The organism is Bacillus sp. ISL-77 (genome assembly GCF_018613105.1).
Map to the genome: position 1 here is coordinate 1 of NZ_JAGGQY010000036.1, position 57,671 is coordinate 57,671.

43 protein-coding genes and 1 pseudogene (1 of these 44 running past the window's edge) are annotated in these 57,671 nt (G+C 38.7%); 36 read left to right on the plus strand and 8 right to left on the minus strand.

From position 1 onward, the window contains the following. Positions 1-320: 320 nt before the first annotated feature. The gene (locus tag J7E77_RS13845) at positions 321-926 is read left to right on the plus strand and encodes an exonuclease domain-containing protein (protein ID WP_088085635.1); all 606 of its coding nucleotides are present in this window, start codon (positions 321-323) and stop codon (positions 924-926) included. Between the two features lie 82 nt (positions 927-1,008). Here the strand turns inward: J7E77_RS13845 and J7E77_RS13850 are convergent, their stop codons facing one another. Together J7E77_RS13850 and J7E77_RS13855 are read right to left on the minus strand one after the other, a co-directional pair. After that, entirely contained in the window at positions 1,009-1,434 is a 426-nt protein-coding gene (locus J7E77_RS13850) for a VOC family protein (RefSeq protein ID WP_214715093.1), read from the minus strand. A gap of 234 nt (positions 1,435-1,668) precedes the next feature. Continuing rightward, on the minus strand, positions 1,669-2,193 hold the full coding sequence (locus tag J7E77_RS13855) for a DinB family protein (RefSeq protein ID WP_214715095.1): 525 nt from the start codon (positions 2,191-2,193) through the stop codon (positions 1,669-1,671). Positions 2,194-2,456: 263 nt separating this feature from the next. Between J7E77_RS13855 and J7E77_RS13860 the strand changes: the two genes are divergently transcribed. From J7E77_RS13860 to J7E77_RS13880, 5 genes are all read left to right on the plus strand, one after another. Beyond that, positions 2,457-2,684 (plus strand): hypothetical protein, encoded by a 228-nt coding sequence (locus J7E77_RS13860; protein ID WP_088085639.1) that lies wholly within the window; start codon positions 2,457-2,459, stop codon positions 2,682-2,684. Between the two features lie 125 nt (positions 2,685-2,809). After that, positions 2,810-3,298, plus strand: a complete 489-nt coding sequence (locus J7E77_RS13865) for a hypothetical protein (RefSeq protein WP_214715096.1) — start codon at positions 2,810-2,812, stop codon at positions 3,296-3,298. 439 nt (positions 3,299-3,737) lie between these two features. Then, on the plus strand, positions 3,738-3,911 hold the full coding sequence (locus J7E77_RS13870; RefSeq protein ID WP_214715098.1) for a hypothetical protein: 174 nt from the start codon (positions 3,738-3,740) through the stop codon (positions 3,909-3,911). 150 nt (positions 3,912-4,061) lie between these two features. Continuing rightward, positions 4,062-5,051 (plus strand): hypothetical protein, encoded by a 990-nt coding sequence (locus J7E77_RS13875; RefSeq protein ID WP_214715100.1) that lies wholly within the window; start codon positions 4,062-4,064, stop codon positions 5,049-5,051. 23 nt (positions 5,052-5,074) lie between these two features. Continuing rightward, positions 5,075-5,458 carry a VOC family protein gene (locus tag J7E77_RS13880; protein ID WP_214715102.1) on the plus strand — a complete coding sequence of 128 codons (384 nt, stop codon included), beginning with the start codon at positions 5,075-5,077 and terminating at the stop codon, positions 5,456-5,458. 63 nt (positions 5,459-5,521) lie between these two features. Here the strand turns inward: J7E77_RS13880 and J7E77_RS13885 are convergent, their stop codons facing one another. Together J7E77_RS13885 and J7E77_RS13890 are read right to left on the minus strand one after the other, a co-directional pair. Next, a complete protein-coding gene (locus J7E77_RS13885; protein ID WP_088085642.1) occupies positions 5,522-5,836 on the minus strand; it encodes a DMT family transporter in 315 nt (104 codons plus the stop codon). A gap of 1 nt (position 5,837) precedes the next feature. Then, on the minus strand, positions 5,838-6,185 hold the full coding sequence (locus tag J7E77_RS13890) for a DMT family transporter (RefSeq protein WP_214715105.1): 348 nt from the start codon (positions 6,183-6,185) through the stop codon (positions 5,838-5,840). 233 nt (positions 6,186-6,418) lie between these two features. Between J7E77_RS13890 and J7E77_RS13895 the strand changes: the two genes are divergently transcribed. Further along, positions 6,419-6,823: a globin domain-containing protein gene (locus tag J7E77_RS13895; protein ID WP_214715107.1), complete on the plus strand. Its 405-nt coding sequence runs from the start codon at positions 6,419-6,421 to the stop codon at positions 6,821-6,823. Between the two features lie 61 nt (positions 6,824-6,884). On the opposite strand, the gene J7E77_RS13900 is transcribed toward J7E77_RS13895, so the two are convergent. From J7E77_RS13900 to J7E77_RS13910, 3 genes are all read right to left on the minus strand, one after another. Further along, positions 6,885-8,183: an ABC transporter substrate-binding protein gene (locus J7E77_RS13900; protein WP_214715109.1), complete on the minus strand. Its 1,299-nt coding sequence runs from the start codon at positions 8,181-8,183 to the stop codon at positions 6,885-6,887. A gap of 95 nt (positions 8,184-8,278) precedes the next feature. Next, positions 8,279-9,106, minus strand: coding sequence for a carbohydrate ABC transporter permease (locus tag J7E77_RS13905; protein ID WP_214715111.1), 828 nt, complete (start codon positions 9,104-9,106; stop codon positions 8,279-8,281). Continuing rightward, positions 9,106-10,074, minus strand: coding sequence for a carbohydrate ABC transporter permease (locus J7E77_RS13910; RefSeq protein ID WP_214715113.1), 969 nt, complete (start codon positions 10,072-10,074; stop codon positions 9,106-9,108). The genes J7E77_RS13905 and J7E77_RS13910 overlap by 1 nt, the downstream gene beginning before the upstream one ends. Before the next feature lie 211 nt (positions 10,075-10,285). Between J7E77_RS13910 and J7E77_RS13915 the strand changes: the two genes are divergently transcribed. The 6 genes from J7E77_RS13915 to J7E77_RS13940 all read left to right on the plus strand — a co-directional run bounded on the left by J7E77_RS13915 (position 10,286) and on the right by J7E77_RS13940 (position 18,956). Then, a complete protein-coding gene (locus J7E77_RS13915; protein WP_214715115.1) occupies positions 10,286-12,109 on the plus strand; it encodes a sensor histidine kinase in 1,824 nt (607 codons plus the stop codon). Then, positions 12,106-13,695 (plus strand): response regulator transcription factor, encoded by a 1,590-nt coding sequence (locus J7E77_RS13920; RefSeq protein ID WP_214715117.1) that lies wholly within the window; start codon positions 12,106-12,108, stop codon positions 13,693-13,695. The genes J7E77_RS13915 and J7E77_RS13920 overlap by 4 nt, the downstream gene beginning before the upstream one ends. Before the next feature lie 155 nt (positions 13,696-13,850). Continuing rightward, positions 13,851-15,647, plus strand: a complete 1,797-nt coding sequence (locus tag J7E77_RS13925; RefSeq protein WP_214715119.1) for a sensor histidine kinase — start codon at positions 13,851-13,853, stop codon at positions 15,645-15,647. After that, positions 15,622-17,199 carry a response regulator transcription factor gene (locus J7E77_RS13930; RefSeq protein WP_251026623.1) on the plus strand — a complete coding sequence of 526 codons (1,578 nt, stop codon included), beginning with the start codon at positions 15,622-15,624 and terminating at the stop codon, positions 17,197-17,199. Before J7E77_RS13925 ends, J7E77_RS13930 begins: the two co-directional genes overlap by 26 nt. A 26-nt stretch (positions 17,200-17,225) precedes the next feature. Then, entirely contained in the window at positions 17,226-18,551 is a 1,326-nt protein-coding gene (locus J7E77_RS13935) for an ABC transporter substrate-binding protein (protein ID WP_214715121.1), read from the plus strand. Between the two features lie 18 nt (positions 18,552-18,569). Further along, positions 18,570-18,956: a glyoxalase superfamily protein gene (locus tag J7E77_RS13940; RefSeq protein ID WP_214715123.1), complete on the plus strand. Its 387-nt coding sequence runs from the start codon at positions 18,570-18,572 to the stop codon at positions 18,954-18,956. A gap of 381 nt (positions 18,957-19,337) precedes the next feature. Here the strand turns inward: J7E77_RS13940 and J7E77_RS13945 are convergent, their stop codons facing one another. Beyond that, a complete protein-coding gene (locus J7E77_RS13945) occupies positions 19,338-20,243 on the minus strand; it encodes a nuclease-related domain-containing protein (protein WP_214715125.1) in 906 nt (301 codons plus the stop codon). Positions 20,244-20,511: 268 nt separating this feature from the next. Between J7E77_RS13945 and J7E77_RS13950 the strand changes: the two genes are divergently transcribed. From J7E77_RS13950 to J7E77_RS14060, 23 genes and pseudogenes are all read left to right on the plus strand, one after another. Further along, positions 20,512-21,447, plus strand: a complete 936-nt coding sequence (locus tag J7E77_RS13950; protein ID WP_246869768.1) for an ABC transporter permease — start codon at positions 20,512-20,514, stop codon at positions 21,445-21,447. Positions 21,448-21,465: 18 nt separating this feature from the next. Continuing rightward, positions 21,466-22,347 carry a carbohydrate ABC transporter permease gene (locus tag J7E77_RS13955; protein WP_214715128.1) on the plus strand — a complete coding sequence of 294 codons (882 nt, stop codon included), beginning with the start codon at positions 21,466-21,468 and terminating at the stop codon, positions 22,345-22,347. Between the two features lie 61 nt (positions 22,348-22,408). Further along, the gene (locus tag J7E77_RS13960) at positions 22,409-24,025 is read left to right on the plus strand and encodes an ABC transporter substrate-binding protein (protein ID WP_214715130.1); all 1,617 of its coding nucleotides are present in this window, start codon (positions 22,409-22,411) and stop codon (positions 24,023-24,025) included. 390 nt (positions 24,026-24,415) lie between these two features. Beyond that, on the plus strand, positions 24,416-25,882 hold the full coding sequence (locus J7E77_RS13965; RefSeq protein WP_214715132.1) for a glycoside hydrolase family 32 protein: 1,467 nt from the start codon (positions 24,416-24,418) through the stop codon (positions 25,880-25,882). Between the two features lie 134 nt (positions 25,883-26,016). Beyond that, positions 26,017-29,759: pseudogene (locus J7E77_RS13970) on the plus strand (GH32 C-terminal domain-containing protein). Positions 29,760-29,909: 150 nt separating this feature from the next. Further along, on the plus strand, positions 29,910-30,911 hold the full coding sequence (locus J7E77_RS13975; RefSeq protein ID WP_214715134.1) for a carbohydrate kinase family protein: 1,002 nt from the start codon (positions 29,910-29,912) through the stop codon (positions 30,909-30,911). Positions 30,912-31,020: 109 nt separating this feature from the next. After that, a complete protein-coding gene (locus J7E77_RS13980; protein ID WP_214715136.1) occupies positions 31,021-32,790 on the plus strand; it encodes an ABC transporter ATP-binding protein in 1,770 nt (589 codons plus the stop codon). Beyond that, the gene (locus J7E77_RS13985; protein WP_214715138.1) at positions 32,777-34,564 is read left to right on the plus strand and encodes an ABC transporter ATP-binding protein; all 1,788 of its coding nucleotides are present in this window, start codon (positions 32,777-32,779) and stop codon (positions 34,562-34,564) included. The genes J7E77_RS13980 and J7E77_RS13985 overlap by 14 nt, the downstream gene beginning before the upstream one ends. 168 nt (positions 34,565-34,732) lie before the next feature. Then, positions 34,733-35,545 carry a Cof-type HAD-IIB family hydrolase gene (locus tag J7E77_RS13990; protein WP_214715140.1) on the plus strand — a complete coding sequence of 271 codons (813 nt, stop codon included), beginning with the start codon at positions 34,733-34,735 and terminating at the stop codon, positions 35,543-35,545. A gap of 144 nt (positions 35,546-35,689) precedes the next feature. Further along, positions 35,690-36,664: a LacI family DNA-binding transcriptional regulator gene (locus tag J7E77_RS13995; protein ID WP_214715142.1), complete on the plus strand. Its 975-nt coding sequence runs from the start codon at positions 35,690-35,692 to the stop codon at positions 36,662-36,664. 299 nt (positions 36,665-36,963) lie between these two features. Further along, positions 36,964-37,920 (plus strand): ABC transporter permease, encoded by a 957-nt coding sequence (locus J7E77_RS14000; RefSeq protein WP_214715143.1) that lies wholly within the window; start codon positions 36,964-36,966, stop codon positions 37,918-37,920. Positions 37,921-37,937: 17 nt separating this feature from the next. Then, positions 37,938-38,852: a carbohydrate ABC transporter permease gene (locus tag J7E77_RS14005; protein WP_251026625.1), complete on the plus strand. Its 915-nt coding sequence runs from the start codon at positions 37,938-37,940 to the stop codon at positions 38,850-38,852. A gap of 85 nt (positions 38,853-38,937) precedes the next feature. Continuing rightward, positions 38,938-40,578 carry an ABC transporter substrate-binding protein gene (locus tag J7E77_RS14010; RefSeq protein ID WP_251026626.1) on the plus strand — a complete coding sequence of 547 codons (1,641 nt, stop codon included), beginning with the start codon at positions 38,938-38,940 and terminating at the stop codon, positions 40,576-40,578. A 72-nt stretch (positions 40,579-40,650) separates the two neighbouring features. After that, a complete protein-coding gene (locus J7E77_RS14015) occupies positions 40,651-41,622 on the plus strand; it encodes a PfkB family carbohydrate kinase (protein ID WP_214715144.1) in 972 nt (323 codons plus the stop codon). Positions 41,623-41,727: 105 nt separating this feature from the next. Next, positions 41,728-41,970 (plus strand): aspartyl-phosphate phosphatase Spo0E family protein, encoded by a 243-nt coding sequence (locus J7E77_RS14020; RefSeq protein WP_214715145.1) that lies wholly within the window; start codon positions 41,728-41,730, stop codon positions 41,968-41,970. 77 nt (positions 41,971-42,047) lie between these two features. Further along, positions 42,048-43,544: a glycoside hydrolase family 32 protein gene (locus J7E77_RS14025; RefSeq protein ID WP_214715146.1), complete on the plus strand. Its 1,497-nt coding sequence runs from the start codon at positions 42,048-42,050 to the stop codon at positions 43,542-43,544. A 33-nt stretch (positions 43,545-43,577) separates the two neighbouring features. Then, the gene (locus J7E77_RS14030; RefSeq protein ID WP_214715147.1) at positions 43,578-44,186 is read left to right on the plus strand and encodes a YesL family protein; all 609 of its coding nucleotides are present in this window, start codon (positions 43,578-43,580) and stop codon (positions 44,184-44,186) included. A gap of 126 nt (positions 44,187-44,312) precedes the next feature. Next, positions 44,313-49,679, plus strand: coding sequence for a GH32 C-terminal domain-containing protein (locus J7E77_RS14035; RefSeq protein WP_214715148.1), 5,367 nt, complete (start codon positions 44,313-44,315; stop codon positions 49,677-49,679). A gap of 197 nt (positions 49,680-49,876) precedes the next feature. Then, the gene (locus J7E77_RS14040; protein ID WP_214715150.1) at positions 49,877-52,273 is read left to right on the plus strand and encodes a glycoside hydrolase family 32 protein; all 2,397 of its coding nucleotides are present in this window, start codon (positions 49,877-49,879) and stop codon (positions 52,271-52,273) included. Between the two features lie 340 nt (positions 52,274-52,613). Next, complete coding sequence (locus J7E77_RS14045; RefSeq protein ID WP_214715152.1) at positions 52,614-53,939, plus strand: glycoside hydrolase family 68 protein; 1,326 nt, start codon at positions 52,614-52,616, stop codon at positions 53,937-53,939. Between the two features lie 26 nt (positions 53,940-53,965). Next, a complete protein-coding gene (locus J7E77_RS14050) occupies positions 53,966-55,306 on the plus strand; it encodes a glycoside hydrolase family 68 protein (RefSeq protein WP_214715154.1) in 1,341 nt (446 codons plus the stop codon). A 15-nt stretch (positions 55,307-55,321) separates the two neighbouring features. Then, positions 55,322-56,668: a glycoside hydrolase family 68 protein gene (locus J7E77_RS14055; protein WP_214715156.1), complete on the plus strand. Its 1,347-nt coding sequence runs from the start codon at positions 55,322-55,324 to the stop codon at positions 56,666-56,668. A 127-nt stretch (positions 56,669-56,795) separates the two neighbouring features. Further along, a protein-coding gene (locus J7E77_RS14060) for a sucrose-specific PTS transporter subunit IIBC (protein ID WP_285290567.1) crosses the window boundary here: on the plus strand, positions 56,796-57,671 show its 5' portion. Its footprint extends 522 nt past the window's final position; the window shows 876 of its 1,398 coding nt (coding positions 1-876); the start codon lies at positions 56,796-56,798; its stop codon lies off the right edge, out of view.

Sequence of the window (57,671 nt, forward strand, 5' to 3'; positions counted from 1 at the left end):
GAGAGGATCACAGTGCCCGAACTTATCGAAAAAAATCGGCCACGGTCACTCTGAGAGGACCACAGTGCCCGAACTCATCGAAAAGTATCGGCTACGGTCACTCTGGGAGGATCACAGTGCCCGAACTCATCGAAAAAAATCGGCCACGGTCACTCTGAGGGGATCACAGTGCCCGTACTCATCGAAAAATATCGGTCACGGTCACTCTCTAAGGTTCCTCTCCTGTAGAATTCACATGAAGGTACATTTTGGAGATAGAGTCCTATGGCAAGCTTTGGTATAATGGGATAAAGTTTAGTATTAAAGGGATGATCATTTAGATGAGGTCAGAAAAATTGGGTTTAGTATTAGATGTGGAGACAACCGGTTTAGGTCCTACCAAGGATGAAGTAATCGAGCTCGCATTAAAGTTATTTTCCTATCGAGCAGATACTGGCGAGGTTATCGATATTATCGATGAAGACTCCTTTTTGCGTGAGCCGCTTTCCCGCTCAGCAAGAAATAATTATGACACAGCCTATCGAGTTCACGGAATCCCTTACGAGTTAGTACAAGGGAAAAGCTTTTATGATGTAAAAATAAAAACCTATTTCCATCGTGCCGATTCGGTCTTCGCCCATAATGCTTCTTTTGACCGAAGCTTTCTTTATCACATGTATCCGGAAGTCAACGACCTGAAGTGGTATTGCACAATGAGAAACATCCCTTGGAAAAATTACGGCTTTCCAAATGGGAAACTATTAACCCTATTACAAGCGCATAACATCACAAATTACCAAACACATAGAGCTCTAGATGATATTACATACTTGTTAGAGTTGCTCAAGAAAACAAGTCCGAATGGAAACCTCTATCTGCAAGAAGTTCTAGAAAAAGCCCCGATGAGAAAATATCAGCCAGCCGTTTCGCGAACTAAAATGGGTTAAAAAACTAATCAAGGAAACTAATGTGGAAAAGCCCGGTCGCATATGGACCGGGCTTTTATGCATTTATTTCGTATGTAAATATCTATTGTCGACCCTCAGTGAAGATTTGAAAGTTCACACCGAACTTATCTGTTAGACTACCATAAGCTGGGCTGAAAAACGTCTCCTGAAGAGGCATATTCACTTGACCACCTTGCTGTAAGGCTTCGAAAAATTTATGCGCATGGTCTGCGTCGTTCGTTGAAATACAGATAGTCACTTGATTTCCGCTTTGATGTGGTTGCCCTGGGAACGTATCAGAAAACATTACTTCTGTTTCTCCCACTTTGATCGTCGCGTGACTTACACGATCTTTGGCTTCGGCAGGTAATGGAAATTCAGGGTTTTCTGGCATTTCACCGAAAGATTGAGAAAAGAGAACCTGTGCATCCAGAGCCTTTTCGTAAAATTGAATCGCTTCCTTCGCATTTCCATCCATCACTAAATAGGGAATCAAACGTAATGTCATAATAAATCTCTCCTCGGTTTAAAAGTATTTTTTTGCTATCCTCGATAGGAAATAAGCCAGTCAAACCCCTAAGAGATGCTCACTTCTTATTATTACCGATATTTTGATTATAAAACAAAGAACAAATGTTCGCAAGTGAATTTTTACCAAAATCAATAAAAACCCATGAGCTAAAACTAAACTCACGGGTTTTACTAGTGGTGCCTGATACCATTTTAAATTCGATAAAAGTGTTTATTTCAATAAAGTAAGGTATCTTTCACTGACGATTTTATAATGGTGGAGGGCGTGACCTGCTATGATGTAGCCGATGGCACGGGCAGTGACTTCAGTGTTATTGGCAAAGCCAATGTTTGCCCAAGCCTCTTCCGGCATGTTTTGAATTAAGGTAAGGCTAGCTTTTCTAATGGCAATAAAGTCCTCGAGAATATTTTTTATTGGTAAGTTATTAATTTGCGAACCTTGGACATAATCATTCTCGTTAAAACCTGCCAAAGCAGTCTGGTCTCCCCGTCCAACACGGAGAAGCCGGTAGCTCATAATTCTTTCCGTATCTGCCATATGGCCAAGTACTTCTTTGATGCTCCATTTATTTTCGGCATAGCGAAAGTGGCCATCTTCTTCCGAAAGCGACTCAAAAAGTTCAATCGTTTTGACCAAATTCTCTTTCAAAAGTGTTAATAGATTACCCTCAGGAACTAGATTCACATAAGGTTTATAGTATTCTGGATACTCACTTGCTAAAGGACGTTGCAGCATTTCATTTTCTCCCTTCTTATCTCATGACATCAGTCTCTCCTCATCCTAATGGTATGAGGGACAGCAAAGATATTATTCGTTTTTTATAAAGAAAACCCACAAGGTGGACTAGCATAGAATAATCCTATCATAATATTCATAACTACATTACCGGCATTTTAAGTAATAAGCCGAGTAAAGTACATTTCCTATAGTAAAAGGACCGTTTGGTGAATAAGACATATTATATATGGATAAAGAATATTTTTACAGGGGGAGATTTAATGGATTTTTTCTTGGTAGGAATCGTCTATTGGCTATTAATTGGAGCATCCGTGCTGCTCTTTGTTAGGGGTCTTTGGAAAAAATCATGGAAAGCCTTTTTGTGGAGTGGGATTGCCCTTGCGATACCAACCATCTCGCTCTATGTTGGCGGTGCGGAGGGATGGTTTAGATTCGCTGGTCTGCTGCCTCTGCTATTGTTTGGACTTGCTTATTATACAAAAAAATAGTCACTCATTTTTAATTATCCATTTTTCAAATCAAAATTAGGTGGAAAAAATACCTTTTTTTGTATAATAATAAATAAATTTTTCCAATTTGCGCATTCTAAAAAGAAAAAGGGAATGGCATATAGATGAGAAAGAATAAAATGATTTTGCTCTTAATGATGTTATTACCTTGGTTGACAGTGCCGTTCTTAGGGAAGCTAACCATTAAGCGCTTTTATCCAGGAGCCTTATTTATTGTTGTCTGGATAGCAGTTGAAAGTATTATCGCCAAAAGAAGAGTATGGTGGCGAATTTATGAAAAAATCATTCCTAACGCAATTGGCGAAATGCCATTCATGGTGGGTCCATTTTTTGTAGGATCCTTATGGATATTAAAATTCACTTTTGGTAATTTTATTCGTTACCTCTTTTTAAATTTATTTTTAGATACTCTTTTTGCCTATCCTGGGATGTTTATTTTAAAAAGATTGGGAATTGCCTCGTTTGTTAGATTAAGACCATTCCAAATGGTTATTTTATTTATGAGTAAATCCGTGATCATGTACGGGATTCAGAACTCAGTGGATAAGTTGAGGAAAAAACCTAAATCCCTTCTTCAAAAATTATTTTCGTAAATAGAGCCGCCACAAGTTAGCATCTAACTTGTGGTATTTTTATTATGAATTATTAAATCCCTTTAATAATTATAAGAGTTTCTGTTATAACTCAAGGAGAAGCTTAATAAAAATCATATTTTGTGTAATATTACACTACGATATTTGGACATTTATAATTTATTTAAATGCATTCCCCATCCATGGGCGAATTTTTGAGTTCTATGAGCGAATCTTTGGTTTCAATGAGCGAATATTGGTCTTCTATGGGCGTATTTAGTGTTTTTATGGGCGAATTTGTGCTTCCAATTTTCGGCTGCTCTTAATTTAAAATGATACAATTAATATATATAATCCACACGGGGTGAAAAGCATGAATCCATCTAATCCAAACAATACCTCACGATGAAGTGAAATCGATTTAAAAACTATCCTTACCAATCAAAATAAAGAAGAATTAATGAGGATTATTCTTGACCTGTCAGATGATTTCCCCGAAATTGAAAAACAACTTCTTTTTAAATACACTCCTCATAAAGACGAAATTTCATCAGCGAAAAAGCTTATTACTGAATCTATTAATCGTGCAAAAAGGAAAGGTTTCATCGATTGGCGTCACGTGGCCCCAGCATAAAAAGGTGCAGATCTGACTCTCCAAAAAGCACGAGAAAAAGTAGATAAAGGTGAATGGGAGAGTGCAATTTTACTATCACTAGTTGTATTGTCACCTGTTGTAAAAATGCTCAATTTTTCTGATGACTCAAATGGCTCAATCGGTGACGTTATGAATTGGGCGATAAGAACGATTGACGATGCAGTAATTGCCAGTCTGCCCAATTTTAATGAAAAAGAGAAGAAGGGGCTTTTTGACGCGATCGTGAAAGAAGCTTTAAAAGAACATTATAATGGCTGGAGTGATTGGCGCTATGCTCTTTTAAAAATTTGTACCTATTATTCTCCTATTAAAGATTTGAGAAAAAAGTTAGAAAAACAGCTAAAATCCCTCTTTGAGAAGACAGAATCATCTTGGAGTGAAAGATTTGAAAAAACACAAATAAAATTGCTACAGTTCGAAATCATTGAACGATGTGATGGTGTAGATGCAGCTGAGAAATTTATATATGAGAATATCAAACATACCGAGTTTCGTGAAAAGGCAATCGCTAATGAATTAGGAAAAGGCGACTATAAGAAAGTGATTCAACTATGTTTGGATGGAGAAAAAGCAGACGCTGAATATCGAGGCCTTGTCCATAAGTGGCGGGTATACCGATATCAAGCCAATGAATTACTTGGAGATATAGAACAACAAAAGCAATTAGCGAGGGAACTATTATTCAAAAATGAATTTACATATTATTTAAAACTACAAGAATTATATGCAGCAAATGAATGGGATGTTACTTTGAAAAAGCTTGTTGATGATTTTAAAAAGATGGAGTACCAGCCCTCTGTGTACCTCTCAATATTAAAAGAGGAAAATTTGTCTGATGAGCTTTTAAACTATTGTCAAAATCATATTTCATCTATAACGGACCTTTATCCATATGTAATTAAGGAATATTTAGAAGAAGTAAACAACCTTTTTATTAAGTATATTGAATACTCGGCGGAGGAGGCTACGGATCGAAAAAAATATCGTACGGTTTGTTCAATCATAAAAACCTACAAAAATGCTTGTGGAACGATTCATTCACATAAGCTGATCGGAGAATTAAGACAAAAGTACATGAGACGGCCTGCATTTTTAGAGGAATTGGGGAAAATCAGGTAAGCCATAAAGGAGATAGAAGCCCAATGTTGCACCATTTAGAAATCAATGTTTCCAACTTACATAGATCAATTAAATTTTGGGAGTGGTTTTTAACGGAGATAGGATATGAACCATACCAAAAATGGGATTCTGGTATCAGCTGGAAACATGGAGAAACCTATATCGTATTTGTACAAACTGATGAACGTTTTCTAGATGTTCCTTACCATCGCTCACGAGTCGGCCTGAACCATTTAGCTTTTCAGGCAGTATCAAGAGAGCAGGTTAATCAAATAACAACACAATTAAAGGAAAAAGGGGTAATCATTCTTTATCAGGATAAACATCCATTTGCCGGAGGAGATTCTCATTATGCTGTTTTTATCGAAGATCCTGATCGAATCAAAGTGGAATTAGTAGCACCGTAAAAGCAGTGGTCAGTCCCCGAAAAGTTACGCGTTAACTTACCTGAGAGCTGACCCTTTTAAGTATTATGATAGTGCCTTTAAGCCGACAACACCTATAATAATTAAAATGACGCTAATGATGCGCCCAAGGTTTTTTGATTCACCAAAAAGAAACATATTAATAAAAACAGCACCGGCTGTCCCAATTCCGACCCAAACGGCATAGGCAATGCTTAGTTGAAGAAACTGAAATGACACATATAAAAAAGCTAGTGATGCGCCGAACCCGCCAATATATAGAACACCATTTCGGAGCGTTTTTTGCTGGCTGTATAATTTGAGTCCAGCCGCACCGGCGACCTCACTTGCAGCTGCTAAAAAGACAAAAACCCAGCCCATATTAGGCAACTCCCTTTACGGCTGTTTTTTCATCTTCCTTGTCTGAGAGATTTAATCCGATCACGCCAATGACAATAGTCAAGATAAAAAAAGCCTTCCCAGGACTAAAGCTTTCCCCAAAAAGATATATATCCATTAACACCGTTCCAATTGTACCTATTCCGGCAAATATCGCATAAACAGTACCTGTGGGGAGAGTCTCGCATGCCATAGGTAGAATATGGTAGTCTAAAAAAATAACTCCAACGACGATTGCCCACTGCCACCAGGTTTGAGCCTCATTAAATCCGTATACCCAAATCAATTCAAACAAACAGGTTAAACCAACGTAAATCCAGGCCTTATTCATTCTTTACACCTCTTGAAAGACCGCTTGTACTATAAACCAAAATGGTCCGATTAATTACTAATATGAACCCAGCATATTATATTAGGATACCACAATTTTTTAGAAAGTTATTTTAAACACCTTTTCAACGCGTGGGAATTTATGTATTTTTTAATTTACTGTGATATCAATCACAAAAGTCTCTCCGCTTTAACTTTATAATAATCAAAAAATAGGGGAAAAAATAAAAGTGGATGGTGACGAAATTGGAATACAAACTTAAATCGCTTTATGAGGAAATAGGCGGGCAGGAAACAATTGATAAACTGGTCAATGCCTTTTATCCGCGAGTATATGCTGACCCTGAGTTAAGACCATTGTTTGAAGGGGACATGGAAGAAATTAAGCGCAAGCAGCGAATGTTTCTCCCGCAGTTTTTAGGAGGTCCGGCCCTTTATTCTCAGGAATTTGGTCCGCCAGCAATGAGAGGGCGGCATCTACCATTTGAAGTAACACCGAGAAGAGCTGCATGCTGGCTTCGCTGTATGAAGGAAGCATTTGAAGAAATTGGGCTTGATCAACAACCAGCAGGGCAGGCCTTTTATGATCGCTTAACGCAAGTGGCTGGAATTATGGTCAATAGCCCGGATCGTGAATAAGAACTAGTTAAATGTTAACAGGCTCTTCTCAGATTGAGAGGAGCCTGTTGATATACTCATACTATTTTTTTAGTTTAGCCCAAGTTGCATCTAAAGCTTTTTCTGTTTCTGCTTTAGATTTTTGGCCGCCAACATAGGCTTGAAGGGAAGCGCCAAATTCTTGTCCAGCACCATCAGGATATTTCATGAACTGCCAAGAGTAGGTTTTGCCTTCTTGAGAGTATTTCTGAAGTTCTGCACCTAGTGGTCCAATATCTTCTGCTTTTGCTTCAATTGTTTTAAAAGCAGGGATGTATTTGAATTCCTTAACTAATGCTGTTTTACCTTCTTCAGATGAAACCATCCAGTTTAAGAAATCTTTTGCCGCTTTTTTATCTGCTTCAGGAGCTTTGTTATGAACTACCCAGTTTGTTGGTACGTCAACCATTAATTTATCTGCTTGTGCTGCATCATCAGTCAGTGCCAATGGAATGAAACCAACTTCCATGCCAGGACTTAATTTATCTAGCATCGGCTGGATCCAGTTACCTTGCTGAATCATTGCTGTTTCGCCGTTGGCAAATTGTGTTACTTCTGTATTGTAGTCAGTTGTTAATGGATTTTTATTACCATATTTAATCGTTAGGTCTACAAGCTTAAAGTAGTCATTGAAGTATTTGTTGCCTTCAATTTTTGCTGTACCTTCGTTTAAGCCTTTAATGAAGTTTTCGTCATCCGCTTGTTGGTAAGCGAACGGAACGTTAAGACCATGGTTTGCTAAAACCCACCATTCAGCATAGCCAACAGAGAAAGGAGTAATCCCGGCAGCTTTCAGTTTTTTCGAAGCAGCTTCTAAATCCGTGAAGGTTTTTGGCAGTTCTGTAATACCAGCTTTTGCAAATAACTTTTTATTGTAGGCAAAACCATAGCCTTCCATATTAACAGGTTGACCATAAATTTTTCCATCGATTGTCATAGGAAGTAATGCGCTCTCATAGGCATCTTTTACCCAAGGCTGGTCGGATAAATCTTCAAATTTATCTTTCCATGTTTGAGCCTCTTGATAACCGCCATTACCAAAGATATCAGGAGCTTTGTTGGAAGCAAACTTTGCTTTTAAGGCTGCAGAACCATCTGCGCCACCGCCAACTGTTTCAATATTAAAGGTAACTTCTGGATGTTCTTTTGTATATTGGTCTGTTAATGCCTTTAATTGGTCAGCGATTTCAACTTTCCCATTAAAAAGATCAACAACTACTTTCCCGTCTTTGCTACCGCTGCTTTTTTTATCACTAGATGCACTGTCGCTAGAACAAGCTGTTGCTAATAGAAGTGAAGCGGATAGTACACCTGCAAGTAAAGAATACTTTTTGATCCCCATTAAAATTCCCTCCTGTTTGTAAAATCTATTTTTATATTAGTCTCTGCTATCTGTCAAACAGATAGCAGAGGTAGTTCCCCATAACTAAATTATTACTACTTAATTGATCCGCTGGTAATCCCTTTAATAATGTGTTTTTGCATCGCAAAGAAGAAGATTAACAACGGAATGATGCCCATAACCAATGCTGCAAGTGCTAAATCCCATTGCTTTGTATATTGTCCAAAGAAGGAGAACGTTGCTAATGGAATCGTTTTTAATTCCGGATCCTGAAGAACAAGTGATGGTAATAAGAAGTCATTCCAAATCCATAAGCTGTTTAAAATGACGATCGTAACCGTAATCGGTTTTAATAGTGGAAAAACGATTCTCCAAAATACGCCAAACCTTGAACAGCCATCGATAATTGCTGCCTCTTCAAGCTCGACGGGAATTCCTTTGATAAAACCGTGATACAAGAAAATAGTCATCCCTGATCCAAAGCCTAAGTACATAATGACAAGACCCCAGACGCTATTTAAAAGTCCAAAGGTACCTGCTGTTTTGATGAGCGGGATCATGATTGATTGAAACGGAATAATCATCGCTGCAACGAAAATCATGAAAATCACGTTACTGATCTTCTTTTTTGTTCGGACCAGCATGTACGCCGCCATTGAACAAAAGATAACAAGAACGATATTACTCACAACTGTAACGATTAAGGAGTTTGAAAATACCTTCAGATAGTTCAGTTTTTCGTAGGCGCTCACATAGTTCTCAAACTGCAGCACGGACGGCAGGGCCGAAGTGTTAGTTAAAATCTCAGCAAACGGTTTTAAGGAGTTTGCTATAACATAATAGAAAGGGACTAAAAAGGCTAGGCCAAGCAGGATGGCAAGGATTTCAACAATAAATGTTTTTCCTGTGTACCTGTTTCCCATTAGGACTCAACCTCCTTTTTCTTCGAATATGTCACTTGAATTACAGAAATAGCTGCGACAACAAGGAAGAAAATAAGTGCTTTTGCTTCACCAATTCCGTAACGGTTATTAACAAATGCTTCTGTGTAAATATTAAGCGCTAACATTTCCGTTGACTTAAATGGACCGCCATTCGTCAGGGAAAGGTTTGCATCAAAGACCTTAAAGGATGATGCCGTTGTTAAAAATAAACAAATGGTAACAGCTGGTGCGACGAGGGGCATGGTGATGTGACGAAGAATCTGCCACCTATTTGCACCGTCAATTTTCGCTGCTTCAATTAATTCTTGAGGAACGTTCTGTAATGCTGCAATATAGATAATCATAATGTAGCCTGCACCTTGCCATACACTGACAATCACAATTCCCCAGAAGGCGGTATTTTTATCGCCTAACCAAGCTAATTCAAAAAGAGGGATACCAGTAAGTGCGCCGATGGAGGCAAAGCCTTTGACAAAAATAAACTGCCAGATAAAGCCTAATAAAAGACCGCCAATCAAGTTAGGCATGAAGAACACTGTCCGTAAAATATTTCTCGTTTTCAACATTTGGGTGACAAGTAACGCTAACCCAAACCCAATTGCATTTGTTAAGATAATGGCAACGACTGTATATTTCGTTGTAAGTTTAAAGGAAGCTTGGAATTGCTTGTCCTCGGTGAAAATGTACTTGAAATTGTCCAAGCCCACCCATTTAACCGCTCCTGTGATTCCGTTCCAGTCTGTAAAGGCATAATAAATTCCTGTAAAGAAAGGAATCAGAACAATGAGCATAAAAGCTAATAAAACGGGTCCTACAAATAGAGCAAATAATCCTGCTTCTTTCAGTTTCTTATTTTTATTTAAGGAAACTGACTTCGATACTGCTGCGTTTTTTGGATTTACTAATACTGAGGATTCAACTTTTTCCACCTTACTTTGCATATTCATTACCTGCACCTCCATAATTTCATTTTAGAGAATAATAAAAATTATGAAACGGCTTACATTGACCAGTAGGGTGGAATATATTGAACAGTCATTACTATTGACAAGTCAATATATGCCATAGGAATGGATATAGATAGTTGTTACAATGGAGAAAATTCATTAATTGGAGGAAGGTTAGTTCTATTTTTTTCATATAACTAACCAAGATGATATGCAGTGGGGAATTCGTAAAAAGCTTATTATATTTTTAATACTAGTAACGGTTCTGCCTTTTGGAAGTTCGATCGCGATTACTTATTACCAAACAACACAGTCTCTTAATAATCGCTTTGTTTCAACCAATCATGACCTGATTGTCAAAGGTGAAGATGAACTAACTGTTTATTTGGAAGATGTGGCCCAGATGTCGTCCGTTCTTTACCGATATACACCATTTATGAATGTGATGAGGGATGGGCTATCACAGAATTTAAACACTAATCGGGAAGAAGTTCGACGAGCTCTTGCTTATTTATTTAATACACGGCCTGAGATTGAACAAATGCACATTTACATTGATAAAGGAAAGGATTCCTATACTAATTATCATTCTAGAATTAGCGGCAGAGCAAAGTATGAGAGTATCCTTTCGCATCCTTATTATGCACGATTAAATCGATATAAAAGCCTTTTTTCCGTTATTGAACCGCCCCATGAAATGTATAGTTATAACAATATATCAGTTATCCCAAACTCGGAAATGAAAAATGTCCTAAGCTTTCATAACATCCTTCGTGACGTACCGTCAGACAAGCTATTAGGCTTTTTGTCTATTGATATTAATCTTTCCAAAATAGGTGCGATTGCCGGCCGCTTATATACAAAGGACATGGAAGACTTGTACATTATGGATGAAAAAGGAGTTATTATATACTCCTCCAATGAATCAATGATCGGCAAGGAAAATAAAGAAAAGTGGTTTGGGAAAGTAAAAAAGGAGTCCGCCTCCAGTAAAAGTACGGAATGGAAGGATAAACACTTCTCGGGTGTGATTGTTCACGATAAGTTTTCCGCCCCCTACAAGAATTGGTATATTGTGAAACGAATTCCTTACAATGTACTCTATCAAGGTGCAAGAGAAACGGCCTTAATCAACATTTTGATTGGTATCGTGACGCTCGTTATTGTGTTAATTGCGACCATGTTTGTTTCATTTAAGATAACCGCACCGATCAAGGTATTAATTGATAACATGAAAAAAGTAGAAAAAGGTGAATTTGAGGCGGATTTTGATTCATTAGGAAACGATGAAATTGGGATGTTAGGAAGGCATTTCAAAGTAATGATTACCAAAATCAATGATTTAATTGAGCGAGAATATAAATTGGAGATAGAAAATAAAGAATCACAGCTGCGCGTATTGCGGTCACAAATTAACCCGCATTTTTTATATAACGCCCTTCAATCGATTGGTACCTTGGCGTTGAAATCGAAAGCCGTTCCTGTCTATTCCTTACTCACTTCATTATCGAAAATCATGAGATACAGTATGAATATGAAGGAGGACATTGTCCCTTTTATTTCAGAGCTGATGCATGTTAAATCCTATTTATTGTTACAAAAACAACGCTTTTACGAGCAGTTCGAATTTGAATTAAATGTCTCAAAAGAAGTACAAGAAATCATGATACCGAAAATGATTTTGCAGCCCATTGTGGAAAATTGTTTTAAGCATGGCTTTGATCAGCAGGTAGGAAAAGCATTTATTCAAATTGAGGCGAGTGTTCAGGATGACGCGTTGGTTTGCCTTACTGTAAAAGATAATGGAATAGGCGCAAATGAAGAACAGTTGAAAAGTATCAGGCAGGAATTATATCATGGTGTGTCAAAAGAAGAGAAGCATAGAGAAACGATTGGCTTAAAAAATATATATGACCGCTTACAGATTTATTACGCGAATCAAGCACACATGACTATTAACAGTAATGAAGAAAGTGGTTTTACGGTGACCGTTCAGTTTCCAAAGGTTATGCAAAAAGAGGTGGAGCATTCATGAGAGCATTAATCGTTGATGATGAAAAGCACGTTCGCGAAGGAATTAAGATCCTGGGTGATTGGGAACAAAACGGAATTGATGAAATTTATGAAGCCGGAAATGGAGAAGAAGCAATACAGTTAATTCAAAAGTATAAGCCAGAGATTATTTTTTCAGATATGAAAATGCCAAAAATGGATGGCGTCCTGCTTTTAGAATGGATTAAAGAAAATCAGCCAACCAGCAAAACTATTGTTGTGACAGGTTATGATGATTACCACTACATGCGCAAAGCCATTCATTTCGGAAGTTCAGACTATCTCCTAAAGCCGATTGATCCCGAAATCTTAAATCATACGTTGGAAACAGCTGTGGATGAATGGAAAAAGGAAGCTTTAGACAGGGAGAGAAAAGAAAGCAGCTCTCAATTAATCAATGAAATGAAGCCGGTTTATCGAGACCGCAAGCTTACCCAGCTAGTAAATAGCGATAACCTGAAGGGAGATTTGTTTAAGGATTTTGGAATCCATCCGTCTCACAATTATCAAGTAGCCCTTGTTCGGATTAATGGAAAGACAATTGAGGCATTTCAAGGAGATCGAGATTTAGCCTACTTTACGATTTTGAACGTCATTAACGAAATTATGATGGAAAATGAATGTGGAATTGGATTTCGTTACTTATCCAATAAAGGCGAAATTGTGATTATCTTTTGGAACAAGTTTGAGCAAATAGGGGAACTATTAAAACAAATCTTTAAGATGCTAAGAGGTACAATGACTATCTCTTGTCCGATTGTTTTAGGTAAACTGGTTAATGAGAATTCCAGCTTAATTGAGTCCTATCGTCATGCTAAGCAATTATTTTTTAATCGTAATATTTTGGAAGATAGAGAAACTCGCGTCCATGTGATAGAGGACCTTCCAAGTCATGGATTAAGGAACCTTATGGACTACTCTGCTAGCATAGAAATGGCTGTACAAGCTGGGGAGATTGGGGCCTTTGTTGAAGTAATCAACCAAATCGAGTCTGATTTTACAGAAAACCACTTTCTATCATTAAAACAGCTGTTCCATTTAGAAAATGAATATTTGGTGATCAGCAATAGATGGTTTAAGCATTATAATCTACCTGTTAAAGCAGCTGAAGACATCGAAAAACGAATTGATATATTTTTTGATGTAAACGGTCACTTTATGCTTGAAGAATACAAACAGAGAAAAAAACGAGAGATTGCTATCTTTTTGAAAAAAGTTAAGAAAGGAACCCTTCAGAAACATAGTAACATCATTTATGATATTGAAAAGTATTTGCAAGCGAACTTCGATCGGGATGTAAAACTGCAAGAGATCTCCGAGCATTTTTATATCAGTCGAGAATATATCTCGAGAAAATTCAAACAAGAATTTAACGTCAATATATCCGATTATATTGTGAAGTTTCGGATGAAGAAGGCCAAAACATTATTAAAAAACAGCCAGTTAAAAATTTATGAAATTGCTACTATGATAGGGTATCAAGACGACAAATATTTTCGCAAAGTATTTAAAAAGGTTGAGGGCATTACCCCGAATGAATATCGGGAAGCCTATATGAATCAGAAATGAGCAGAGCCGAAATCCGGTTTCTGCTTATTTTATGGATTTAAATATCCCGTGGTAAGTTGATAGGGGATATGTTAAATTGAATAGATAATAATAGTCAAAACTAATAGATTGAGCCATAGAATGTAAGGGTTTTCTTTTTTGTTTGGGGGGATACCATGTTTTTTTCCTTACGCAATCGCCTATTTATTATTTTTACTTGTTTGTTAACAATTCCATTAATCATTTTATCGATGATAATCCCAAGTTGGTTTACATCAATTATTGAAGATCAGACCCAGGAGTTAACAATAGAAGCAATGGATCAGTACTCGCTCTATATTGACTTGATTACAACGCAGGCGGAGGATTTAGGAAAACAGGTCCTAGTCAATCAAACGACTCAGCAGTGGTTAAAGTTAGAAAAAAAGGATGCAAATATTCCGAAAGAACAGAGCTTGTTACAGAAGAATCAACTGAAAATGATGCTATCATCAATGATGGTGAACAATTCAAATGGTATGTCTATCTCAGTCGTTCTGAATAATGGTGAGGGGGCATGGGGCAATACCCCCAACTTACACAACCTAGATTGGTTTAAAGACTTTACGATCAATGAACAACGATTTGTAAAATCACATATTGATCCATATATGCCAGCACAAGGAAATAGTAATAGTTATATTTTGCCCCTCGTTGATTTGAATACGGTTGTTTCATACGGATTTATAAAGGTTAATTTCCCTTCATCTTTGCTAGAAACAGCCTTACGAAAAATCACGATCGGAAAAAATGGACATGCTTATTTATTGGATCAGCAGGGAGCAAATGTATTAGAGGGGAAGATCGATACCCCAAAAAGGGTATTAAAAAATAGTTTAACTAAAATAAAGAATAATACCAAACAAAAAGGTTTATTAGAAACTGATTATCAGGGAGACAAATACTTTGTTTTTTTCCAAAAGTTAGCAGTTGGTGATTGGATTCTTGTTAGTGAAGTGACCAAGTCTGACTTATTCTCAAAAGTTAATATTCTACAGCGAAACTTACTTATTACTAGTGCGATTGTGTTTTTAATAACAATCTTTGCGTCGTTCATGCTCTCTTCCAATATCGTAAGCCCTTTAGGAAAACTAGCAAAAGCGATGAAATTTATCGAGCATGGGGATTTTTTAGGTGCAAAACGCTTTATGCCAACCATTAAATCGTCTAATGATGAAGTTGGTTATGTGATTAAAGTATTCGACCATACCGTCGATCAATTGAAGCATTTAATTGAAATAGAATATGAAGCCAACATCCGTCGAAAAGATGCGGAATACAAAGCCCTATTACTGCAAATCAATCCTCACTTTTTGAACAATACACTCGAAATCATCGGAGGATTAGCTGTTCAGGGGAAGAATAAAGAGGTGATGAATGTAAGTATCTACTTAGGCCGGATGATGAGGTATTCATTGAATACACAAAATGACGTCGTGAGATTAGGTGAAGAAATCAGCTATATTCGCAGCTACACCGACATTTTAAAGGTGAGATATGAGGATGCCCTCACGATTGATATTGTAGAGGATCCGGAGACAAGAAATCTCTCTATTATTAAATTCATCCTCCAACCGCTCGTAGAAAATGCCGTCAAATATAGTTTTATAGAAAAGATCACGGCTGAAATTTTTATTAAAACGAAAAAAGTGAATAATCAAATAATGATAGTTTTAGAAGATAAGGGGATTGGCATGTCTGAAGAAGTGATATCAGACTTAGTGAGTGAAGAAACAAAGAATGAAAGGATTAGTGTCCTAGCGAGCAAAGGAAACAGCATTGGTCTAAAGAATGTCCTTGGGCGATTAAAGCTTTACTACGGAGAACGCTTTTCCTATCAGATTGAATCTGAAAAGAATGTAGGCACGAGGATTACATTATGTATAAATTTTGATAGAGGTGATATACATGATGAAGGTCATAATCACGGATGATGAAATTCAAATTCGTAAAGGTTTACGAATGAAGGTGGATTGGGAAGAAGAAGGTTTTGAAATTGTTGGCGAAGCTTCTAATGGGAAAGATACACTTGAATTGCTTGGTTGCATGGATATTGATTTGGTCATAACAGATATGAGAATGCCCATTATGGATGGCATTGAATTCGCTAAACGTTGTCAGCAGGAATTTCCAAAAGTAAAAGTAATCGTATTATCGGGTTATTGCGATTTTGAATTGGTACGTGGTTCCATGAAGGAAGGGGTTAGAGACTATCTGTTAAAACCGGTAGCCCCGGATGAATTAGTAGAAGCATTACGAAAAATCCGTAAAGAAATAGAGGAAGAGAGACGAAAACAAGTGGAAACGGCCCAGATGCGTCATCTGGTTCACACCCAATTGCAAGAAGTGCAGGAACAATACTTGCTCTATTTAGTAAAAGAGGAATGGTTACAGCTTAAATTGGTCATTGAAAGACTGCGCCAGCTTCAGATCGAGGACCTTGTAAATGAGGACGCAGTTGTCCAATTTGTCACCGTGGAAATTAGAGAGAGTTATGGCAATCCCAATCGATTAAAGGAACTCTGGCTTCCTTTCCAAATGTTATGCAAGGAAATTTCAAAAGAGAATACAGGAACTTATTCGTTTTACGACCCAAGCTATTCAAATATGGTTCATTTTCTAATACGAATAGATATAAATAGTCCTTCTAATTTGGTTGAAAGGGTACAACAGAATGTGAAAAGGTTGTTGAGTTTAGAAACGGTGATTGGAATCGGAAATGTTGTCAAGGGTCTAGCTAGCTTTAAGACAGGTTATATTTCCAGTTTGCTTGCTTGGAGTCAAAGTCAACTTGGCTCGCAATCACAGGTGATTGATGCCGCGATAACGAAAGAAGAAGAATTTGAGTTTTCACCTGATTTTGAAAGAAAGTTAACAAATACGATTGAAAATGTTCATTTCGAGGCGTTTAAGGAAAATATTCAACTATTATTACAAGGGAATGGATCGATTTTGTCCTTTTCATTTGCTGCCAATCGAGTGTTATTTTTGTTAGGGTCACTGGCAAAAAAATATGATATTGAAACTAAAGATATTCAAAAAACGATTTGGAATTGCCAACAAAGTATATGGGAACTTAATTCGCAAAGTAAAGTGCTTGAAAACCTCCTTCAATTAGCCCAGCTAATTATTGAAAAGGTACGTATGGCGCGGTTTTCGAACGGGAAATTAATCGTTGATAGTGTTCGGCATTATCTAGATCAGCATTATGCTAGTGAAATTTCACTTACCTTATTATCGGAGCTCTTTCATATCAATAGTGCTCATTTATCGGAAACATTTAAAAATTATGTCGGGCAGAATTTTAGTGATTATCTGGTGAATTTACGAATGGACAAAGCCCTGGAGTTTTTAAGAGATAAGCAACTAAAAATCATTGATGTAGCAAACTTAGTTGGCTTTTCTAACTCCGGATATTTCAGTACTGTTTTTAAAAAACACTTTGGAAAAACCCCTGTTGAATTCCGTAATGCCTTAGATGTTTAAGTTTTCAAGAAAGAAAGGGAATGTAGATGAAAAAATGGTTCACTATTTTTGCAATTATACTTTTGGGTATTTTAGTGTATGCGTTGTCCTTTTTTGATACATTCTCTGGTAGCAGCCAAAAAGAGAGAGCGGAAAAACCAAAGGGTTCCGAACGAACTGAGTTGACGTTTTGGCGAAATAGTGGAAATACGGGTGAAAATAAAGCATTTGAAGAATTAGTTTCTGCTTTTGAAAAAGCAAACCCCAATATCTCGGTGAATATGAAGTCGATTCCATATAGTGATTATGAAATAAGACTGCGAACAGAACTTGCAGCAGGGAACCCTCCGGATATTTTGACGATAGATAGTCCAACGCTGGCTTTATATGCAAATACCGGATCGTTATTATCAATCGACCCATTTATGCGAAAAGAGGGGGAGATTGATGATATCCCTGCCTCTACCTTGCGAGGATTAAGTTATAAGGGTCAAATTTACCTTGCACCGATTGTGGAGTCTAGTATTGCTTTATTTTACAATAAACATTTATTTAAAGAGGCAGGCGTCCCTTTTCCGTCTGAAGATCCTAATAAACCATTAACATGGGATAAAGTGTTAGAGATTGCTAAAAAAGTTAATAATCCTGCTAAATATGTGATCGGTATTGACCCGGCTCAGAGTTTTAATGATGGAGAGTCCCCCGCTTATTTTAAAACACCGCTCCTTTGGCAGTTTGGTGCTAATATTTTAAGCCCCGATGGAACTACGGCAAGTGGGTATTTAGATTCAAAAGAGTCATTGGAGGCCCTACAATTTTATCAAGATTTGTATCATAAATATGGAGTTGCTTCGCTAGAAATACCTGGTGGTGCATTTGAAGAAGGAAAGCTGGCGATGACTGTGCTTGGTTCTTGGACACTTGCAGATTTGGAAAAAAATCACCCTGAATTCAAGCTGGGAGAAGATTTTGGAATAACGCCACTGCCAAAGGATAAATGTCAGTTTGTTCCAAATGGAGGATGGGCGCTCGGAATCACCTCTAAATCAAAACACCCGCAGGAAGCATGGAAGTTTATTAAATATGTGACAAGTTATGAAGGAATGAAAAAGTATGTAACTATAACAGGTGATATTCCTGCGAGATTCTCTGTAGCAAAAGCTTTTCCGGAGCTAAATGAGTATCCTAAAAACATATTTTTACAGCAAACTCAAAAATTTTCAAAGAACCGCCCTGTTACTCCTGCTTACCCCGTTGTCAGTGAAGCAATCAGAACATTGTTTGAGGATGTTGGAATCGGCAGGAAAGATGTTAAGACTTCGGCGAGGGAAGCTGTAGAAAAAATCAATATAGGTCTAAAAGAAATTCAATAAAATGGGGGCAGGGATTAAATGAATAAACCTGAAATAACCATGAAAAGTCTCACACCAATCCTTCGTATATTTGATGAGTCTAAAGCCAAAGAGTTTTACTTGAGTTTTCTGGGATTTGTGCTGGATTGGGAGCATCGATTTGAGGAAAATATGCCGTTGTATATGCAAATATCCTATAAAAATTGTATCATTCATCTTTCTGAGCATCATGGTGATTGCTGTCCAGGTGCAGCGGTGAGGATTGAAGTGGGGAACATCGAGTCATTTCATTCACAGCTTCTTTCAAAGGATTATAAGTACGCCCGTCCTGGCATCGAAGAAACTCCATGGAAAACCAAAGAACTATGCATTCATGACCCGTTTGGCAACAGAATAAAATTCTTTGAGAGCATCTCCTCTAGTTAAGGAACTATGGGAGTTTTTTTGTCTGAAAAACCTCCCAATGGTCCGGGCTGTTTATGATCAAGGTTCCGAAGGACAAAACTCCACAAGGGAACAGGAAAAATGTCTATCGTAAAGGTTCCGAAGGACAAAACTCCACAAGGGAATAGGAAAAATGTCTATCGTAAGGGTTCCGAAGGACAAAACTCCACAAGGAATAGGAAAAATGTCTATCGTAAGGGTTCCGAAGGACAAAACTCCACAAGGAAACAGGGAAAATGTCTATCGTAAGGGCTCTGAAGGACAAAACTCCACAAGGAATAGGAAAAATGTCTATCGTAAGGGCTCTGAAGGACAAAACTCCACAAGGAATAGGAAAAATGTCTATTATAGAGATTCTAAAGATCACTCATAAAAAGTCCAGTTACGAACACCTACTCTTTTAAAGTTTCTCTCTAGAATCCTGCTTATTCTTTTCTTAGATTCAACCACCACACACCATTCGTGAACAAGATTGGTGGTTATCTTTCGATCCGGAAATAGGAGCTTGATTTCATCCACCATGCGCAAAACAGCAGATTCAACTACCTCTTCGCACCCACAATCACCACACACTATTTTCTTTCCTTGGATAAACATCGATAACGAACTGCATACTTTACAAGTTACCCCTTTTTTCAACTGACTATACTTAAAAGTGGGTACCTGGGAATATTGCGATTCCGTCTGATGCAACGAAACTAGTTTTTCAGCAATCTTTTTATGCTGGGTTGTTAGTTTTGACGGTTGCGCATTTAAATTTTCCATAAGTGCGTCTAGCTGCGTTGGATAAATTATGGGTTCGTTTACGGGGGCTTGATATAAAGTAAACCGTGGGTTTATAAAAACAACATATCCCTCAATTGGTAAATTATATCCGTGTTTTTGGAGTAATTGGCGAAGCAAAGATTTGCTGCGTCTCAACTGATCCAGTGGATTCTTAATTTCCTTTTCAGCCAGCGTTTCGAACCGGACGTTTCGAAAACAATAATCGCCTTCATAATTTTTTACTTCAAAAAAGCTAATTTTCTTTTGAAAAATGATAGTGGTATCAAGTTGGAAGGTTGTGTTGTTAACGTTTAACAGCAAATCATTTAAAATATAACACTCACTCTTAACCTTTTCTGTTAATAAATCAAACTGAACTTCACCCTCAAAGCCTTTTTCTTGGTACAAATAGTACTTTTTCTCGTCAACGGTTTGATCCATTCTCTTGTTTAAAATCCTTAGAATAATTAATTTACCTGGGACAGTTCGTGCTTTAAAAGGCATCTCCCACTTCCTCTCATATGTTTTAACAATCCACCTTAATCATAAATAAAAAAACAAAAGAAATGCGTGAATACTTTGTTAATTTTCCTAAAAGTAAATGGAACCGTTTCCAACTGCCGAAAATTTTAAACGTCCATTTCCGAAGATATTAAACTCTCTCCTTTTCCAAATTTGCTAAAGTTAAAACCAGATAAAGAAAAAAGCTATTAGATAGGAGGTTAAGAGCTTGCAAGAGTTAGTAAATGTTCAAAAAGAACCAGTTGTACAGATCCAAGCGGAAAAGAAAGCAGCTTCGAAACTGACAGGCAAATTGGAATATATCAAGAAAAACTATCATCTTTATTTGCTTATCGCTCCAGCTGTTATTCTAACAATCATTTTTAAATATATTCCGATGTATGGAGCCATTATTGCCTTTAAAGATTTTAGTACGATCAAAGGGATTTTAGGAAGTGATTGGGTCGGATTTGATAATTTCACCAAATTCTTATCTTCACCTAACTTTACTGACATTTTTATGAATACGCTTAAACTCAGTTTTTTTGGCTTAATCGTTGGGTTCCCTGTCCCTATTATCCTTTCATTGATGCTTAATCAACTACGAAGGGCGGCCATTAAAAAAAATATTCAACTCGTGCTCTATGCACCAAATTTTATTTCTGTGGTTGTAATTGTTGGTATGGTGTTTATTTTCTTATCACCAACAGGCCCTATCAATCAACTGGTTAGCTTCATAACTGGAAAGCCGCTTATGTTCATGTCAAATCCAGATTATTTCCGATCAATCTATATTATCTCTGGTATTTGGCAGGCGGCAGGCTGGTCATCGATTATCTACGTGGCGGCTTTATCGAATGTTGACCCTGAATTACACAATGCAGCAACGATTGATGGAGCAAATATTCTTCAAAGAATGATTCACATCGATTTACCGACATTGAAACCATTAATGGCAGTAACATTTATTCTGGCTGCTGGAGGGATTATGTCGATTGGATTTGAAAAAGCATATTTAATGCAAACCGCAATGAATTTGCCTTCTTCCGAAATTCTGCCAACTTATGTGTATAAAGTAGGTTTGCAGTCCGGCGACTATGCTTATTCAACAGCTGTTGGCCTGTTTAATTCAGTCATTAACGTAATCTTGTTAATCGTAGTTAATAAAATCGTTAAGAAGTTAAACGAAGGTGAAGGTTTATATTAACGAGAAAGGAGTCTTGATATGAATATAAAGCACACCCGCATAGACCGAATCATATTAGGCTTTAATAATATCTTTCTATGCTTAGCCGTATTAATCGTGTTAGTTCCCTTGGTATATGTCGTTCTTGCGTCATTCATGGATCCAACGGTGTTATTAAATAAAGGGATTTCGTTCAATTTTTCAGATTGGAGCTTTAAAGGATATCAGTTGATTTTATCCAATGATGCGATGGTCCATGGCTTTATCAATTCTATTCTTTATTCAGTAGGATTTGCCGTTATAACCGTTGTGGTTTGTATTTTTGCTGCCTATCCATTATCGGTAAATGGCTTTGTCGGGAAAAATTTCTTTATGACACTATTTATTATCACCATCTTCTTTGGCGGTGGACTTATCCCAACCTACCTGGTTGTAAAAGACCTTGGAATGTTAAACACCCCATGGGCGATTTTACTACCGGGCGCCGTGAATGTTTGGAATATTATCCTTGCAAGGACTTATTTTAAAAGTATTCCTTATGAATTACATGAAGCAGCAAAGGTGGATGGAGCATCCGATCTATTAATCTTCTTTAAAATTGTTTTGCCGCTATCTAAACCTATCATCTTTGTTTTAGCGATGTATGCGTTTGTTGGTCAATGGAACTCTTATTTTGACGCGATGATTTATCTCGAGGATCCGAAATTGCACCCATTACAATTAGTTTTGAGGTCAATATTGATTCAAAATCAAACTGGACCAGGAATGATTAGTGATCAGCAGGCTATGGCTGAACTTAAAAAGCTTTCAGAAATGATCAAATACTCATCGATTGTTATTTCTAGTCTGCCGCTTATTATCATGTATCCATTCTTCCAAAAGTACTTTGAAAAAGGTGTCATGGTGGGTTCATTGAAATAATGAGCCAATTTAATAGATTTTATTGTAAATGCTTACACACAATATTTAGGAGGGTAATGATATGAAAAATGTAAAAAAAGTTATGGCTTTATCACTTGCTACGATATTACTAGTTTCAGGCTGCAGTAACAGCAGCAAAAGTGAAACTGCATCATCAAAAGAGTACAAACTAAAGGATGTTTCCTTTCCTTTAAAAGAAAAAGTGACATTGAATTTTATGACCCAAAGCTCACCATTAGCGCCGGCTGATCCTAATAAAAAAATAATTTATAAGCGTTTGGAAAATCAGTCGGGTGTTCATATTAAGTGGAAAAACTATACCTCCGATGCTTTTATTGAAAAAAGAAACCTGGCAATGGCGAGCGGCGATCTGCCGGATGCCATCCTCGATGCAGGTTTTAATGACCATGATCTATTAAAACTTGCAAAAGATGGTGCGATTGTTCCTGTGGAAGATTTAATAGAGAAGTACATGCCTAACCTACAAAAGGTTTTGGAGGCAGCACCTGAATATAAATCAATGATGACTGCTCCTGATGGACATATTTACTCTTTCCCATGGATTGAGGAGTTAGGTTCAGGAAAAGAAAGTATTCACTCGGTTGATGATTTCCCATGGATCAATGTGGAATGGTTAAATAAATTAGGGTTAAAAATGCCGACAAACACAGAAGAATTAAAGCAAGTATTGATTGCCTTTAAAACAAAAGATCCAAATGGCAACGGAAAAGCGGATGAAATCCCGATGTCGTTTATTGGAAAGCAAGCAGGCGGGGAAGACCTAGCATTCTTATTTGGCTCGTTTGGCCTTGGTGAAAACTGGGATCATACGGTTGTAAGCAATGATGGAAAAGTTACGTTTACTGCATCAGATAAAGGGTACAAAGAGGGAATGAAATTTCTCAATGAGTTATATAAAGAAGGTCTAATCGATGTTGAAGCGTTTGAACAAGATTGGAACACGTATCTAGCAAAAGGCAAAGATAATCGTTATGGTTTATATTTCACTTGGGATAAAGCAAATATTACTGGTATGAATGACAAATATGACCTAATGAAGCCGCTAGCTGGTCCAGATGGCCAAGTGAATGTAGCCAGAACCAATGGAATGGGATTTGATAGAGGCAGAATGGTTATCACAAGTGCGGATAAGAACATTGAACTGACTGCAAAATGGATTGATCAATTATATGAACCAAAACAATCAGTTCAAGATAACTGGGGTACGTATGGTGATAAAACCCAACAAAATATCTTTGAATTAAATGAAGCGGCAGGAATGCTAAAACATTTACCTTTAAAAGGAACCGCGCCAGTGGAATTAAGACAAAAAACAAATATCGGCGGACCATTAGCGATTTTAGATGAGTATTATGGAAAGGTTACAACAAAACCAGATGATGCTGCATGGAGATTAGGATTAATGAAGGATGTTATGACTCCTCATATGACCGCAGAAAATATTTATCCTAGAGTTTTCTTCTCACTAGAAGATAGCGATAAACTTACAACAATTGAAACGGATATGTTTGCTTTCGTTATGAGAAAACGGGCCGAATGGATTCAAAATGGCAAAGTGGAAAAAGAATGGGATGGATATTTGAAAGAATTAGACCGCTTAGGATTACAAGAGTGGTTAAAGATTAAACAAGCAGGATACGACAGGAACACAAAATAAACGATTTTAAGTAATAGGGGTGAGGTTGTACTGTGCAAGCATACGTACAGCCTTGATCCAATTTAGAATGATAGAAATTCATAAAAAATGGCGATGAAGAACAAATCTGATTGAAAGCCAGTAAGATCTGTCCTTCATAAGGTTGATGAAAGACAAATCTAACGGAAAGCCAGTGAGATCATCCCATCATAAGGTCGATGAAAGACAAATCTGATTGAAAGCCAGTGAGATCTGTCCATCATAAGGTGGCTGAAGGACAAATCTAATAGAAAGCCAGTGAGATCTGTCCATCATAAGGTCGATGAAAGACAAATCCAACGGAAGCTAGTGAGATCTGTCCATCATAATCGAAATAAAAGATATTAAGAGAAAACAAAGGAGTGACACATAATGACACAACGATATAAAGAAAAGCATCGTCAGCAGTTTCATTTTTCACCTGAAGAAAAATGGATGAACGACCCGAATGGAATGGTCTTTTTTAATAATGAGTATCACCTTTTTTATCAATACCACCCATTTGGGACCACATGGGGCCCGATCCATTGGGGGCATGCGGTTAGTAAAGATCTAATTCATTGGGAACAGCTGCCGATCGCGTTATATCCGGATGAGCATGGAGCCATATTCTCTGGAAGTGCGGTGGTGGATTGGAATAATACATCAGGATTATTCCAGAATGGACCTGGGTTGGTTGCCATTTATACAAGCGCGGATAACTATCCAAACTCCGACAGGCCGCGTCAGCGTCAAAGTCTTGCTTATAGTACCGACAATGGAAGAACATGGACCAAATACGAAGGGAATCCAGTACTTTCTGATGTAAACATTACTGATTATCGCGATCCTAAAGTTTTTTGGCATGCAGTAACGAATAAATGGGTAATGGTATTAGCTACTGGACAATCCGCCACCATTTATACTTCTCCTAACCTAAAAGATTGGGAGTTTGCTAGTGAATTTGGAAATAATGCTGGGTCACATGACGGCGTTTGGGAATGCCCTGACCTGTTTCAATTGCCAGTAGATGGTGATGAAAACATCCAAAAATGGGTCCTGTTTGTCAGCATTGGTGATAATCATGATTTCAAAGAAGGTTCAAGAACACAATATTTTATAGGTGATTTTGACGGAACAACCTTTGTAAATGAAAATACTGATGAAACAATTCTTTGGATGGATCATGGCAGGGATAATTATGCAGGCGTAAGTTGGTCTGATATCCCAGCTGAAGATGGAAGAAGAATTTATATTGGCTGGATGAGCAATTGGCGTTATGCCAACCAGGTCCCAACGGAGGAATGGCGTAGTGCGATGACATTGCCAAGAGTATTATCGTTAGCTTCCAACGAGGCTGGAGTTCGCTTGATACAAAAAGTAGCAGCGGAAATCGAGACAATTCGAAAAAGTTCAGAGGTTTATCAAGACCTTACGGTTGAAGCAAACCAACCTGCAATCTTTAACATGTTCAGTCCATTAATGGAAGTGAGCATTCAACTTGAAAACCAAACTTCAAATTCTTTTGGTATTGTTTTTCAAAACTCTGAAGATGTAAAAACAGTGGTTCGTTATGATGCAGAAAAGGAAATGCTACTAGTCGACCGGACGAAAGCTGGAGATAATAGTTTTTCAGAATCTTTCCCGGCTGTACAAGAAGCTTATGTAAAATTGGAAAATCTGCAAATTATTATTGATACTTCATCAATAGAGGTATTTGCAAATGATGGAAAGGTAGCTTTTACTAGCTTAATCTTTCCAAACCAACCATATGAGAAAATTGTTATATTTTCAAACGAAGGAAATATCCGAGTGTCTTCATTAAAACTAACAGAACTAGATTCCATTTGGGGGAAGTAACTTTATTTTTAGGCAAAGCTCTAATCTAATTAATTGGGTTAGAGCCTTGTTTTTGGAAGAGAGGGCAAAGGATGAAACCAACTTTGATAAAATGGACTTCTGTATTTTTGTCCATCGTACTTATCGCTGCCTCCATGGGCACGATTCTTGTTGATCCTACAACAGGCTGGGCAACCGAATCGAATGAAACTGGAAGTAAAGAAACGCGGGAGGGTGCGACAATTATTGAAAGTGTATCCAAAGCAATTACTAATCTGACAGACTGGAAAATTAAAGGGAAAGGCACGTTAGAAGACACAGAACAGGGACTTTTGCTTACTTCAGAACCTAAAGAGAATGTAATGGCTATATCAAGTGTTAATTCTGAAGATTTTATTTATGAATCGGATGTAAAAATAATAGACATGAATGCGGACGCCACCCTAGTATTCCGTTCTAATGAAGATGGCTGGGACTCGTACATGCTGCAAATCGTTCCAAATGCGGGAATCATTCGTCTTCGTGATGCTCGTGACGAGAAGAAATTAAAAGAGGAATTCCAAGTTAACCTGCAAGAGGGAGGAATCTATCATCTGAAGGTGAAGGTGGTTGGAGATCATATCAAAGTTTATTGGGGGAATCAGTATGCTCCTATTATTGATGTCCATAATGCTACATATCATAAGGGTTTTCTTGGCCTTAATGTATGGGATGGAGCAGCGTTGTTTCAAAATGTAAAAGTTAGCGAACTTTCTACAAATCTAGGCCCTTCCCTATATAAGGAAGGAAGCTGGGAACCAGCAATCAAAGGTCTGAAGGGAATTGCTGTTGATGGTGTGAAAGCCAAGCAAATCTACAATAAGAGTGCAAGCGACTTTGTGCTTGAAGGAAATATTTCTTTTGATCAAGATCCATCGGAAGCAGCACTTTCATTTCGTACCAATGAACAAGGAACAACTGGTTACCAGGCCGTGCTTATGAAAGAAGGAAGTACTGTCAAAGCACATTTGGAGAAGGCGGACGGTACTGTGCTCAAAACATCTGACCGCACCTATATAACCGAAAAAGGTGCTAAACACCATCTTGAAATTATAACAAACGGCAATCAAATCGAACTTTATGTTGATGGATATTCTGAGGCAGCTGTAAAAGTGGCGGATATGAGTTACAGTACTGGATTTGCCGGATTTTCTGTAACATCAGGTTCTGCTTACTTCCAGGATATTTATCTTGTTCCAGCATCCAGCTATTACAAAGAAAAATATCGACCGGATTATCATTATACTCCAGCTCGAGGCTCTGTAAGTGATCCGAATGGGCTCGTCACTTTGAAGGCGAGTATCATTTATTTCACCAAGATGGGGGGACTTGGGCTCATGCAGTAAGTAAGGATATGGTGAATTGGAACCGTCTCCCTATTGCTTTGCCATGGAATGATTACGGGCATGTTTGGTCTGGTTCAGCTGTAGCAGATCTAAAAAATGCTTCCGGTTTATTCAGCAATTCTGGTGGTAAAGGGCTTATTGCCTACTACACTTCCTTTAATCCGGATGGAACAAATGGTAATCAGCGGATTGGTCTTGCCTACAGTACTGATCAGGGACGTACTTGGGAATATTCAACGGAGCACCCAATTGTCATTGAGAATCCGGGCAGGAATGGAGAAGATCCAGGCGGCTGGGACTTCCGTGATCCTAAAGTTGTCCGAGATGAGGCAAACAATCGATGGGTCATGGTTGTATCTGGAGGAGATCACATTCGCTTCTTTATTTCTACTAACCTAATTGATTGGAAGCTTACTGATAATTTTGGTTATGGAAATTATGTTCATGGCGGTGTATGGGAATGCCCTGATCTCTTCGAACTTCAGGTAGACGGTACGGAAGAGAAAAAATGGGTTTTGATGATTAGTACAGGTGCAAATCCAAAGACGCAGGGATCCGATGCGGAGTATTTTGTAGGGCATTTGACAGCTGATGGTAAATTCGTCAATGACAATACAGCAGGTAAAGTACTGAAAACGGATTACGGGAAGGAGTTCTACGCATCTATGTCCTTCGCCAATATGCCGGATAACCGCCGTGTGATAATGGCATGGATGACCAACTGGGATTATCCATTCGCTTTTCCAACTATGGACTGGAAAGGAGAACTGACTATTCCGAGAGAATTAAGATTGGTGAAAACAGATGAAGGGATAAGACTTGCACAAGCTCCTATTAAGGAAATACAGTCGATTCGCAGTACCATTTTCCAGACACAGAACAAGGTAGTCAATCCGACTAATGCTTCCAACTTGTTGAAGGGAATCTCTTCAGGAGCATTTGAAATAGAAGCGGAGATTGAAATTCCTTCTACCAGCAAATTAACCGAATTTGGTTTTCATGTTCGTGAAGGGGCCGACCAAAAAACAGTCGTGGGCTACAAAACAGCAGATAATCAAATATTTGTAGATCGTGCGGAGTCAGGAGAGAAGGATTTCTCCAGCCTTTTTTCCACTTTACATGAAGCTTCTTTAAAACCGGATAATAAACGTATCAAAATGAATATATTTGTAGACGATTCGTCCATTGAAGTATTTGCTAATGATGGGAAAGTTGTTTTTTCTGATGTTATTTTCCCGGATCCTTCAAGTCGCAGTATGAACTTCTACACCAAGGGGGGAGATGTAAATATTGTATCATTAAAGGTACATTCGCTAGCAAATACCTGGAATCAAAATGCGGATGAGGATACAAGAATTGTAATGGATACAAATCAAAGAGAGATGAATATTGGCGATGCTCTAACGTTGTTTGCTTCCGCGGAGAACCGAAAGGGAAAGGGAACTCAGCCAATTAAATGGACATCTAGTGATTCGAATGTAGTGAGGGTTGACTCCTTCACTAACTCCAATGCAGTACTTAAAGCAGGAAGCAAAGGGGAAGCAATTATTACAGCTTCTGCAGCAAATGGAAAGGCTTCAGCAAGTGTAGTTGTTAGAGTGTATGATGGTGAATTCTATACTAATCTCACTGGATGGAAAGCAGATCTTTCTGCCTCCCAATGGACCATCACAGAAAATGGAATCCGTGGTACGTATACAAGTGATGCAAACTATATGGCCAAGGAAACGGCATGAGACTTTACTTATGAAGCAGATATGATACTGGGACAATCGGGAGGAGCAGGTTCCATTCTGTTCCGGGCAAGTGAAGACGGTAGAAGCGGTTATTACTTCAATCTTGATCCGAACATGAAGGCTTTTCGCCTTTTTTACAAGATTGACGGTCTCTTCGTGGACCGTATGGTCATTGCGAAAGTGCCTGCCTTTATTCAACCAGGAAAGACATATAAAGTGAAAATCGAAGCAAAGGGTCCTCACATTCAGATTTATGTGGATGGTCAAAAAATCATGGATTTACAGGATGGAACCTTTGCTGAAGGCCATTTTGGTTTAAATGTCTTTGGAGGTCAAGCTTACTATCAGAATGTCAATGTCAGCAATATGTCAGAAGCAAACTTAACCGTAACAAGCTTTACGAATATAGCAACAGGCAAAGCGATTTATACTGCTAATTCTCAAAACGGTGAGCCTGTGACCGTAGCTGATGCAGACAAAGCTATAAACTGGACTTTGATTCCGACAGGTGATGATTATGGTTCTTATTCCATACGTACAGAGGCCGGCAAAGCTATAGATCTGGATACAGGGCAAAATAAAATTCAGCTGTACAACTATCTTGGCTATAATAATCAGCGCTGGATAATTACCAAAAATGATAATGGAACTGTAAGAATCACTTCTGTTCATAATGGCAAGGCACTCGAAATATCGGGAGAGGGAATTTTGACACTTAATGATTTGAATCTGAATCTAGAGCGTCAGCAGTGGACACTTTCGTCTGATATAAAATAAAGAAGTAAAAAAAACGCAAATTATCGTTAACTTCCAGTGATAAGTAATTTTATTTTTCGGCAGAGCTCTAATCAAAGGTTAGAGCTTTGTTTTTGCAAGGCCATGAAAAAGTTACTATATAGAACAATTTGAAAGGACGGTTGAGCTAAAATGAAAAACAATTCATCAGTCATTTGTATTGGAGAATTATTAATCGATTTTTTCTGTACAGATGTGGACATGGACTTAGTCCAAGGTCAAAATTTTGAAAAAGAGGCAGGGGGAGCTCCTGCTAATGTTTGTGCTGCGATTGTGAAATTAGGGGGCAGTGCTCTATTCAGTGGAAAAGTTGGAAATGATCCGTTTGGTCATTTTTTAAAAAATATATTAGAAGAAGTGAATGTCGATACCTCTATGCTTGTACTAGATAATGAGCATCCTACAACTCTAGCTTTTGTTTCATTGAAAGCAAATGGAGAAAGAGACTTCGTATTTAATCGCGGGGCAGATGCTTTTTTAACTGAAGACGAGCTTGATAAAGAAAAAATAATAGAATCGAGTATTCTACACTTTGGTTCAGCGACCGCTTTATTAAATGATCCCTTTCAATCGACTTATTTACATGTCATGCAGGAAGCAAAGGACGAAGGTAAATTTATCTCATTTGACCCTAACTATCGAATTGACCTTTGGAAAGGGAGAAGAGACCAATTTGTAGAGTTAGCGCAAAAGGGAATCGCTATCGCTGATTTTGTAAAAGTAAGCGATGAGGAATTAAAAATTATCTCTGGCATGAACGATTTAAGTGATGGAATCGAAGTTCTACATCAACTGGGAGCATTAGTCGTTGCGGTTACTTTAGGAAAAGAAGGAACGATGATTTCTAATGGGCAAAATATGGAGATGGTTCCAAGTATAAAAGTAGATTCTATCGATTCTACCGGTGCGGGTGATGCATTCGTAGGCGCAACACTTTACCAGTTGGCTAGAGCAACAGAACCAAAGAGAGTTTTAAAAGACTTCGAACAACTGAAACAAATCATGTACTTTAGTAATAAAGTGGGAGCAATGGTTTGTACGAAAGTAGGCGCCATTTCTTCCTTACCAACTCAAGAGGAAGTCATCCATTTTCAAGAGACGCAGCGGGAAATATTAAACAGCCTTTCTTTTTAAAGGAGGGCTGTTTCGAATACCTAAATAAATTTTTTCTCATTCATACGAAGACCGCAACAATAATATGATGTATTTATGTTTAAACAGAATTGGAAGGAGGAAACGATCTTTGCAAAGCATGCGATGGATATGGGGATATATACGGAATTACCGGGTTAGATTATTCATTGGACTTTCACTTGCGCTAGCTGTTTCAGTTCTAAATATGTTTAATCCCTATATTGCCGGTAAAATCATCGATAAGGTTATTTATGGACATCAGAATGATTTATTATGGCCCCTGTTGGGATTAATGATTGGTGTAACCATAACCAAGACAGTGATTCGTTATAGTTATCAATTAATGTTTGAGCGGATTTCGCAAAATGTAATTTTTACGATAAGGGAAGAGTTGTATACTCGGCTTAACCAATTGGATTTTAGTTTTTATGATCGAACAAAAACGGGAGATGTCATGGCGCGCATGACTGGGGATTTAGAAGCAGTCAGGCATTTTACTGCATGGGCTATTTATATTATTTTTGAAAATGTTACCATTTTGCTGTTTGCTATTGGATTCATGTTTGCTCTACATCCGCCGTTAGCTTTGGTCATGCTCGCCGTAACACCGATTATTGGTTTCTTTGCTTTTCGTTTAACCTATACTGTAAAACCCACTTTTTCTGCGATTCGGGAACAGTTTGCCAGGTTGAATTCAGTGGTGCAGGAGAATATCAGCGGCAATCGAGTGGTAAAAGCCTTTGCGAAGGAAGATTATGAAATAGAAAAATTTTCATTAGAAAATACAGGTTTCAAGGAAAAGAATCTTAACTCGGCAAGAGTATGGGAAAAGTACTTGCCCGTACTTGATTCACTTGCAGGGATGTTAACAGTTGTCATGATCGTAGTTGGTGGGATTATGGTAATTAATAATTCTATTTCTCTTGGAGAATTAGTTACGTTCAATTCCTTGATATGGGCGCTAAATAATCCGATGCGGATGGCTGGCTGGTTGATAAATGATGTCCAGCGGTTTATTGCTTCTGCTGAAAAAGTGGAAGAATTATTAAATGAAGAACCGAAAATCACCAATGCTGTCAATAAAAAGAACGTGGAAAATTTCAAAGGGATCGTTGATTTCAAACAAGTCTCCTTTAGTTATGGTGAAGAGTCGGTGTTGAAGGATATTACCTTTAAAGGCATGCCGGGTCAAACGATTGGAATTATTGGGCCGACTGGTGCCGGGAAATCAACATTAGTGAATCTTCTAAGCAGATTCTATGATACGGATAGTGGAGAAGTAAGCGTGGACGGAATCAATGTGATGGAATGGGATATCCACAAATTACGGGAAAGCATGGCCATGGTGATGCAGGATATTTTCCTTTTTTCAGATACGATTGAAGGAAATATCGCTTATGGAAATCCTGAAGCGTCGATAGAATCCGTTCAAACGGCTGCGAAAATGGCAGAGGCACACAACTTTATTATTGAGCTGCCTGATAGTTACGAAACGATCATTGGTGAACGAGGGGTAGGGCTTTCCGGGGGGCAAAGGCAGCGGATTGCTTTGGCACGGGCGATTCTGAAAGATCCATCGATTCTCATCCTTGATGATACAACCTCAAGTGTCGATATGGAAACCGAACTTCGTATTCAAAAAACGTTGAAGTCTATCCATCAGGATAAAACCTGTTTCATTATTGCCCATCGGATTACATCTGTTAAAGAGGCGGATTTGATTCTTGTTATGGAAAATGGAAGGATTATTGAAAGAGGGAAGCATGAAGAACTGCTTAAGAAAAAGGGCTACTACGCTAACGTATTTAAAAATCAATATGGAAATTTTGAAGAACAGCACCATGGAAAGGAAGTGATCTATATCAATGGTACGAAATAAATTTGATGTCGATGAGGAGTTAGAGTCACCATTTAGTCTTATTCAATTTAAACGGTTGTTAATTTATATAAAGCCTCACCAAAAAAAGATCCTTTTTACCGTTTTCATGATGCTGATCGCCAGCGGTGCGAATTTAATCGGGCCGTATATGATTAAACAAGCCATTGACGTGAAAATCCCAAACAAAGACGTTGGGGGCTTATTCATTCTTGCGGGTATTTACGTAATCGCCCTGTTGATTAGCGGGATCTGTATGAAATATCGGATTCGAATCATGACTGAGACTGGACAGAGTATCATCCAAAATATTAGGAAAGATTTATTTACTCATTTGCAAAAACTATCATTCTCTTTTTACGATAGCAGGCCGCATGGAAAAATTTTAGTGAGAGTTGTAAACTATGTTAATTCTTTAAGTGATTTGCTTTCAAATGGAATCATTAATTTGATCACCGATCTTTTCAGCCTGTTTGTTATTCTCGGTTTTATGTTATCGATTGATGTAAAACTTACGCTGTATGCCATGGCTGGTTTTCCAGTACTGGCCGCGGTGATATTTTTTATAAAAAATGCCCAGCGGAAAGCCTGGCAAACTTTAAGTAACAAGCAATCCAATATGAATGCATATATTCATGAAAGTATTAATGGAATTAAGGTTACTCAAGCCTTTTCCAGAGAGTCAGAAAATAAACGTATTTTTGGTGAAGTGGCTGAGAGCTATCGAGGCTCATGGATGAAGGCAGTGAAAATACAATTTCTGCTATGGCCTTCCATTGAGATTATTTCAGTCCTAACGGTTTCGTTTATCTACATTCTCGGCATAGCGATGATCGGTCACGGGGTCACGGTTGGTTCACTGGTTGCTTTTATAGGCTATATATGGATGTTCTGGATGCCTTTAGCGAACATCGGGAATTTTTATAATGCCATCATTAATGCGATGGCCTATTTGGAACGAATTTTTGAAATGATGGATGAAAAGCCAACGGTAAACAATGCTCCAAATGCTGCTCAGCTTCCCGAAATTCAAGGGATGGTTGAATATAAGAATGTTGTTTTTGGGTATGAGAAAGAGGGGAAAACCCTCAACAATATTAATTTCAAGGTAAATCCAGGTGAAAGGATCGCTCTTGTCGGTGCAACAGGATCAGGGAAAACCACGATCATAAGCTTGATTAGTCGTTTTTATGATATTAATAGTGGGAAAATTGAAATTGACGGGATTGATATTAAGACGGTAACGATCCCATCGCTTAGGAAGCAAATGGGAATCATGCTCCAAGATCCGTTTGTTTTTTCGGGAACGATTATGGATAATATCCGCTATGGCCGGCTGGATGCGACAGATGAAGAAGTGTTAGAGGCTGCAAAAGCGGTGCAGGCTCATCAGTTTATCAGCCGTTTGAAGGATAGATATCAAACCGAAGTAAATGAGAGAGGCACAAGTCTTTCTACTGGACAGAGGCAGCTGATCTCTTTTGCCAGGGCACTATTGGCCGATCCGAAAATATTAATCCTCGATGAAGCGACTTCATCGATCGATACGGAAACGGAGCTGGCCTTGCAAAAAGGACTGGAGACGGTACTGAAAGGCAGAACATCCTTTATTATCGCCCACCGGCTTTCGACGATTCAAAACGCAACCCGTATTCTTTTCATTGAAAAAGGTAGAATCATAGAGGAGGGATCCCATTACGAATTAATTAGGCGTAAGGGGTATTACTGGAAGCTATACCATTCACAGCGCGGTAATGAGATTTGTGTCAGTTCATAAAGGTAAAAGGACAAAATTAGTTACCTTAAAGAAGAAAACCAATTATTATTGACAATATATTCATGATCTTTAAATCGACGATATATTTATATATTAGCTTACTAAAAATTTAGACACTTGTTATAAATTCCGACTAAAAATATTTTATTAAGGACTAGGGGGATTCATATGGGTAATTTCAAAATGGTATGTTTGGATATTGATGGGACATTACTGAATTCCAGGCATGAGATTACGGAAAAAACGAAACAAGTAATCCAGAAAGTTGCTATTGAAAAACAAATTCCAGTCATCCTAGTTTCTGCAAGAATGCCTAAAGGGATAAAGTTCTTGCAGCAAGCATTAAATATCGTACAGCCTATTATTTGTTACAGCGGTGCGTTCATTTGGAATAATCGTGATACGCTATTAAACATTACGATACCAGTTTCAGATGTTAAGCAGGTGTATAACATTGTCAAAAGTATCGGCATACATATCAGTTTATATAAGGATGATGAATGGTATATAGAAGAAATGGATGATTGGGCGAAACAAGAGAGTGAAATTACGAATATTACTCCTTCAATTTTAGATTTTAGTACCTTATTTATGATGTGGGAGCAAGGAAATACTGGACCTAATAAAATTTTATGTATGGCCGAATCCCATAAGATACATCAATTGGATGTAAAAATAAATGATTATCTCTCTAGCTATTTAAATATATACCCTTCAAAACCTACCTACTTAGAAATAATGCCCAAACATACAACCAAAACTTCTGCCATTGAATTTTTATGCAAAGAGTTTGATATCCTAAAAAACGAGATTATCGCAATAGGCGACAACTATAACGATATGAATATGATCGAATTTGCGGGACTTGGAATTGCCATGGGAAATGCACCGGAACAAGTGAAACAAATTGCTAATGATATCACACTTTCCAATGATGAGGACGGTGTAGCAGAGGCATTAAAAAAATACATTCTATCTTGAAAAAGTAATCAGAAAAATTAATTTATTTTTTTAAAAAAACGTTGAAACGTTTCCAAGATGATGATATCATAGGTACATGGAAACGTTTCCAAGTAGTGGTATCATAAGTTTATGAAAATCGCTTTAATATGGGAGGTAGTAGTAGTGCCAAGTTTAAAAGATGTTGCAGACCTAGCAGGAGTCGGAGTTGGCACTGTTTCAAGAGTCATTAACAATCATCCGAATGTAAGGAACGAAACACGGGAGAAAGTGAATGCTGCGATCAAACAATTAAATTACATACCTAATGAAGTGGCAAGAAACTTTAAAATGCAAAAATCAAAAATGGTTGCGCTATTGCTCCCTAGTATATGGCATCCATTTTTTTCGGAGCTAGCCTATTATATCGAAGATGAGCTTGACCGAGAAGGTTTTAAATTGATGCTCTGCAATAGTGGAGGCAGACCTGACAAAGAGCTTTATTATTTAGATAGGCTCAATCAGAATAAAGTAGCAGGTATTATCGGGATTACTTACAACGACATCGAGGATAGAGTGAACACCGATATTCCTATTATCAGCATTGACCGCCATTTTGGAAAAAAAATCACATGTGTAACTTCAGATAACTATACTGGCGGCCGCATTGCGCTAAAAGAACTTGTAAAGGCGGGAGCACAAAAAGCGGCGTATCTTGGAATCACTAGTTCTGCCTACAGTGAGGTCGAACTTCGGAAGAAAGGATTTATAGATGAATCAAAGGATCAAGGGATTGAATATATCATTTATGAGGAGCATGATGCTGTTTATAATGATGATGAATATTTCGAAAATTTCTTTAAAATAAAAGAACATCATAATGTTTCCGGCATATTTGCTAATACTGACCTGCTAGCCGCCAAATATATTGATAAAGCCAAACAACATGGAATACGAACTCCAGAGGATGTAAAAGTAATTGGTTATGATGGAATTCAGGATAATAAGCTGTTTCATCCAATTCTATCAACGATCCGGCAGCCGGTTGAAGAAATGGCAAGAATGTCTGTAAAGCTTCTCTTAAGAAAGATTGAAGGTGGAGCACTGGAGCAAGAGATTTATCGAATCCCTGTCATGTACAGAGAGGGCGAAACAACTTAGGTATTATTTGCAATTTTTTTAACTCTTCGTTGGAAACGTTTCAATTGAAACGCTGGAGGATAAGGATTTATCGAATGCCTCTCGTTACAGAGAGGGAGGAACCTTAGATATATAATTTTTTTAACTCTCTTTGGAAACGTTTCAATGAAACGTTCAAGTAAGAGATTTATCGAATACCTATGATGTAAAGAAAGGAAGAAACGGTTTAGATAATACAAATTTTTTTAGCTATTGTTGGAAACGTTTCAATTGAAATGTTAGACAAAACAAAAAAACATTGTTGAAAGTGAGGCAAGGATATGGAAGTGGTTAGGAAAGCAAATTCGGTAATCGATTTACCCATCCAAGTAAAAAAAGCATCAAAACTAAAAAAAATCTTGAGTAGTTATCAGCTCTATTTATTTCTTTTACCCGCTTTAGTTTATTTTATTGTTTTCCATTATGTTCCGATGTATGGAATATTAATTGCTTTTAAAGATTTTGTTGCAACAAAAGGAATTATGGGAAGTCCATGGGTTGGATTTAAACATTTTGAGCGATTTTTCGATTCCTATCAATTTTGGAGCCTGATTAAAAATACTCTTGGTCTTAGCGTTATACAACTAATCGTTGGTTTTCCGCTTCCAATTTTTCTAGCTCTCATGATGAACCAAATTAGAAGTGATAAGTACAAACGTTTTGTTCAAACAGTTGTTTATGCGCCGCATTTTATATCAGTAGTTGTCTTAGCGGGTATGATTTATGTCTTCTTTTCAAACAATGGGCTTATTAATAACTTAATCCTGATTTTTGGCGGCGATCCGATTTCGTTTATGGCAAAACCTGATTGGTTTAAACCATTATATATTGCCTCAGGCGTTTGGCAAGAAACCGGATGGGCTGCGATTATATATCTAGCAGCGCTTGCAGGAGTCAGCCCTGAACTGCATGAGGCTGCGGTAATGGATGGAGCAAATAAGTGGCAGCGGATTTTTCATGTGGATATTCCGGCGATTATGCCAACGGCTGTTATTCTATTAATTCTAAACGTTGGTAACATTATGAATATTGGTTTTGAAAAGGCTTACCTGTTACAAACACCAATGAACCAGCCGGCAGCAGAGATTATCCCAACCTATGTTTATAAGATGGGGTTACTGCAGGCGCAATATAGTTTTGCTGCCGCAGTAGGATTGTTTAATTCAGTGATTAACTTAGTTTTATTAGTCTTAGTAAATAAGTTTGCGAAAAAATTATCCGGAACAGGATTATGGTAACAGGAGGTGCAGCATAAATGAGTATATTAGCTTTAAAGAATAAGAGAATGACAAGAAAATCGAAGGAAGATAAGGTCTTTGATATTATTAACTTTTTTCTGGTCGCGATCATCTTACTATTGGTAGTCTATCCATTGTACTTTATTGTAATTGCCTCTATCAGTGACCCAAACATGATTTACGAAGGAAAGGTATGGCTATTGCCGAAAGAGCTGACCCTTGAAGGGTATCAGCGAATCTTTGGAGACAGCAAGATTTGGCTGGGCTATAAGAACTCCATCATCTATACGGTGGTTGGTACGATTGTAAACGTTTCTTTTACCTTAATGGCTGCCTATGCATTATCAAGAAAAGATTTATATGGAAGAAATGTGATTATGTTTTTATTCCTCATGACAATGTTTTTCTCAGGCGGATTAATTCCTACATACCTGGTTGTTAAGAATCTTGGTTTGCTTAACACTATGTGGGCGCTAATCCTTCCAAAAGCTGTTGCGGTATGGAACGTCATTGTGGCCAAAACGTTTTTTGAGTCCTCTATTCCTAATGAGTTATTAGAAGCGGCACGAATAGATGGATGCTCGGATGTGAAATTTTTCTGGAAGATTGTCCTTCCTTTATCAAAACCGATTGTGGCTGTTATGGTCCTATTTTATGCAGTGGGGCACTGGAACTCTTATTTTGATGCTTTAATCTATTTGAATAATGAAAACTTATATCCATTGCAATTAATTTTACGAAACATTTTAATTCAAAATCAGTCATCCACAATGATGATCAGTGATTTGGACTCCTTGGCCGCAAAACAAAGAGTGTCTGAGCTAATTAAATACGGTGTGATTATTGTCGCTTCCATCCCGCTTTTAATCGTCTATCCATTTGTTCAAAAATACTTTGTCAAGGGTGTTATGATCGGTGGAATTAAAGGTTAATCGAAATGATTTGCAATAAGGGGTGGTGGTCGACGTTATTGATAGTTTGCCATCCATTTAATCGATCTAATAGGGGGAAAATCAAATGTTGAAATCAATCAAGAAAAATGTCCAGAAAAACAAGAAAAAGAGCATGGCAATGGCGTTGGTTTTAGGATTAAGTGCTTCATTAGCATTAACTGGCTGCTCAAACAACGATTCAGCTAGTTCCGATAAAAAAGCAGATGCTGCCTTTCATAAAACAGGTTTACCGATTGTCGACAAACAAGTAACGCTAAACATTGTTTCACCAAAGGCAGCTCTCGCACCCGACTATTCCAAAATGGTGATTTTTGACCGACTTCAAAAAGCAACAAACGTTCAAATTAAATGGAATAATATCCCTGGTGATGGATATCAAGAAAAGAAAAACTTAATGCTGGCAAGTGGTGACCTGCCAGATGCGTTCTATGCGTCAGGCTTTTCCGATAATGATCTTGTGCAAAATGGTCAGAATGGTACCATTATCCCATTAGAGGATTTAATTGACGAATATGCCCCGAATTTAGAAAAGTTATTTGAACAAAGACCAGACTTGAAAAAAGTTGTAACAGCACCGGATGGACATATTTATTCCCTGCCGCGTGCAGAAGAAATGGATTTAATCGGAATGCCTAACATTATGTTCATTAATAAAACATGGTTAGATAAACTGGGTCTGCAAATGCCAACGACATTAGAAGAATATCATGATGTGTTAAAGGCATTTGTCGAAAAGGATGCGAACGGAAACGGTAAGAAAGATGAAATTGGGCTGACTTTCTGGTATAACGGCTGGTGCGGGAATGAAGGAGATTTAATTGGATTATTCGGGCTGCCGGATGCTCCATTTGAAGCCGATCACCGCATCGTCAGAGATGGAAAAGTTATTTATGCAGCGGTTCAGCCGGAATTTAAGGAAGCTATTAAGTATTATAACGGCTGGGTAAAAGAAGGTTTAATTGACCCTGAGGTTGTCACCCAAAAGACAGAGCAGCTTTTTGCAAAAGGGAAAACGCAGAATCCAACACTTGGCTCTTTCATTTGGTGGGAAAATACGGAAGTGGTTGGACCAGATCGAGTGAAAGATTACGTGGTATTACCTCCATTAAAAGGGAAAGATGGCAAAGTTGTCATTGGGCGTTCAAACTATTCTGAGTATGGAAGAGATGCCTTTGTGATTACCTCAGCAAACAAGAACCCTGAGATTACGATGCGCTGGGTTGACCAATTATATGAGCCAAAAATGTCAGCACAAATTAACTGGGGCCCAATTGGTGAAATTTACGAGGAAGATGCGAATGGCATGTTAGTGAATAAAGAGCTTCCAGCAGGCGTAGCAATGGGTGAATTACGTCAAAAGGTTGCTCCGGGCGGTCCGTTTGTAGTCTTAAAGGAGCACTTTGGCAAAGTTGTAGACATGGAGCCAAGAGCAAAGGAAAGATTACAAATTCTTGACCAGTATTATAAACCACATATGGTACAAGAAAGCTATCCTGCCATCTTCTTTAGCCCTGAAGAGCTTGAAGTGATTAATACGATTGAGCCGGAAATTAAAGCCTTTGTGAAGCAAAAAGAAGCTCAATGGTTGATCGAGGGAGGAATTGAGAAGGAATGGGATGCGTATGTGAATCAATTAAATGATATGGGTCTTGATAAATTAATGAAAGTTTACCAAAAAGGATTAGACCGCTATAACAAACAATAATCCCAATATAAAGCCAGATATCCTTTCTCGTCTGGCTTTTCTTTTCAAAAAATAAGAAATAGGATGATGTACATGTTTGATGTCACGGCTTTAGGAGAAGTTTTAATTGATTTCACACCCTCCGGTCATTCGGAAAAGGGCCATGTATTATTTGAAACAAACCCTGGCGGGGCACCGGCCAATGTCCTAGTGGCACTCTCCAGATTAAATAAGAAAACGGCGTTTATTGGAAAAGTGGGGCACGATCAATTTGGTCATATTCTCAAGGGTGTCTTAGAAGGCCAAAAGATTGATACAAGCAATCTTTTATTCTCGGAAACAGTCAATACAACACTAGCTTTTGTTCATTTAGATGAAAAAGGGGATCGTTCCTTTAGTTTTTATCGAAATCCAGGAGCCGATATCATGCTGGAGAAAAATGATATTGATGAAGATACAATCAAACAGTCCCGTATCTTTCATTTCGGTTCTTTATCGTTAACAAATGAACCTGCAGCCACTGCCACTTTTACCGCATTGGAATATGCAAAAAAGCATAATGTAACGATTTCCTATGATCCGAATTTGCGAACTCCTTTGTGGAGGTCACTTGATGAAGCAAAGCGGCAGATTTTAAAGGGATTTGAATATGCTGACATCGTTAAAATTTCAGAGGAGGAACTGGAATTTTTAACCAGCTATCGTGATGTCATAAAGGGCACGGAAGTTTTACAGGAACAATTTGGTACAGCTGTAATATTTGTCACGTTAGGGCCAGAAGGCTGTTTTTACCGAAGCATACAAGGATATGCCAGTAAAAAAGGGTATCAAGTAAACGTTGTCGATACAACGGGAGCGGGAGATGCCTTTGTTGGCGGTGTATTATATCAAATCCTTGAAAGGAAAAAACCGGTAGCTCATTTAACTGCATCAGAATTTGAAGAAATGGTTACTTTTGCTAATGCAGTTGGTGCCCTAACGACAGAAGGAAAAGGTGGAATTCCCAGTATTCCAACCATCGATCAGGTTGAAAGGTTTTTAAAAAAAGGCTTTGTTAAAGGCTAGTGTTGATTTTGGGTGGAGGGTAAAAGTCTGTGCTGGTTTTATATAGATAGATTAGTTTTTAAATATTAACAATATTCGATAAACTGTGGAAAGGAAATAAAATCAATGGTTTTGGGGACTGTAGCAGCTTTACGGGAGACTATAGATGAATTTCGCCAGAGTATGTACGAATTAGCAAAGAAGAAGGGCATTTCTGATCCATGTGTAATAAAAATTAGTCAGCAATTAGATGGAAAAATCATCATGTTGCAAACAAACATATACCATTCTCAATCTTTATCAACAGCAAAGAGTCTTTATTATGATGAAAACAAGATTGAGCCTGTAAATATTACTCATAGTAAATAGTTTAACTGAAATAATCAACAGCAAACCTTAACAAAGCCTTAAAAAAAAGAGTTCCTGAGAAAGGGAAAGTGTAAGAAATGAATAATAACGTCCTGGAAAAAAAACAGTATTATACCGAAAAATACCGTCCGCAGTATCACTTCTCACCGGAGCGCCAATGGATGAATGACCCGAATGGGATGGTGTATTATAACGGAGAATATCATTTATTTTATCAATATCATCCCAATGGAACGACATGGGGTCCGATGCATTGGGGGCATGCGGTAAGTAAAGATCTTGTTCACTGGGAACACCTCCCAATTGGTTTGGCTCCCGATGAGCATGGAACGATTTTTTCGGGGAGTGCAGTCGTGGATTGGAATGACACAAGCGGTTTCTTTGGAGGGGAATCAGGGTTAGTGGCGATTTTTACTCATGCTGATACATACCCTGATTCGGACCGTCCACGACAAAGGCAGAGTCTTGCCCATAGCAAGGATAATGGGCGGACATGGGTAAAATATGAGGAGAACCCTGTTCTCCAAGAAGAAAGTATCACAGATTTTCGTGATCCAAAAGTGTTCTGGCATCGTGAAACCAATCAATGGGTCATGGTTTTAGCCGCAGGCCAAACGATTAGAATCTATACTTCCAAAAATTTAATAGCTTGGGAGTTTGCCAGTGAGTTTGGAGAAGGTCATGGCTCCCATCAGGGTGTTTGGGAATGTCCTGACCTGTTTGAATTACCTGTTGATGGTGATTCCAATCAGAAAAAATGGGTGCTATTTGTCAGCATTGGCAACGACCCAAAATATAAAGAAGGATCGAGAACACAATATTTTATTGGAGATTTTGATGGTAAAACATTTTTCAATCATCACGAACCAGAAACGACTCTTTGGATTGACCATGGCCGCGATAATTATGCAGGAGTCAGCTGGTCTGATGTTCCGGCCGCAGACGGAAGAAGGATCTATATTGGCTGGATGAGTAACTGGAGTTATGCCAATATTACGCCTACAAAAGAATGGCGAAGTGCAACGACGATTCCGAGAGTACTTGGATTAAAGAAAACTGAAGAAGGAATTCGTCTCGTACAAAACCCGATTCATGAATTACAAAGTCTTCGTCATGAAAAGATAGTATTAGAAAACGAACAAGTTGTACCTGGAAAAAATCTTTTAGATAATGTAAAGAGTAACACATTCGAAATCGTTGCCGAGTTTGAAATTGGTTCAGCAGCGGAATTTGGATTCAAGGTTTGTAAGGGAGCCAATGAAGAAACGATAATTGGTTATGACGTAAAAAAACAAACATTATTTGTTGATCGAACCAATTCGGGAGAGGCTGCTTTCCATGAGGACTTCGCCGGAAAACATGAGAGCCATCTACTGCTAGAAAATAATATGATCATCTTGCATGTTTTTGTTGATCAGTCATCGGTAGAGGTGTTTGGAAACGGCGGAAAGTCGGTGATAACGGACTTAATCTTCCCAAATGAAGAAAGTAAGCAAATTGAGCTCTATGTAAAAAACGGAGAAGTTAAGTTGCAGTCGCTTGAGCTCTTTACGTTAAAATCTGTCTGGCGATAATGCAGTGAAAAGGGTAATAGGGGGAATGACAGGATGAACGCTTTAAACAACAGATTATATACGACATTGAATACAATCGTAGATTTATTTCTATTAAATTTACTATGGGTCATGACGATGCTCCCCCTCATTACCTTTTTTCCGGCAACAGTTGCCATGTTTGGTGTTGTCCGTAAACGAATATTGCAAAAGGAAACGGAGGGTATCGTGAAGAGCTTTTTTAAAATTTTCAAGGAGAATTTTAAACAAAGCTTTATCCTATCGATATTTTGGAGTGTGCTTGCCCTCTTTTTATTTTTGGATTATCGGCTTATCCAGCCAGGAGATTCTGTTGTTCAGCTTCTTCTTTATATCGTCTTAATTATTGGCATTTTGTTATTTAGTTCAATCTCCATTTATCTTTTTCCGATTATGGTACATTTCGAACTAAGCTGGAAGCACGTGATTCGAAATGCTTTTCTCTTTTCCCTTATGAACCCGGTCTTAACGATTCTTTTATTGATAATTGTTGGGGCGGGTACTGCTATTTTCTATTTTTATCCAGCTACGATTTTCATCATTGGCAGTCTCGCAGCATATGCAGTTTATTACTTATGTCAATTATGGTTTAACCAGTTGCTAAACATGAAGGGAACAAACTGAAGATTAAAAATTATTCTAGGGTGCACTTAAACAATACATATTAGCACCCATTCTTATAAGTTGATTTGTAAGCGCCTTCTATTTGCTTGGATAGTAGTGATAAATAAATGTTGGAGGGGAACAGGGTTGAAGCAAAGATTAAAAAATCAAGGAATATCGGTAGTGGTCATTTTTTCTTTAATCATTTCAATGTTTATGCCCACTGTTTCTAGTAAAGCCGAAACACGTGAAACATCGATTTCGTCTGTTGATGGCGAAAATGAACCATATCGGTCCAAATTTCATTTTTCTCCGGAAAAAAACTGGATGAATGATCCCAACGGCATGGTTTATTACGATGGGGAGTATCATCTGTTTTATCAGCATAATCCTGCTGATCCTAAGTGGGGACCGATGTATTGGGGACATGCGGTAAGTAAAGACTTGGTCAATTGGGAATACCTGCCGATCAGTCTTTATCCAGATGAAACAGGTTTTATCTGGTCAGGGAGTGCAGTTGTGGATTGGAACAATACGACTGGATTTGGAAGCGATTCTAAACCGCCGATGGTGGCTGTATTTACTCAAGAAAAAGGCGGTCACCAAGTTCAAAGTTTGGCTTACAGTAACGATAAGGGCCGGAATTGGACGAAGTATGAAGGCAATCCGATTATTCCAATGCCAGAGGGGATTGACGTATTCCGGGACCCAAAGGTATTCTGGCATGAGGAAACAAACAAGTGGATTATGGTCATTTCAGCTGGTGATCGCGTTTATTTTTATAACTCGCCAGATTTAAAAAGTTGGACGAAAGTAAGTGAATTTGGCAACAATGACGGCTCCCATGCGGGAACATGGGAATGCCCGGATTTATTTGCCCTTCCGGTTGATGGGGATCCAACTAAGAAAAAGTGGGTATTAGCTGTCAGTATCAGTGAAGGTGCCCCTGCCGGCGGTTCGGGGATGCAATATTTTATCGGTGATTTTGATGGGAAAAATTTTACCAATGCCAATGATCCGAGTAAAGTTCTCTGGGCCGATTATGGGGCTGATTTCTATGCAGCTGTTACATGGAGTAATGTGCCTGATGGACGCCGCTTATGGCTGGGGTGGATGAATAATTGGAAATATGGACAGGACATTCCAACATCCTCATTCAGTGGAACGATGTCTATTCCGCGTGAACTTGCCTTATCAACGGTTGATGGGGAAGGGATTCGTCTTATCCAAAAACCTGCAGGTGAGTTCGAAAGCCTTAGGGGCAATCCGCAAGTTTTTGAAAGTAAAGTGCTAACTCCAGCAGAAAATCTGCTTTCGAACGTATCAGGAGATACCTTTGAGATTATGGCTGAATTTGATTTGAATTCGGCGACGGCAACGGAGTTTGGTTTTAAAGTTCGAAAGGGCGATAGCGGGGAAACAAAGATTGGTTACGATATTGGCAATAAAAAATTGTTTGTTGACCGTTCCAATGCTGGTGAATCAAGTTTCAATGGCAATTTTGCTGCAAAACATGAAGCACCGTTAAATGCCAGTAATCAAACCGTTAAACTCCATCTGATTGTTGACAAGGCATCTGTTGAAGTATTTGGTCAAGACGGCCGTGTTGTGATGACGGATCAATTCTTCCCTAATCCTAAAAATCAATCTCTTGCACTTTACACAACCGGTGGAGAAGTATCCCTAAAATCATTAAAGGTATATGATTTGGACAGCGCAACCTTTGTTTCAAAAATAGATCAAGTGGCCGTTGATGGAGTCAGTCTGCCAAATGAGATTGAAAATCCAGATTTTGAGACTGGCAATCTATCAGGATGGACAGAGGCAGGCTCAGCATTTGATCGTACAGTATCGAATGTTACTAGTTTTTGGGGTGGTCCTTTTCAGCAGCAAGGAACCTACCATGTTTGGGGATTTGCCGGCGCAGCGAATGATGCAAACTCTGATTTCCGTACGGGTGTAATGAAATCAACTGCATTCAAACTGGGCGGGAATGGAAAGATTGATTTCCTTGTTGGCGGGGGCCAGGATATTACGAAACTATATGTTGCCTTGGTTCGTGCTTCGGATGGAAAAGAGCTTTTTAAAGCAACGGGATCCAACACAGAAGCCTACCGAAGAGTCAGTTGGGATGCATCGGAATATATCGGGGAAGCAATGTATATCAAAGTAGTTGACTATCATTCTGGCGGATTCGGGCACATCAATGTCGATGATTTTCATGTTTTTAATAATGACCCGGTGAATACCGATGTTATCCAAAATCCAGATTTTGAGACTGGTGATTTAACAGGATGGACAATTGTGGAAGGCGATGCCTTCAGCAATCAGGATGTTACAGCTGATAAGGATTGGGGTTGGGGCGGACCGTTTAATCACCATAACCAATACCATCTATGGGGAGCTAAAGATGGTGAAGACGGACAAACTGGAATTTTAAAATCATCAAACTTTACGCTGGCAGGTACTGGTGAAATTAATTTCCTAATCGGCGGCGGTAATGACATAGACAAATTATATGTGGCCTTAGTTAGAGCCTCCGATGATAAAGAACTTCTCAAAGCGACGAATACCAATTGGAAGGACAGCGAAGCTTATACTCGGGTCAAGTGGGACGCAGCCAATTACCTGGGGGAAAAAGTCTACATCAAAGTGGTGGACCATGCGACAGGTGGATGGGGCCATATTAACGTAGATGACTTTCATGTGAAAAATACCGGCATCATAGCAAACTGGCCATTGGATGAAGGCAGTGGAACCAAAACAAAAGACTTTGTTAGAGGAATGGCAGACCCTATTTCCTATGTGTTTACGAAAGCTTTATACAAGCCATCGACCGATCCTTTATGGAGAGATGGGATTCGTAACAAAGCTTTACTGTTCGATGGATATTCTACAACGATTACTAGGCCATCTAATCAAACTATTAAGCCAACAGATGCTCTTACAATTGAAGCATGGGTTGCTCCAAGATCTTACGAATGGGGCGATCTCGGCCAATTATCAGCGATCGTCAATCAACACAATAAAACGGCAAGCGAAGGTTATATCCTTGGCTTGGGACGGCACGGGAAATGGTCGTTTCAGGCAAGTATTAACGGTGAGTGGAAGGAAGTTTGGGCTGCCGAAAACAAGCCTCTTGAAAAAAATAAATGGTCGTATATTGTTGCCACCTTTGATAAGGCTGAACAAAAAATGAAGCTTTATTTAAATGGTGAATTGGTCGGGGAGACGGTCACACCGAAAGGAACCATCACACCATCTTCAAATGATTTATTAATCGGAAAACATAATAGCGCTGCTCTGGTTAACGGAGCTTTCACTGCCAATATGTTTAATGGAATGATTGACGAATTAAAAATGCATAACCTATCTCTGTCAGGAGAAAAAATTAAAGAGAATTATGAGTCCTATTTAAATAGTTTTGAGAGTCATAAACTTCCAATACCTGATTTAGCACCTGACCGCAGCCGGTATGATGGCGATCGGTACCGCCCGCAATATCATTTTATCGCACCAGAGCATTGGATGAACGAGCCTCATGCGCCGTTCTTCTATAATGGGAAATATCATTTATTCTATCAAAATAATCCCCAGGGCCCATATTGGCATCAAATTCATTGGGGGCATTCTGTAAGTGAGGATATGGTTCATTGGAAGGATGAACCGATAGCACTTGCACCTGATGGGAACTCCGTTGCGCCGGATGGTGTTTGGTCAGGCGGATCAACTGTTGATGGTAATGGTAATCCGGTGTTATTTTTTACAGCAGGTGATGATAAAAAGGTTCCAAATCAAATGACAGGTCTTGCAACTAGTAAAGATCCTGAAGACCCCGATTTGAAAGAATGGTCCATGTATGAGAAACCAGTTACGATTCAAGAGCCCAACCTCCCGGCAAAAGAAGGGGAGGTATGGTACGGGCAATTCCGTGATCCATATGTTTGGAAAGATGGAGATACATGGTACCAGCTCGTTGGTTCAGGTATTAAAGGTGCAGGGGGAACGGCACTTCTTTATACCTCCAAGAACCTGAAAGATTGGGAATACAAAAAGCCACTGATTGTCGGCAATTATAAGCAAAACCCGAAAACTGGCCAAGTTTGGGAGTTGCCAGTGTTCTTGCCATTAGGTAAAGATGCAAAAGGTGTTGAAAAATATGTCTTCTTTTTCAACCCTTGGTTTGATGGGTACAGTCCACACAATGTCAAATATGTTTGGTATTGGATTGGAACTTGGGATAAAGAAAAATTAGAGTTTGTTCCTGACCACGAGGAACCGAAACAATTTGATTATGGTGAACACTTTACAGGACCAAGCGGAATGGTTGATGGAAAGGGACGTTCGATTCTCTTTAGTATTACACAGGACCGCCGGACGGAGAAGCAGCATTACGATGCTGGCTGGGCTCATAATGCAGGGCTGCCGCTTGAGCTTTCATTAACTTCAGAAGGTGGATTAGGGATTAAACCAATTTCCGAATTAGATTCCTTAAGGAAGAAGGAACTTGTTTCGATTAAGAATATGAAAACAGATAAAGCCAATGAATTATTAAAAACTGTTAAGGGTGATCTGTTGGAAATTCAACTCGAGATTAATCCAACCTCAGCAAAACAAGTAGGTCTAAAAGCTAGAAAGTCAGCAAATGGCGAGGAAGAAACATTACTATTCTTTGATGTTGAAAAACAATCACTAAACATTGATCGAAACAAATCCAGTCTCGATCCGGATATCCAAAAAGGGATACAGGGAGGAAAGCTTAAGATTGGTAAAGAAAATCTCAAGCTTCATATTTATCTGGACCGGTCCATGATTGAGGCTTATGCAAATGGTGAAAAAAGCATCACATCACGTGTATATCCAACCCTTTCCGATGCTCTGGGCCTGGAGTTATGGAGTAGTGGCGGAAATGCGAAAGTGATATCGATGAAGGTATGGGAAATGGGTTCCGCATACGGGGAAACGGTTCCTGCCTATTGGCCTGAATCGAATGGCGGTGGAGATCCTATTCCAGAAAGTACAGAATTGCCAAACCATGATTTCCAAACCGGCGATTTAACCGGATGGACTGTTGTAGAAGGGAAAGCTTTTAGTAATGAACACGTTTCCAAGGCAAACGATTGGGGATGGGGCGGACCGTTTAACCAAGCCTCAGACCGAATCGACCCGGAACAATACCATTTATGGGGTTATAATGGAGAAAAAGGCGGGGATTCATTGACAGGAGTCTTAAAGACTGAGAACTTTGTGTTGGGCGGAAACGGAAAAATCGATTTCCTTATTGGCGGAGGAGCTAATATCGACAGACTTTATCTAGCACTGGTACGAGCTTCAGACGGCAAAGAGTTAATGAAGGAAACGGGTGGTAACTGGGAAGCCTATCGAAGAGTTAACTGGGATGCTTCGGATTATATAGGAGAAGAGTTATACATCAAAGTTGTAGACTATGAAACTGGCGGATGGGGACATATTAATATTGATGATGTAAATGTACCTGTGGCCATAAAAAGGTAAAATCGTACCTTGATAGATAGGATCAAATAACCTAGAATAATCATGTGAAATTCAATATTGCAGGATTGCGACTGGTTAGCAGGCAAGACCTAAAATGAGTGAAGGACAGAATATACCTTGTGTATATGTCCTTACCCATTTTAGGTTTTTTTTGTTATTAAGGTTGAATTCACTGTACTAGATAAGGAGTTTTTAAGATGAAAAAGAAGAGGATTATATGGATAAGGCTGCTTGTTTTGGCATTATGCTTCCTGACGATTACAGGAGTTTTGATCAAAAAACAGATGAAAAACAGATTAGACCTAACCAATATCAATCAAGAGAAGGATCCGCCATTAGACCTGGTGCTTAGCAACGATGCCCTTCATCAGTGGGGATTTGATGAAGGGGCTGGAAACGTCACTCGTGATCATGCTCAATCCTTGTCGTCTGTTATTCATTATGCATTAAAATCAGATCCGGAATGGAAAAACGGCATTAGTGGTAAAGCATTATTATTTGATGGATATTCCAATTTGCTGGACATTGCTTCGGAAAAGGTTCATAACCCAGCTGGATCTTTTTCGATTGAAGCATGGGTTGCCCCAAGAGCCTATGAATGGGGAGACAATGGACAGCCCTCTGTTATTATCAATCAACATGATAAAGGAAATAAACAAGGGTTTATGCTCGGAATGGGACGGCATGGTTATATCACGTTTCAGCTGGCCTTAAACGGTGAATGGCAGGAAATTTGGTCGCCAGAGGGTAAAATTTTGCCGAAGGATCAATGGTCTTACGTTGTTGCACAATTTGATAAAGAAACAAATAAAATCTCACTCTATTTAAACGGAGTACTCGTTCAAGAAAAAGCAGTGCCTCCTAATAGTGAGTTAACACCAGCAACTCATATTCCGTTACTTGTTGGAAAACATAATCAGGCAGTCGCTGTGTCTGATGTGTTCCAGGTAAATATGTTTAATGGATTAATGGACAATGTTTCCCTATATAGTAAGGCATTTAGTAATGAATATATTAAACATCACTATGAAGAAGCCATTAACAGCTGGAACAATAAACTGCCTATACCAGATACTTTATTTGATCGAACGGTTTATAAAGGAGACCGCTATCGTCCTAATTATCATTTTACTGCACCACAGCATTGGATGAATGAACCACATGCACCCATTTACTATGACGGAAAATACCATTTATTTTATCAGTTTAATCCAGCTGGTCCTTTTTGGCATCAGATTCATTGGGGACATGCTACAAGTAAAGACATGATTCATTGGGAAGATAGTCCCGTTGCTTTAAGCCCGACAGAGGGAACAGCAGCCAGGGATGGAGTTTGGTCCGGAAGTGCAACATATGACGATAAGGGGGCACCCGTTCTATTTTACACAGCAGGACACGATGAAATGAATCCGAACCAAATGACTGGTATGGCACGGCCAGAGGAGGAAAATGATGTAAACTTAAAACATTGGATCATGAATCCTGATCCTGTAACAGTACAAGAGGAAAATATGGAAACACCAAAAGGAAAGGTATTGTTTGGACAATTTCGTGATCCATACGTATGGAAAGATGAAGACAAATGGTACCAGCTTGTTGGATCAGGTATAAAAGAGGCAGGTGGAACAGCTTTACTTTATACTTCAGAAGATCTTGAACACTGGAAGTATGAAAAACCATTGATGATAGGTGATAAAGTGAAATATCCGCGTACAGGAGATGTATGGGAACTGCCATTTTTAGTTCCGATTAAAAACAAGGAGACTGGTGAACAAAAATATGTATTCATGATCAGTCCTTATTTTATGTCCCCTAGTCCGGATGCAGCTCGTTTTACATTTTATTGGATCGGGACTTGGGACCCAGATCGGTTGGAGTTTATCCCTGAACATGAGGAGCCTAAACTGTTTGATTATGGTGAACATTTTACAGGAGCACAAGGTTTTACAGATGGGAAAGGCCGTACCATCGTGACAAGTATTTTGCAAGACAGGCGTTCGGAAAGGGAAAAATATCAATCAGGATGGGCACACGGGGCTGGGCTGCCGCTCGAAATCTATTTAAATGATAAGCAAACTCTTGGAATTCGTCCGATTGAAGAGGTGCAGTCACTTCGAAGAGAAGAACTGGCATCCGCCCAAAATGTTACAATGGATGAAGTAAATAAACAGCTTCAAAAAATCAAAAGCGATCAATTCGAAATCGAGTTGGAATTCGATGTTTCAAATGTAAAAGCTACAGGATTAAAACTATTAAAATCCCCAAATGGACAGGAAGAAACGATTATTTTTTATGATAATGAAAGGAAAAGCATTCATATTGATCGCCGGCATTCAAGTATAAATCCTGAAATTGAAAAGGGAATTCAAGGTGGTGAGCTAAACCTTGAAGACCATATTTTAAGGGTACGCCTATTTGTTGATAAATCAATAGTGGAAGCATACGTCAATAATGAAATAAGTATTTCGTCCCGTGTATTTCCAATATTGGATCAATCGAAAGGCCTCGAAGTATTTGGAGTGGATGGAGAACCATTTATACGTTTGATGAGGGTATGGAGTATGGCTACAGCCATTGAAGGAGAGAAAGATTAGCCTTACGGGTTTAACTCTATCTAATGAGTTTTGTATTGGTTATATGAAAATATAACTAGTAAATCCTAATAGAATTAAGAGTATATTATCCTATTGTAGGAAATTGTCGAACAGAATATAATGTTCCCTGTAAACAAAATTATGCGGGATTGTGACTGGTAAAGCAGGCAAGACCTAAAGTGTATGAAGGGCGAAGTGTACCTTTTTGGTAGACGTACCCTTGTACATTTTAGGTCTTTTTTTGTTCTCTAAAAAAGGATTTTAACTAGTTTGAATAGACTAAAAATTCTTAACAGACACAATGTTCCCGCGAAAAATGGAGGATTTAGGGGAAATGGAAATGAAAACTCGTAACAAATCGAAATTGAAAAAGCTGGTTTTGACTGCCGTTGTTGCTGCCAATTGCCTGTCAGTATCAACTGCATTCGCAGCGGAAATTAGTACAGATTACACATCCATCTGGTCACGTCAGCAAGCAGAAAAAGTAATGCCAACAGACAAAACAACAGCACCGAAAATTGATCTTAATTTTGATCTTGTAGCACCTGATCAATGGGTATGGGATACATGGCCATTACAAAATAGAGATGGTTCAATGGCGATTGTCAATGGCTACCGAGTGGCTTTTGCATTGGTAGCACCGCGCTCTTTAGGATGGGGTGAGCGCCATACAGAAGCAAGAATTGGCATGTTCTACTCCAAAAATGGCAAAGATTGGACGTACGCAGGAATCCCTTATGACTATAATAAAGCCCTGGGTCATATGCAATGGGCCGGTACAGCAATGCTGGATGACAATGGAAAAGTGCATTTATTCTATACGGCAACCGGTGAAAAAACAAATTGGGATAACAATGGATGGGATAAAAGAGCCGTACAGCGTATTGCCAAAACAACCTTTGATATTCAAACGGATAAAGACGGAGTTCATCTGACGAATGAAGGGAAACACCAAGTCATTCTTGAAGCAGATGGAAAATATTATGAGACACTTGCACAAGCGAATAGTCCCATCATTACGGCATTCCGTGATCCATTCTTCTTCCAGGATCCGAATACAGGCAAAGACTATATTATCTTCGAAGGACAAGCTGGAAGCGATAGAGACTTTATCAAACCGGAAAATATCGGTGATGAAGAATACCGCAAAACCCATTCCGTTCCTGGCGGAGCCGAATTGTATAACGGTAATATCGGGATTGCCGAAGTACTTGATAAGGACGTAACCAAATTGAAGCTTCTTCCGCCATTGCTTGAGTCGGTTGGAACCAATCACCAGATGGAACGTCCGCACGTGGTAGTAAATGGAGATGATTATTATCTATTTACCATTAGCCATACCTTTACTTATGCTCCTGGCCTGACTGGTCCTGATGGTGTTTATGGTTTTGTTGGCAAAGGGCTGTTCGGCGGCTATAAACCAATGAACGAAAGTGGTCTTGTTATTGCGAATCCGAAGGAAAACCCTTATCAAGCCTATTCTTGGATGGTTCTTCCAGACCAGCAGGTAATCAGCTTTATTAACGAGCCGAAAGATGAGAACAGCAATGTGAAATTTGGTGGTACATTCGCCCCAACTCTAAAAGTGAAGCTGAATGGAGAAACATCTGAAGTTGTAAAAGAAGGTAAAGCGGGCGAAATTAAACCATTCGGGGCAAATCGATAATGATAACTCGAAAAGGAGAAAGAAGGATGACCGTTATGAATAGGAAAGCAGTTTCTGCGATCGTTTTAGCGGCAAGTGTTGTTGTCTCAACTTTTTCAGGACTTTCTGTAAAAGCAGAAGAAACAGGGCTAACGACAAATTGGACACGGGAACAGGTGTCGAAAATCGAACTTAATCAAGATAATACCTTACCTTATACAAATATAAGTAAGCTAGAGAAATTATCACCTGATTACCATATTTGGGACACATGGCCCCTGTTGGATCGTGATGGAAATATCGCTTCCGTAAAAGGCTGGAAAGTGATGTTTGCCTTATCTGCTCCAAATGATGTGCTGCCTGGAAAAGTACATGACATTGCAACAATCCGCTATTTTTACTCGAAAAATGGTAAGGATTGGACTCTTGGCGGGACACTTTTCCCAGAAGGAGCTTCATTAGGTTCCCGTGAATGGGCTGGATCTGCCATGGTCGATAATGGGGAAATTCATGCCTTCTATACGGCAACTGGCCATAGAGGGGAAGAGCGATTGACATTTGAGCAGCGTATTGCTGAGGCATCCGGTGATATTATTGCTGATAGTAATGGAGTTCATTTTGAAAATTGGGGCAAACACAAGATCATTTTAGAGCCGGACGGTAAATATTATCAGACGAAGGAACAAGCTCAGCAAGGCGAAGGCGGCGGATATGCTTTCCGTGATCCGATGTGGTTTAAAGACCCAAAAACGGATAAGGAATATATTTTATTTGAAGGAAATTCAGGCGGTACTGTAGGGGAGCGCACATTTAAACAAGAATATGCCGGAAGTTCCGAGTATACCAGCAATAACCCGGTACCTGCTGGAGCTGTTCATGCCAATGCGAATATTGGTATCGCAGAGGTAGTGGATGGTGATCCTTCCAATCTAAAAATGCTGCCTCCTCTTTTGGAAGCAAATTATGTCAACGAAGAATTGGAACGCCCGCATATTGTAGTAAAAGATAAAAAATATTATCTCTTTACTGACAGCCATATCAATAAATATGCTGAAGGGCTGCAAGGACCTGAAGGGATGTATGGATTTGTTTCCGATACCTTGATTGGTGGTTATCAGCCGCTGAATAAGAGTGGTTTGGTTTTAGCCAATCCTCCAGGAAACCCATACCAAGCGTATTCATGGCTTGTCCTTCCTAATTTGAACGTCGTCGGGTTTGCTCATTTTGGCGATTTAGGCGACATGTCAATTGGTGATGTTGGAAACCAATCACCAGAATTCCAATTTAGCCATTTTGGAGGCACGTTGGCTCCTACGATACAGCTATCAATCAAAGGCGACACGACAAAAATAGCAAAAGAATTAAGCCCTGGCTGGATTAAACAATAAGGAAATGATTTAAGAATGAAATGGAATAAAGTTAAAAAAAGCCAATCTATTATAGCAGTGATTATCGGTTTGTTTACTATATTCACACCAATTGTCAGCCCAAGCGTTTCTGCCCAAGAAAATGCAGATACATTCAACTGGACCAGAGAAAATGTCAGTAACCTAACAATAAATGATCAAAATACAGCACCAAAGTTTAATAAAGATGAGCTTGTTGAAATTTCGTCAGATTCTTATATTTGGGATGCATGGCCCCTGCAGGATATGAATGGTCACCCCGCAGTGGTTAACGGCTTTAAAATCATTTTCGCTTTATCGGTTCCGAAGGATGTACTTCCTGGAAAACGCCATGATACAGCTGAAATTCATTATTTTTATTCCAAGGATGGAAAGAGCTGGGAGTCAGGGGGGCCGGTTTTTAAAGATGGAGAAGCATTGGGGTCCAGACAATGGGCCGGCTGTTCCATTGTGAATAAGGATGGGAAATTGCAAATCTTTTACACAGCAACGGGGCAAAAAAATGAAGCTCAACTAAGCTATGATCAGCGGCTGGCAACTGCAACGGCTGATGTTCGTACAACAAACACTAGTGTGACCTTTAAGAATTGGTCCAAACATGAAATAATTCTTGAGGCAGATGGTAAATACTATCAATCAAAGGAACAAATAGGGCAGGAAGAATCTTCTTATGCGTTCCGCGATCCGTATTTTTTCCAGGATCCAAAAACTGGCGAAGAATATCTTTTATTTGAAGCAAACACTGCAGGAAAGCTTGAAGACCGTCCCTATAAAAATGGATATATTGGTTCGGAAGAATTTCGCCTGAACCATGTAACCCCTGAAAGTTCAAAAGCTTTTAATGGCAGCATTGGTATTGCCAAAGCAACCAATAAAGATTTATCCAAATTTGAATTGCTGCCGCCTCTATTAGAAGCAAATTATGTGAATGACGAACTGGAGCGGCCTAGTGTCATCGTAAAAGGAAACAGCTACTATCTTTTTGCAAAAACACACACGGAGAAATTCGCATCCGGTCTTGACGCACCGGAAGGATTATATGGATTTACTTCAGACTCTCTTTTTGGAGGCTATCAACCGTTAAATGATAGTGGGCTTGTCATTGCAAATCCTACGGATAATCCGTATCAAGCATATTCCTGGATGGTTATGACGAATGGCACTGTCACGAGTTTTGTGAATTATGTTAATGTAGACGGTAAAGATATGTATGAAGTTGGCGAGCAATCACCGGAGTATCAAATGGAGCATTTCGGTGGAATGCTGGCGCCTTCCTTAAAAATATCTATCACACGGGATGAAACAAAGATTCTTCATGAAAAGCAGCAAGGGGTTTTTAAATAAGACACAGTTGTGGCGTTCAGTTTTCTACTGAGCGCCACTGTGCATTATTAAAGCATTTGTCATTATTTACCTAAAATCAATATACAACATGATGTGAAACAGACAATTCATGAATTCAAGGTGGAAGATGAATATACAAGACGAACGGAAAGAACCTATAGCTATGGCTCAAAGTTTAATACCGTTATTAGGCGGCAAAGAAAATATTATTAATATGACCCATTGCACGACTCGATTACGTTTTGAGCTTCAAGATGAAAGTAAGATTAATAAAGTTGCAATAGATGAAATGATTGGTGTACATGGGACTTTTTCCCGAATGGGACTTTTCCAAATTATATTAGGTCCCGGTATTGTCAATAAGGTATACAGGGCAATTCTTGAAACAAAGCCAACTCCAGTTTCTGTCATCTCCAATACAGAGCCGCCAAAGGTGAGAATGAATCCATTTATTCAATTTGCCAGGACATTGTCGAATATTTTTGTTCCTATTATTCCAGCTATTGTTGCAAGTGGTTTACTAATGGGACTTATAGGAATGATCAAGGTGTTTCAGTGGGCACCGCCTGACAGTTCATTAATGAAAATGTTGGATATCTTTTCAAGTGCGGCATTTATAATTTTGCCAATATTAATTGGCTTTTGTGCTGCTAAGGAATTTGGAGGCAATCCAATCCTGGGTGCAGTGATAGGTGGGATTTTAACTCACCCTTCCCTATTAAATCCTTCCAAGCTTGGATATAAAGTACCGGAATATATGGAGTTTCTAGGGGTTGATATCCCTTTAATAGGGTATCAGGGAACCGTAATACCGATATTAATTTCTGTCTTTTTTATGAGTAAGCTCGAATTGCGCTTGAGAAAAATTGTACCAAGTGCATTAGATCTATTTTTTATCCCATTTTTAGTCATCATATGTATTGGTTCTATCTCACTTTTAGTAATAGGCCCGATCTCATTATTCATCGGTGACATGATGACAAATACGTTTCAGCTTATCTAT

Excerpts from the sequence above, each read along its gene's own strand:
- J7E77_RS13910 (WP_214715113.1), bottom strand. The coding sequence starts at position 10,074 with ATGAATATGCAAAGTAAGGTGGAAAAAGTTGAATCCTCAGTATTAGTA.
- J7E77_RS13890 (WP_214715105.1), bottom strand. The coding sequence starts at position 6,185 with ATGAATAAGGCCTGGATTTACGTTGGTTTAACCTGTTTGTTTGAATTG.
- J7E77_RS13930 (WP_251026623.1), top strand. The coding sequence starts at position 15,622 with ATGATGAAGGTCATAATCACGGATGATGAAATTCAAATTCGTAAAGGT.
- J7E77_RS13895 (WP_214715107.1), top strand. The coding sequence starts at position 6,419 with ATGGTGACGAAATTGGAATACAAACTTAAATCGCTTTATGAGGAAATA.
- J7E77_RS13860 (WP_088085639.1), top strand. The coding sequence starts at position 2,457 with ATGGATTTTTTCTTGGTAGGAATCGTCTATTGGCTATTAATTGGAGCA.
- J7E77_RS13965 (WP_214715132.1), top strand. The coding sequence starts at position 24,416 with ATGACACAACGATATAAAGAAAAGCATCGTCAGCAGTTTCATTTTTCA.
- J7E77_RS14025 (WP_214715146.1), top strand. The coding sequence starts at position 42,048 with ATGAATAATAACGTCCTGGAAAAAAAACAGTATTATACCGAAAAATAC.
- J7E77_RS14050 (WP_214715154.1), top strand. The coding sequence starts at position 53,966 with ATGACCGTTATGAATAGGAAAGCAGTTTCTGCGATCGTTTTAGCGGCA.
- J7E77_RS13955 (WP_214715128.1), top strand. The coding sequence starts at position 21,466 with ATGAATATAAAGCACACCCGCATAGACCGAATCATATTAGGCTTTAAT.
- J7E77_RS13915 (WP_214715115.1), top strand. The coding sequence starts at position 10,286 with ATGCAGTGGGGAATTCGTAAAAAGCTTATTATATTTTTAATACTAGTA.
- J7E77_RS14045 (WP_214715152.1), top strand. The coding sequence starts at position 52,614 with ATGAAAACTCGTAACAAATCGAAATTGAAAAAGCTGGTTTTGACTGCC.
- J7E77_RS13985 (WP_214715138.1), top strand. The coding sequence starts at position 32,777 with ATGGTACGAAATAAATTTGATGTCGATGAGGAGTTAGAGTCACCATTT.
- J7E77_RS14000 (WP_214715143.1), top strand. The coding sequence starts at position 36,964 with ATGGAAGTGGTTAGGAAAGCAAATTCGGTAATCGATTTACCCATCCAA.
- J7E77_RS14015 (WP_214715144.1), top strand. The coding sequence starts at position 40,651 with ATGTTTGATGTCACGGCTTTAGGAGAAGTTTTAATTGATTTCACACCC.
- J7E77_RS13850 (WP_214715093.1), bottom strand. The coding sequence starts at position 1,434 with ATGACATTACGTTTGATTCCCTATTTAGTGATGGATGGAAATGCGAAG.
- J7E77_RS13920 (WP_214715117.1), top strand. The coding sequence starts at position 12,106 with ATGAGAGCATTAATCGTTGATGATGAAAAGCACGTTCGCGAAGGAATT.
- J7E77_RS13940 (WP_214715123.1), top strand. The coding sequence starts at position 18,570 with ATGAATAAACCTGAAATAACCATGAAAAGTCTCACACCAATCCTTCGT.
- J7E77_RS13925 (WP_214715119.1), top strand. The coding sequence starts at position 13,851 with ATGTTTTTTTCCTTACGCAATCGCCTATTTATTATTTTTACTTGTTTG.
- J7E77_RS14020 (WP_214715145.1), top strand. The coding sequence starts at position 41,728 with ATGGTTTTGGGGACTGTAGCAGCTTTACGGGAGACTATAGATGAATTT.
- J7E77_RS14005 (WP_251026625.1), top strand. The coding sequence starts at position 37,938 with ATGAGTATATTAGCTTTAAAGAATAAGAGAATGACAAGAAAATCGAAG.
- J7E77_RS13905 (WP_214715111.1), bottom strand. The coding sequence starts at position 9,106 with ATGGGAAACAGGTACACAGGAAAAACATTTATTGTTGAAATCCTTGCC.
- J7E77_RS13880 (WP_214715102.1), top strand. The coding sequence starts at position 5,075 with ATGTTGCACCATTTAGAAATCAATGTTTCCAACTTACATAGATCAATT.
- J7E77_RS13960 (WP_214715130.1), top strand. The coding sequence starts at position 22,409 with ATGAAAAATGTAAAAAAAGTTATGGCTTTATCACTTGCTACGATATTA.
- J7E77_RS13975 (WP_214715134.1), top strand. The coding sequence starts at position 29,910 with ATGAAAAACAATTCATCAGTCATTTGTATTGGAGAATTATTAATCGAT.
- J7E77_RS13845 (WP_088085635.1), top strand. The coding sequence starts at position 321 with ATGAGGTCAGAAAAATTGGGTTTAGTATTAGATGTGGAGACAACCGGT.
- J7E77_RS13870 (WP_214715098.1), top strand. The coding sequence starts at position 3,738 with ATGAGGATTATTCTTGACCTGTCAGATGATTTCCCCGAAATTGAAAAA.
- J7E77_RS13990 (WP_214715140.1), top strand. The coding sequence starts at position 34,733 with ATGGGTAATTTCAAAATGGTATGTTTGGATATTGATGGGACATTACTG.
- J7E77_RS13855 (WP_214715095.1), bottom strand. The coding sequence starts at position 2,193 with ATGCTGCAACGTCCTTTAGCAAGTGAGTATCCAGAATACTATAAACCT.
- J7E77_RS13865 (WP_214715096.1), top strand. The coding sequence starts at position 2,810 with ATGAGAAAGAATAAAATGATTTTGCTCTTAATGATGTTATTACCTTGG.
- J7E77_RS14040 (WP_214715150.1), top strand. The coding sequence starts at position 49,877 with ATGAAAAAGAAGAGGATTATATGGATAAGGCTGCTTGTTTTGGCATTA.
- J7E77_RS14010 (WP_251026626.1), top strand. The coding sequence starts at position 38,938 with ATGTTGAAATCAATCAAGAAAAATGTCCAGAAAAACAAGAAAAAGAGC.
- J7E77_RS14030 (WP_214715147.1), top strand. The coding sequence starts at position 43,578 with ATGAACGCTTTAAACAACAGATTATATACGACATTGAATACAATCGTA.
- J7E77_RS13875 (WP_214715100.1), top strand. The coding sequence starts at position 4,062 with ATGAATTGGGCGATAAGAACGATTGACGATGCAGTAATTGCCAGTCTG.
- J7E77_RS14055 (WP_214715156.1), top strand. The coding sequence starts at position 55,322 with ATGAAATGGAATAAAGTTAAAAAAAGCCAATCTATTATAGCAGTGATT.
- J7E77_RS13885 (WP_088085642.1), bottom strand. The coding sequence starts at position 5,836 with ATGGGCTGGGTTTTTGTCTTTTTAGCAGCTGCAAGTGAGGTCGCCGGT.
- J7E77_RS13935 (WP_214715121.1), top strand. The coding sequence starts at position 17,226 with ATGAAAAAATGGTTCACTATTTTTGCAATTATACTTTTGGGTATTTTA.
- J7E77_RS13900 (WP_214715109.1), bottom strand. The coding sequence starts at position 8,183 with ATGGGGATCAAAAAGTATTCTTTACTTGCAGGTGTACTATCCGCTTCA.
- J7E77_RS13945 (WP_214715125.1), bottom strand. The coding sequence starts at position 20,243 with ATGCCTTTTAAAGCACGAACTGTCCCAGGTAAATTAATTATTCTAAGG.